Source organism: Streptomyces sp. NPDC058619, assembly GCF_042717785.1.
Taxonomy (GTDB): domain Bacteria; phylum Actinomycetota; class Actinomycetes; order Streptomycetales; family Streptomycetaceae; genus Streptomyces.
Map to the genome: position 1 here is coordinate 56,264 of NZ_JBHXQN010000018.1, position 56,581 is coordinate 112,844.

The window sequence follows — 56,581 nt, forward strand, 5'->3', positions numbered from 1 at the left end:
GGTGCCGGATCGGTCTGCTGGCTGTCCGCCATGGGCGCTCCCCGCCTGCCTGTGCACATGTGCCGCAGATTCAACCAGGTCCCGGGTCAGCGCAGGAGGGAGACCGGTCGAGCCGATGCCGGCGGGGAGGGGTGGAGCGGCGGGAGCGGCGTCGGCAGGGACGCCAGCAGGCTGGGACCGGGGACGGCGGCGGGCGTGGGACGGCGGTCGCGGACGACCGCGTCGGCCACGGACACGGCCGGTCCGGACCGGGTGGCGGGCGCGGGGGACTCGCCCCGGACGTTCGGGTCCACGGCCTCCAGCGGCAGTGACCCGCCCAGGGCGAGCGCGGCCAGCGAGACGGCTCCTGCGGCCACGAAGGCCAGGCGGCGGCGCGGCCGGCCCACCTCGTGGATGCGGAACCCCTGCTGCTCCGGCCGGGGGGCCGTGGGCAGGGCGTACGCGAACGAGCCGAACGGGTCGGCGCCCGGCGGAGCACCGGGGCCCGCGGGACCGGAGGGGCCCTCGGGGCCGCTGCCCGGCAGGCCCTGGAGCCGCGCGAGCAGCCCCGCGGACAGCGGCGGCGGCGCGCTCTCGACGAACATGGTCTTCAGACGGCGCTGGGCGTCGGCCTCGGCCTTGCACTTGGCGCAGGTGGCCAGGTGGGCCAGGACCCGCTCGCGCGTGTCGTGCTTCAACTCCCCGTCCACCAGGGCGGCGAGGCGGTCGCCCAGGTGCTGTTCCGCGGGGGACGGACTGGCTCCGCTCACTCGGCTCCGCCCTCTCCCCCGGTGGCCGGCGCGCCCACGGCCACGCCGGCCAGCGCGCGCTGCTCGGCGCGGGCCTCGGGAGACCGGTGCTTGAGCGCCTTGCGCAGGTGGGAACGGCCGCGGTGGATGCGGCTGCGCACGGTGCCGAGCTTCACGCCGAGGGTGGCGGCGATCTCCTCGTACGACAGGCCCTCGATGTCACACAGCACCACGGCGGCACGGAACTCCGGCGCGAGGGTGTCCAGCGCCTGCTGGACGTCCGCGTCGAAGTGGGTGTCGTGGAGCACCTGCTGGGGGGACGGCTCGCGGCTCGGCAGACGCTCGGCGGCGTCGTCCCCCAGCGCGTCGAAGCGGATCCGCTGCTTGCGGCGGACCATGTCCAGGAAGAGGTTGGTGGTGATCCGGTGCAGCCAGCCCTCGAAGGTGCCGGGCGTGTAGGTGGACAGCGAGCGGAAGACGCGGACGAAGACCTCCTGCGTCAGGTCCTCGGCGTCGTGCTGGTTGCCGGTCAGACGGTAGGCGAGGCGGTAGACCCGCGCGCTGTGCGTGCTGACGATCTCCTCCCACGAGGGAGGGGTCCACGCCTGCGAGCCCGCATCGGCGGCAAAGGTCGCGGTGGTTGCGGTGTCGGCGGTGTGGAAGGGGTCAGCAATGTCGGTCACGGATTTCGGCTCACCCGCCGACCAGAAGAGGCGCCGGATGACGCCCCCACGATCCACAGGCGCAGCCGCACCTCCCCTGTCGGCTCTGGTGGTGTCCAGTGGATTCCCTACCATAGCCACCCCCTCCGTCAGCTTGGGATAAGCGTTTTTGCATTAACTTTGCACGGGGGCCGGTCCCCGGAACGGTCCGGATCGCCGATCTGCCCGGCGCCGTCCCTTCTGATCCCGTCTCCACCCTTCACAACGCCCGGTCCCATCTGCGGGTTCCCGACCTCAGCGGATACAGTCACCGTTGCGCCAACTATGGGGACAGGAGAGGGTCATTACCGGCAACCGGCAGACGAGCTGGGCGTTCGCCGACGCGTTTGTCGCCGAGGACGACGCTCTGCGATGGGCCCGTGACCGGTCCAGGGAAGTGGGCCTGCGCTCCGTCTCCCCCGGAACCGGGGCTGCGCTGCGCCTGCTCGCCGCCACGGCGGACGCCAAGGCGGTCGCCGAAATCGGTACGGGGACCGGTGTTTCGGGCATCCACCTGCTGCACGGGATGCGCGCCGACGGGGTGCTGACCACGGTCGATCCCGAGGCCGACCGACAGGCCTTCGCCCGTCAGGCCTTCCGCGCCGCCGGTTTCGCGGGCAACCGCGCCCGCTTCATCCCGGGCCGCGCGCTGGACGTGCTCCCCCGCCTCGCCGACGGCGGGTACGACCTCGTGTTCTGCGACGGGGACCCCGCCGAGTCCCTCGACTACCTCGCCGAATCGTTGCGCCTGCTGCGCCCCGGCGGGCTGGTGTGCTTCGAGGGGGTCTTCTCCGACGGCCGTACGGTCGACTCCGCGGCCCAGCCGGTGGAGGTGCTCCGGGTCCGCGAGCTGCTGCGCAGCGTCCGCGAGAGCCCCGCGCTGGAGGCCGCCCTGCTCCCGGTGGGCGACGGCCTGCTGTGCGCCGTGCGGCGCTGAGCCGTCGGCGCCGTACGGCGCGTCAGCGCAGCAGGGCGAAGGTGAGCGCCGAGGGCGGCGCCCGCGAGGAGCTGGGACGGGGTGTGCGCCCGCAGGACGAGCCGGGACCAGCCGATGGCCGCGGCGCCCAGGGCGGCGGGCAGCGCCGCGGGGCCGAAGACGAGAAACAGGATCATGACGGTGCCGGCGGCCACCGACAGGTGGAGGGATATCTGCCAGCCGATCGTGACCAGCAGCGAGGACACCAGGCCGACGAGCATCGCGACGACCAGCGCGAAGACGTCGGCGGGGGCTCCGAGGACGCGCAGCAGGGTGATGCCGGCGACGACGGAGACGAGGCTGAGGGCCATCGGGACGATCCGCTGCCGGCGCACCCGGACGTGCTGGTCGGTGAGCGCGCCGCGCCGGACGCCGAGGGTGATGATCCCGATCGGGACCACGCCGCAGAACAGCGCGGCGAGCAGCCCCCAGCCGAGGCCGGCCGGGGATCCGGTGCTGTGCCAGCCGATCAGCAGGAGCTGGGCGACCACCAGGTTCGCCGGCGCGAGCACGTCGGAGAGGATCCGCGCGGCCTTCTCGCGCGGGGTGCAGTCGGCGAAGGCGGGCGGCGCGGGGGGCGCGAAGGGCACGGGGGCTCCGGCGTACGGGTGCGGACGGGGGTCGGACGGGGCGGGCGGCGGAGCCTGGCGGACGACCGGGCCGGTCGGCGCCCCCGGTCGTCCCGGGACTACCGGGCCGGCCCGGGACACGACACTGCCCCGGCCGCTCGTCGGGACGAGCGGCCGGGGCAGTGCGGAGAACGCAGAGGGTGCCGACGTGTCAGCCGACGACCTTCTTCAGGGCGTCACCCAGGGCGTCCGCTTCGTCGGGGGTCAGCTCGACGACAAGCCGACCACCGCCCTCGAGCGGTACGCGCATGACGATGCCCCGCCCCTCCTTGGTGACCTCGAGCGGGCCGTCGCCCGTCCGCGGCTTCATGGCCGCCATGCTCGTTCCCCTTCCTGAAACCACATCGTCAGCCGACGGCACCGTTCAGGCGCCTAGTACCCGGCATCGAACACATTGCTTCTTGGCCATTATCCCGCATGTCAGGACCCGATGACCAACATCGGCTGTGAACGGTTGGGCAACGCGCTCGGCCAAAACCACTCATTTCGGGGACCCGCCTGCGATACTTCGCCGCTGCCCCCTGGTATCGGCCTCCGCTTTCTTTGACGCACATCACATGTGCGCGCACGGCCCGGTCCGCCATGCTGGCCCTTGCACCCGCCGATACCGGCCGGTAGCCAAGCCCGCGACGAAGGGGGACCCCCTGCCATGGCCGACAGCGTGCTCTACGAAGTGACCGACGGACTCGCGACCATCACGATCAACCGTCCGGACGCGATGAACGCCATGAACACCGAGGCCAAGGTCGCCCTGCGCGACGCGGTCCGGGCGGCGGCCGGGGACACAGCGGTGCGCGCCGTGCTGCTCACGGCGGCGGGAAACCGGGCCTTCTGCGTCGGCCAGGACCTCAAGGAGCACATCGGCAGCCTCGCGGCGGACCGCGAGAGCGGCTCCTCGAACACCATGAGCACGGTCGCCGAGCACTACAACCCGATCGTCCGGGCGCTCACCGAGATGCCCAAGCCGGTGGTCGCCGGAGTGAACGGCGTGGCGGCCGGTGCGGGCTTCGGATTCGCCCTGGCGGCGGACTTCCGGGTCGTCGCCGACACCGCCTCCTTCGCCACCTCGTTCGCCGGTGTGGCCCTGACCGCCGACTCCGGGGTGTCCTGGACGCTCCCCCGCCTGATCGGCGCGTCCCGCGCGAGCGACCTGCTGCTGTTCCCGCGTCCGGTCCGCGCCCAGGAGGCGTACGAGCTCGGCATCGCCAACCGCCTCGTGCCCTCGGAGTCCCTGCGCGCCGAGGCCGAGACCCTGGCGCGCACGCTGGCCGCCGGCCCGACGGTGGCGTACGCCGCGTTGAAGGAGTCCCTCGCGTACGGGGCCTCCCGCTCCCTCCCGGAGGCGCTGGAGCGCGAGGAGGCCCTCCAGGCCCGCGCGGGAGCCTCCGAGGACCACGCCATCGCCGTCCAGGCCTTCCTGGCGAAGCAGCCGCCGACGTACCTGGGCCGCTGACCGGGGCGTCTTCCGGCGGGGCTCAGGCCCCGCGGGAGACGCAGTCCGCGAGGTGGTCGTCGACCAGCCCGCAGGCCTGCATGAGGGCGTAGGCCGTGGTCGGGCCGACGAAGCGGATGCCCGCCTTCTTCAGGGCCTTCGCCAGGGCCGTGGACCCGGGGGTCACCGCCGGGACGTCGGCCGTCGACCGCGGGGCCGGACGCGGTTCCCCGGGAGCGTACGACCAGATGAGGGTGTCGAGCTCACCCGGCTCCCATCCGGCCAGGACCTTCGCGTTGGCCAGGGTGGCCTCGATCTTGGCCCGGTTGCGGATGATGCCCTCGTCGGCCAGCAGGCGTGCCGCGTCCGCCGGGCCGAACTCCGCGACCTTCGCGATCTCGAACGAGGCGAAGGCCGTACGGAAGCCCTCGCGGCGGCGCAGGATCGTCAGCCAGGACAGCCCGGACTGGAAGGCCTCCAGGCACAGCCGCTCGTACAGCGCGTCGTCGCCGTGGACCGGGCGGCCCCACTCCGTGTCGTGGTACGCCACGTAGTCCGGGGTGGACAGCCCCCACGGGCAGCGCAGGCCGCCGTCCGGACCGGCCACCGCGCCGGTCATCGCCCGGCGTCCTTGGTGAGGTCGACGTGTCCGCCGCCGGAGGCGGTGGCGGCCGGGTCCGCGGCGTCGGCGGGCTCCTCAGCGGCCGCGTCGCCGGGCGCGGCGCCGTCCCGGTCCGCGGTCAGCCGGGCGATCCGCGCGTCGCGCTCCGCCAGCTCCGCCGCCAGCCGCTCCAGTACGTCGTCCACCTCGGCCATCCGGTAGCCGCGCGGAGCGACGGGCAGCCGCAGCGCGTCGATGTCCGCCCTTACGACGGGCCGGGTCTCCGGCAGCCCGTCGGCCACCCGGTCCGGCTCCGCTTCCGGCAGGACGGCCTCCGCGCCGCCGCCGACCACCGCGAGGGTGACCGCTGCCACGACCACGACCAGCGCGATCATCAAGAAGAAGAACACGATCAACTCCCCTGAGAGACTCCGGCCACCAGGTTAAGGTCGCAGGCGAGGCGCGAGGGCCGCCGAAGGAGGAAAGAGCAGGATGCTGCGACTGGGCAGGCACGAGTTCGACACCCACGAGCCGGTGATCATGGCCATCGTGAACCGGACTCCTGACTCCTTCTACGACCAGGGCGCGACGTTCCGCGACGAGCCGGCGCTGGCGCGGGTCGAGCAGGCGGTGGCCGAGGGCGCCGCCGTCATCGACATCGGCGGCGTCAAGGCGGGCCCCGGCGAGCACGTGGACGCGGTCGAGGAGGCCCGGCGCACGGTCGGCTTCGTGGCCGAGGTCCGGCGCCGCCACCCGGACGTGGTGATCAGCGTGGACACCTGGCGGCACGAGGTCGGCGAGGCGGTCTGCGAGGCCGGGGCGGACGTGCTGAACGACGCGTGGGGCGGGGTCGACCCCCGGCTGGCCGAGGTCGCCGCCCGCTACGGCGCGGGCCTGGTCTGCACCCACGCGGGCGGGGTCGAGCCGCGCACCCGGCCGCACCGGATCGCGTACGAGGACGTGATGGAGGACATCCTGCGCGTCACCGTGGGCCTGGCGGAACGCGCCGCGGCGCTCGGCGTGCCGCGGGAGTCGATCATGATCGACCCGGGCCACGACTTCGGCAAGAACACCCGGCACTCCCTGGAGGCCACCCGGCGGCTGGCCGAGATGGCCGACACGGGCTGGCCGGTGCTGGTCTCGCTGTCCAACAAGGACTTCGTCGGCGAGACCCTGGACAAGCCGGTCAAGGAGCGCCTGCTCGGCACCCTGGCCACCACGGCCGTCTCGGCCTGGCTGGGCGCGCAGGTCTACCGCGTCCACGAGGTCGCGGAGACCCGGCAGGTCCTGGACATGGTGGCCTCGATCCGGGGCCACCGGCCCCCGGCGGTCGCCCGCCGGGGCCTGGCCTGATCCCGGGGCGGGGGCCCGCCCCGGGCGGCGGGTGCTACTTCCCGACTTCCTTCGTCACCAGCGCGATGGCCTCGTCCACGTCGTCCGTGACGTGGAACAGGTAGAGGTCCTTCTCCGAGGCCTTGCCCTGGGCGATCACCGTGTTCTTCAGCCAGTCGATCAGACCGCTCCAGTACTCCGTGCCGAACAGCACGATCGGGAAGCGGGTGATCTTCTGCGTCTGCACCAGGGTCAGCGCCTCGAACAGCTCGTCCAGCGTGCCGAGACCGCCCGGCAGCACCACGAAGCCCTGGCTGTACTTCACGAACATCGTCTTGCGGACGAAGAAGTACCGGAAGTTGAGGCCGAGGTCGACGTGCTCGTTGAGCCCCTGTTCGAAGGGCAGCTCGATGCCGAGGCCGACGGAGACGCCGTTGCCCTCGCGGGCGCCCTTGTTGGCCGCCTCCATCGCGCCCGGGCCGCCGCCGGTGATGACGGCGAAGCCGGCGTCGACCAGCGCGCGCCCGATCCGTACGCCCGCTTCGTACTCGGGCGAGTCGACCGGGGTCCGCGCCGAGCCGAACACACTGATCGCCGGGGGCAGCTCGGCGAGCGTGCCGAAGCCCTCGATGAACTCCGACTGGATGCGCAGGACCCGCCAGGGATCGGTGTGCACCCACTCGGAGGGCCCGGCCGAGTCCAGCAGCCGCTGGTCCGTCGTACTGCCCGCCTGCACCTGGCTGCGCCTCCTCAGCACCGGTCCGAGCTGCTGCTCCTCGGGCCGGTGACGAGCGGACGCGTCGGGATTGCCGTGGTTGCCCATGATGTGCTCCCTCCTGCTGATCGTTGGATCAGGGTAGGCGCACGAAGGTGACGAGAAGCGGAATTCAGGCGGTCAGCCAGGTCCGGAGTCGTTCCTCGCAGTGCAGGATCGCCTTCGTCTCCACGCGCTCGTCCACCTTGTGGGCCAGCAGGGCGTCGCCCGGGCCGTAGTTGACCGCCGGGACGCCCAGCGCGCTGAAGCGCGAGACGTCCGTCCAGCCGAACTTCGGCATGGCGCGGCCGCCGACGGCCTCCATGAAGGCCGCCGCGGCCGGGTGGCCGAGGCCGGGCAGGGCGCCGCCCGAGGAGTCGTCGACCTCGAACGCGGCGATGTCGCAGTCCGCGAAGACCTCCCGTACGTGGGCGAGCGCGTCGGCCTCGCTCCGGTCGGGGGCGTAGCGGAAGTTGACCGTCACCGTGCAGGCGTCGGGGATGACGTTGTTGGCGACGCCGCCCTCGATGCGGACCGCGTTGAGGCCCTCGTGGTACTCCAGGCCGTCGATGACCGGCCTGCGCGGCTCGTACGCCGCCAGCTTCGCCAGGATCGGGCCCGCGGTGTGGATGGCGTTGGAGCCCATCCAGCTGCGCGCGGAGTGGGCGCGCTCGCCGGCCGTGCGGAGCAGCACGCGCAGGGTGCCCTGGCAGCCGCCCTCGACCTCGGCGTTCGAGGGCTCCAGCAGGACGGCGAAGTCGCCGGTGAGCCAGTCGGGGTGGGCCTCGGCGACCTTGCCCAGGCCGTTGAGGTCGGAGGCGACCTCCTCCTGGTCGTAGAAGACGAAGGTGAGGTCGCGGTTCGGCTCGGGCACGGTCGCGGCGATGCGCAGCTGCACGGCGACGCCGGACTTCATGTCGGTCGTGCCGCAGCCCCACAGGACGTCGTTCTCGTCGAGGCGGGAGGGGACGTTGTCGGCGATCGGCACGGTGTCGAGGTGCCCCGCGAGGACGACGCGCTCGTCGCGGCCCAGGTGGGTGCGGGCGACGACGTTGTTCCCGAAGCGGTCCACGGTCAGGTGCGGCAGGGCGCGCAGCGCGTGTTCCACGAGGTCGGCGAGTACCTCCTCGTCGCCGCTCACGGACGGAATGTCGACGAGCCGGGCGGTCAGCTCGGCGGCGTCCAGGGTGAGGTCCAGCTCGGATTCGGACATGGAACCGACCCTAGCGCCCGGGGCTGCGCGGATGCCGCGTCGTCCGGCCGGTGGACGCGTCACATGTCTCAAGTACGGTGGGCCGCGTGTCCGAGAACCGTCCTCCCCGCTCCCGCCGCCGCAGACCGCTGCGCGTGGCCGTCGGTCTCCTCGTCCTGTTCGCGGTGATCGGGTACTTCGCCGTCCAGCGGAACTCCAACGGCGGCGGCGCCCCGTACTGCACCGCCTCCGCGGCCGGCGCCGACCCCGAGCAGTACGAGCTGTCCCCGGAGCAGGCCTCGAACGCGGCGACGATAGCGGCGGTCGGGATCTCCAAGGGCCTGCCGGACCGGGCGGTGACCATCGCGCTGGCCACGGCGATGCAGGAGTCGGCGCTGCGCAACCTCGACCACGGGGACCGGGACTCGCTCGGCCTGTTCCAGCAGCGGCCCTCGATGGGCTGGGGCACTCCGGAGCAGATCACGGACCCGGTCTACTCGGCCGCGATCTTCTACGACCACCTCGCCGAGGTCCCGGGGTACTCGCGGCTGCCGCTGACGGTGGCCGCGCAGAAGGTGCAGCGCAGCGGCTTCCCGCAGGCGTACGCCAAGCACGAGCCGGACGCGACGGTCCTGACGGCCGCCTTCGGCGGGGCCGGAACCCTGGTCTGCTCGGGTCCGGTTCCGGCGGGCGGCGATCCGGCGCGGGTGCGGACGGAGCTGGTGCGGGCCTTCGGCGAGGGGGCGCTGGGCGGCGGCCCCGGCGGGGCGGTCGCGGACACCGCGGCCGCGGGCGGGGCTCCGCAGGGCCGGGTCGACGTCCGGCTGGAGCGGGACGGCGGTGCGGCCGAGGAGCGGCGCGGCCGTGCCGTGGCGCACTGGGCGGTGGCCCGGTCCCAGGAGCTGGGGATCGCACGGGTCTCGTACGGCGGCGAGGACTGGACCGGCGGCCGGGCCGGCCGCGCGTGGCGGCCCACGGGTGCGGACGGCGCGGCGGAGGGCGCGGCGGAGGGCGGCGAGCGGCAGGCCGCCCCGGTCGGCGAGGTCCGGATCTTCACCGCCCGCTGAGGGCTGCCGGGGCGGCCCGGAAGCCCGCCGGAGGCACCCGGCCGCGCGTACGAGGCGTCACCCGTGCGGGGGTGGCCGGTGCGGGGCCCGGGCGGGTCCGCGGAGGCACGGAAGGCCTGGTGGGCGCGTGCTGAATGCATTTGTCACGCAGGCCGATTAAACGATGCGTTACCGATCCTTTACCCGGGGCATCCGCAACTCCACCCGCCCCGCGAGCGGTTGTACACGGCGTACTCAGCCGCTACCGCTTAGGAGCATCATGTCCCTCCCCCTGACCCGCCGGATCGCCCGTGCCGCGCTGCTCCTCGCAGCCGGGGCAGCGCCCGTGGTCGGTGCGGCCGGCGCGGCCAGCGCCGCGGGCCTGGAGTCCGTGCCGCAGCTGGACGCGCTCACCGCACCCCTCACCGCACCCGACGCCGCCGGCGCCACGGCGGCCACGGACACCGCCACCGAGGCCGTGCCGGCCGCCGCCGACCTGGTGGGCACCGCCGCGCCGATGCTCGGCGGGCTGCCCGCCGCGAAGGACCTGCCGGTCGGCTCGCTGCCCACCGGCGAGCTCCCGACGGGCTCGCTGCCGACCGGCTCGCCGACCGGGGCCCTGCCGCTGGGCGGACTGCCGCTCGGCGGCTGACCGCCGCAGGACACCGAAGGGGCCGGGAGCACGAACTCCCGGCCCCTTCGGGCTGTTTCGGTACGGCGGGTGCGGGGCCCGGCTCAGCCGAGGCGCTTGACGGCCGCCGCGACGCGCTCGTCGGTGGCGGTGAAGGCGACGCGCACGAACCGCGCGCCCGCCTCGCCGTAGGTGTCCCCCGGCGCGACCAGGATGCCGAGCTCCGCGAGGTGGGCGACGGTGTCCCAGCAGGGCTCGTCCCGGGTCACCCAGAGGTAGAGGCTGGCCTCGCTGTGCTCGACGCGGAAGCCGTGCGCCTCCAGGGCGGTGCGCAGTGCGGCGCGGCGGGCCGCGTAGCGCTCGCGCTGCTCGGCCACGTGCGTGTCGTCGCCCAGGGCCGCCACGGTGGCCGCCTGCACGGGGGCGGGGGTCATCATCCCGCCGTGCTTGCGGATCTGCAGCAGCTCGCCGAGCACGGCCGCGTCGCCGGCGGCGAACGCCGCCCGGTAGCCGGCCAGGTTGGACCGCTTGGAGAGGGAGTGGACCGCGACGAGGCCCTCGTAGGAGCCGCCGCAGACGTCGTCGTGAAGGACGGAGACCGGCTCGGCCTCCCAGCCGAGCTCCAGGTAGCACTCGTCGCTGAAGATCAGGATCCCGTGCTCGCGCGCCCAGGCCACGATCCGGATCAGCTCCTCCTTGGGGAGGACCTTGCCGGTGGGGTTGGACGGGGAGTTGAGCCACAGCAGCCGGACGCCGGCCGGGTCCAGCTCCGTCGGGTCGTCGTACACGACGGGCTCCGCGCCGCACAGCCGCGCGCCGACCTCGTACGTGGGGTAGGCGAGCCGGGGGTAGGCGACCTTGTCGCCGGCGCCGAGGCCCAGCTGGGTCGGCAGCCACGCCACCAGTTCCTTCGAGCCGACGACCGGCAGGACGTTGGCGTGTCCGGCGGCGCTCGCGCCGAGCCGTCCGCGCACCCAGCCCGTGATCGCGTCGCGCAGGGCGACCGTGCCCCACACCGTGGGGTAGCCCGGCGAGTCGGCGGCGTCGGTGAGGGCCTGCTGGATCAGCCGGGGCACCGGGTCCACGGGCGTGCCGATCGACAGGTCGACGATGCCGTCCGCGTGGGCCGCCGCCGTGGCCTTGTACGGCTCCAGCTTGTCCCAGGGGAAGACGGGAAGACGGTCGGATACTGCGGCCACGGGGGTCTCTGCTCTCTCTGCGTGGGGGCGCGAAACACCTCGGCCCCGTGCGGCGGGCAGGCCGCACGGGGCCGAGGGGGTGCTTCTGCCGTGAAAGGTCAGTGTTCGCCGTTGATGCCGGCGGGAAGCGCCGCGACGAAGGGGTGGTCGCGCTCGATCAGGCCGAGCTTGGAGGCACCACCGGGCGAACCGAGCTCGTCGAAGAACTCGACGTTCGCCTTGTAGTAGTCCTTCCACTCCTCCGGAGTGTCGTCCTCGTAGAAGATGGCCTCGACCGGGCAGACCGGCTCACAGGCACCACAGTCGACGCACTCGTCCGGGTGGATGTACAAGGACCGCTGGCCCTCGTAGATGCAGTCGACGGGGCACTCTTCGATGCATGCCTTGTCCTTGACGTCGACACAAGGCTCCGCGATGACGTAGGTCACGCTCTCGTTCCTCCTCGGTAGGGCTTCCATATCGCGCGGGAGCGCGGCGTCGTCGATGCCCGCACCTAGTATCTCCGTTCCCGGGCACGATCCGAACAGGAGGGGCGGACAGAGCTGTGGAAATCGCTGCAGGCGGACTGCTGGAGATCCGTATCACCCCGGCTGACGTGGGGAAACGAGTCTCTGTACGACGGGTGGAGCCGGGGGCGGGCGGATCACCCGAGTTCGCGGACACGGTAGGGGTTCTCACATCCTGGTACGGGGGTGTGCTCCTGATCACAAAGAAGAACGGCCAGGCGGTCCGCATTTCGGAATCGTCGCTGGTGGCGGGCAAGGTCGTGCCCGCAGCCCCGGCCCGCCGGCGGGGTCCGGCGGCCTCCTTCGAGGAGCTCGCGCGGATCACCGCGCGGGCCTGGCCGCCGCTGGAGAGCGAGCCCCTGGGCGAGTGGACACTACGGGCGGCCGCCGGATTCACCCGGCGCGCCAACTCGGTCCTGCCGCTCGGCGATCCGGGGATGCCGCTGGAGGATGCACTCGCGCGGGTGACCTCCTGGTACGCGCGGCGCGGCCTCCCGGCGTACGTACAGGCCGCCACGGGCGCCGCCGGCACCCAGGAGCTGCTCTGCTCGGAGCTGGAGCGGCTCGGCTGGGCGGCCGAGGTCTCGGCGCAGGTGCGGATCGGCGCGCTGGCCCCGGTGGGCGACGTGGACGCGCCGGCGGCCGCGGAGATACGGCTGACGCGCACCCCGGACGAGGAGTGGCTCGGGCGCTACGGGAAGGTGGACGACCCGGAGCTCGCCCGGCGGATGCTGGTGGAGGGGCCGTCGGTGTGGTTCGCGGCGCTGCCGGGCGGCCGCGCAGTCGGCCGGTGCGTGGTGGACGGGCGGTGGGCGGGCTTCGCGGCCGTGACGGTCGACCCGGCGCACCGGCGGGAGGGACTGGCGACGGCGGTGATGGCGGCCCTGGCCCGGCGGGCGCTGGAGGAGGGCGCGTCGGCGGCCTGGCTCCAGGTGGAGGCGGACAACGCGGCCGCGCGGGCCCTGTACGACGGCCTGGGCTTCGCCACGCACCACAGCTACCACCACTACCGGCAGCTCCGGGAGGCGGCGTGACGTCCGGCTGGCGGGAGCAGTTCGCGGCGGAGGCCCGGTCGGAGCGCCCCGACCTGGCGCTGCTGTGCCTGCTGCTGGCGGCGGAGGGCGACCCGGACCTGGACGAACGCGCCATGGACTGGGCGCAGATCGAGCTGGACCGGCTCGCGGGGATGCTGCCGTACGGGCTGCGGGGCGGGCGGGCGTGGGCCTCGGCGGTCACGGAACTGCTCGGCGGACGGCTCGGCTTCCACGGCACCCCGGCGGACTACGACCGGCTGGAGTCCTCGCTGCTGCACGAGGTGCTGAGGCGGCGGCGCGGGCTGCCGATCCTGTTGTCGGTGGTCTGGCTGGAGGTCGCGCGGCGGGCGGGGGCGCCGGTGTACGGGCTGGGGCTGCCTGGGCACTTCGTGGTGGGCTTCGGGGACCCGGAGGAGGGCGTGGTGGTGGATCCGTTCGCGGGCGGCGCCTCGCTGGGGACGGGGCCGGCCGAACTGGCCGACGGGCCGCGGACCCCGGCGCGGACCCGGGACATCGTGCTGCGGATCCTGAACAACGTCCGGGCGTGGGCCTCGGCCAGGCCCGAGCACTCCGGGGTGGCGCTGTGGGCGCTGGACCTGTCGCTGCTGCTGCCGTCGCACCCGGCGTCGCTCCGGTACGAGCGGGCGCGGCTGCTGGTGGAGCGGGGCGCCTTCCAGGAGGGGGCCGCCGAGCTGGAGTCGTACGCGACGGTCGTGGACGCGATCGACGTCACCGCGGCGGGCCGCATCCGCGCGGAGGCCGCGTCGGCCCGCGCGCTGCTGAACTGACGCCGGGGCCGGGGCGGTGCCCCGGCCCCCGGACGGTCATGACGGGTTGGTGTCGACGACGACGGTCCGCTCGGCGGTGGTCTTGCCGCGCAGGGCCTCGCCTAGGGCGCCGGCCACGTCCTGCGGGGTGACCGCGGTCTTGGTGCCGCTGCCCCGGGTGATCAGGATCCCGTCGAAGGTGTTCCCGTAGACCTCCTTGAGGGCTTCCAGGTCGAACTTCGGGACGAGGTGGCCCTCCACCGGCTGCATGCTGAGGATCTTCGGCAGGGACTTGGAGCCGAAGGCCAGGGGCTTGCCGCCGATCTTGACGACGGCGTTGGCCGACATCGCGGGCTCGGCGAACTCCTTCATGGCGCGGTCGAGTTCGGCCTGGTCGATCACCGGCGCCTTGGCGGTGACCGGCAGTTCGACCGGGGCGGCCTTGCCGGTGGCCACCGTGTCGCGGAAGGCCTTGGTGACCAGGGCGGCCGAGGCGTCGGCGTCGAGGGTGGTGCCGGGGGTGCCGGGCACGGCGACGGGCTTGCCGGTGTCGAAGGTGATGGTGCCCTCGGTGACCGAGCCGGACGTGCCCGCGAGTTCCTGGAGCGCGACCTGGAGCTTCTCCTCGTCGACCGGCATCACGGGGGTCGCCTCGCGCTCCTGGCCGAGGAGGGAGCCGATGACGGTGACGGGGTTGTAGTCGCTGCCGGCCGCGTTGCGGACGGTGGTCTGGCTGTCCAGCGTCAGGCCGGCCTTCTCCGGCTTCAGTTCGACCTGCTTGCCGCCGACGGTGAGCTGGAGCGGGGCGGCGGCGCGGGCGCCGAAGGCCGTCTGGAGCTTGGCCACGGCCTCGTCGCGGCTGCCGCTGATGTCGACGTCGAGGACGGTGGTGCCCTTGGGGACGTCGGAGTGGTTCAGCAGCAGTCCGGCGCCGTAGGCCACGCCGAGGACGCCGAGGAGGGCGACGCCCAGGAGGAGGGGCTTGGAGCGGGCCTTCTTGACGGGCTTGGCCGGGGCCTTCGCCTTCGGGCGCGCGGGGCTGGGCACCGCCGCGGGGGCGGGGACCGGTTTCGGCGCCGGAGCCGGCCTCGGTACGGGGCCGGACCCGTCCGTCCCGGGGCCGGGCCAGCGGGGCGCCGCGTCGGCGCGGGGGCCGCCGGGGGGAGCGCCGACCGAACCGCTGCCGAAGCCGTGGCCGCCCGTGGGTCCGGCCGGGCCGCCGGTGCCCGGGCCGCCGTAGGCGGGGAACGCCTCGGTGACGGGACCCGCGTCGCCCTGCCCGCCCGGGCACCCGGGGTAGCCCTGGGCCGCCCCGACACCGGGGCCGCCGGGCAGCGGGCCGGCCGGGGCGGGCGGCTGCGGGGCGTAGTCCGGGCTGTAGCCCGAGGCGGGCGCGCCCGCGGAGCGCGGCGGGGCGAAGCCGCCCTGCGCCGCCGGAGGCTGCGGGGTGCGTCCCGGGAGCGGGGCCGCGGGCGGGGCCTGGAACGGGCCCTGGCCCTGGCCCTGCGGGGCCCCGGCCGGGATTCCGGGCGCCTGGCCGGGCGCCGGCGACTGCGGCGGGGCCTGTCCCTGCGGCGGGGCCTGCGGGGCCGACTTGCGCGGGGCGAACCAGTTGCTGGCCGCCTCCCCGCCCTCGGCCGGCCCGCCCTGCGGGGCGGCCGGCTCCTGCGCGGCCTCGATCCGGGTCGGCAGGGGCCGCCCCGGCCCCGGCGCGGGCTGCGCGGAGGGCGCGGCGCCCGGCGCCCGGGTCTGCGGCGGCGCCGGTTCGGCGGCCGCCTCGTCGGCGGGGGCCCCCATCGGCTTGCGCACGACCACCGGCGGGATCGGCCGCGAGCCCGGGATGTTGATCCGGATCCGGGTCGTCAGAGTGGTCTCGGTCTTGGGCCCGTCGGATTCGGGCGTGGACGGCTTCGAGGTCACAGGGTTCTCCTCCGGGGTCGCGCCGGGCCCGGTCGGCACAGTCGTGGACGGATTCTGGCCGGTTCCATACGGCGGGGTACCCGAGGGGTAGGCGGCTCCACCGCGCCCCTGGGGCCCGGAGGACGAACTGTCAGTTTCACGACTCAAGGCAGGTTCTCCCGGTTGGCTCCGCCGCCCGTCATACCGTGCGCGGGCAGCTCGGCGGCCCGTCCACCATACTGGCCGTCACCCGTACGCAACCGACCCCCGGGAACGAGCGGTTCCTCACGGACCCCGCAAATCCCCCCGCAAGCACCTATCGCGGCCTGTTCCGACCCCGCCGGACCGGCCCTCGGGCGATGTCCAACGCCACGTCACTTGGCGGACGGTGCGGCCGAAACCGGCCGATCCGGGATCGCGCGCGTCGTGGCACACATCACAGCCAGCACGATTCCCCCCAAAAGGTATGCGTACATACCGATTCCGGACGAACTCAACAGGAAGTCGCCCTCGGGGCGCGGGATGCCGAGCATCACGTACGCGAGGAACCAGCCGCCCGCGGCGCCGCCCACGCCGAGCCCGGGCCCGAGGGCGATCCGCCCGCCGAGGAACAGCCCGAAGAGGGCCAACAGGGCGAGCACCAGCCCGCCGGGGAACCACAGGTCCACCACCAGCCAGCCGGCCGTGCCCGTCAGCACGCCCGCCACCAGCAGGCCCAGGCAACCGGCGATCCGGCCGGGCCCCGTCGCCCCGGTCACGCCTCCACCCCCGCGAAGAGGTCGTGCTCGCGCTCGCCGGCCGGCACGCCGGGCCGCCCGTCGACGAGTTCGTAGTACTCGCGGGTGAACAGCGGCTGCCCGAGGTCGTTGGAGAGGGCGAAGAAGGGCCCGTCCACGGCGATCTGGGTGGCGTGGGCCCGCATGGCGGCGGTCTTGGCGGCCACGAAGGCCTTCTCGCCGCCGATCTCGGCGGTGATCCGCCCGTCGTCGACGACCCCCGGCACGTCCTGCGGGGTGGCCGTCCCGGGGAACGGGACCGTACGGTCCGCGCGCAGCCGGGCGAAGCCCGCCTCGGCCACGGACAGCGGGACCCGGTTCCAGTAGACCTTCCCGATCCGGTGCGGCCCGCCGAGGTCGGGACGGTACCCGCCCTCCGCGGCGAGTTCGGCGGCGCGGGTGGCGACGCGGTGGGCCTGGATGTGGTCCGGGTGGCCGTACCCGCCGTCGGGGTCGTAGGTGACGAGCACCTGCGGGCGCACCTCGCGGATCACCTCGACGAGGTGGGCGGCGGCCTCGTCCACGTCGGCGGACCAGAAGGCTCCGGGGCGGGTGTTCTGCGGCGCGCCCATCATCCCGGAGTCCCGGAAGCGGCCGGGGCCGCCGAGGAACCGGTGGTCGGTGACGCCCAGTTCGGCCATGGCCGCGGCGAGCTCGCCGATGCGGTGGGGGCCGAGGGTGTCGTCGCGGTCGGCCGCCAGGTGGGCGAGGGCGGGCGGGATGACCTCACCCTCTTCGCCGAGGGTGCAGGTCACCAGGGTGACGTGCACGCCCTCGGCCGCGTACTTCGCCATGGTGACGCCGTTGTTGATCGACTCGTCGTCGGGGTGCGCGTGCACGAGCAGCAGACGACGGGCGGGAAGACCGTTCATGGGGCAAGCCTAGGCGGAGAGGTCTAGAACTTGAGCCCACTGATCATGCTCGCCACGTTGGAAGTGAGCTGGTTGAGGGTGGGGGCGATGGTGGAGCTCGCCAGGTAGAAGCCGAGGAGTACGCAGACCACCGCGTGTCCCGCCTTCAGGCCCGACTTGCGGACCAGCAGGAAGACGACGATCGCCAGCAGCACCACGGCCGAGATCGAGAGTGCCACGGCGTTTCACCTCCACGTCGAGCGGACATCGGTTCGCGTATTCGCGCAATCGTGCTCGGCGAGATGCATACCCACCATGCGCTACGAATCATAACTATCCGTGCCAGCCCACCGATCGAATTCCGGCAGCGCGAGGGGCGTACGTGGTGCACGGCCGGGGTCACGGGGGAGGCCGGCCGGGGAGGCTGTGCGCCTCCCCGGCCGGTTGTCGGCACCCGCACGGCCGCACCCGGCCCAGGCTGCACGCTTGATATCTCGGGGCAGATACGGTCAAGTTGCCCCCGTGTAAACGGAGTTGCCGGGACGGCACCGGCCGCGCGGGCGCCCGCGCGCGGGTGGCGGGAAATGATCGCCTCCGGACGCCTCCCGTCCGCTCCGTGGACAGGCGGCGGCGGGGCACCGGTCCCCGGGCGGCGCGGCGGCCGGCCCGGGAGCCCGCGGACTACCGGCCCGTGTCCTGCGGGGGCGGCGGGACCACCTGCTTCTCCGCCGCGAAGTGACAGGCCGACGGGTGGGCCGCCGGTCCCGGGGGGAAGACCGCCGGGACGGCCAGCAGCGGGACCTCCGTGGCGCAGCGGGATTCGGCCTTCCAGCAGCGGGTGCGGAAGCGGCAGCCGGACGGCGGGTTCGCCGGGGAGGGGACGTCGCCGGAGAGGATGATCCGCTCGCGGTGGGCGCGCGCTCCGGGGTCGGGTACGGGGACGGCGGAGAGCAGGGCCTGCGTGTACGGGTGGGTGGGGTGGTCGTAGATCTGGGTGTCGGTGCCGATCTCGACGATCCGGCCGAGGTACATGACGCCGACCCGGTCGGAGATGTGCCGGACGATCGACAGGTCGTGGGCGATGAAGACGTAGGACAGGTCGAACTCGTCCTGGAGCTTCTCCAGCAGGTTGATCACCTGGGCCTGCACCGAGACGTCGAGCGCGGAGACCGGCTCGTCGGCGACGATGACCTCCGGCCGCAGGGCGAGGCCGCGGGCGATGCCGATGCGCTGGCGCTGGCCGCCGGAGAACTGGTGCGGGTACCGGTTGATGTACTCGGGGTTGAGTCCGACCACGTCCAGCAGGTCCTGCACCTTGCGCCGCCGGTCGCCCTTGGGGGCGACCTCGGGGTGGATCTCGTACGGCTCGCCGATGATGTCGCCGACCGTCATGCGCGGGTTCAGCGAGGTGTACGGGTCCTGGAACACCATCTGGATGTTGCGGCGGACGGCCTTCAGGGCGCGCCCGGACAGCTTGGTGATGTCCTCGCCCTTGTACGAGATCGCGCCCGCGGTCGGCCGCTCCAGGTTGACCAGCATCCTGGCCACGGTCGACTTGCCGCAGCCGGACTCGCCGACGATGCCCAGCGTCTCGCCTGCCTTCAGGGAGAAGGAGACCCCGTCCACGGCCTTGACCGCGCCGATCAGTTTGCGGAAGACGACGCCCTGGGTCAGCGGGTAGTGCTTGACCAGGTCCTTCACCTCGAGAAGGGACTCAGCCATGGAGGCACTCCTTCCAGAAGAAGCAGGCGCTGGTCCGCTCCTCGGCGACCCGCGCGAGCGGCGGCACCTCGGCGCGGCAGGCGGCCCGCGCCATCGGGCAGCGCGGGTTGAAGGCGCAGCCGGGCGGGATGGCCAGCAGGTTGGGCGGCAGGCCCTTGATGGCGTACAGCTCCTGGCCCTTCTGGTCCAGGCGCGGGATCGAGTCCAGCAGGCCCCGGGTGTACGGGTGGGCGGGCGCCCGGTAGATCTCGTGGACGGGGGCCGCCTCGACGATCCGGCCGGCGTACATGACGGCGATCTTGTCGGCGACGTCGGCGACGACGCCGAGGTCGTGGGTGATCAGGATGAGACCCATGTTCAGTTCGCGCTGGAGTTCCGCGAGCAGGTCCATGACCTGGGCCTGGACGGTGACGTCGAGGGCGGTGGTCGGCTCGTCCGCGATGATCAGCGAGGGCTCCAGGGCCAGCGCCATGGCGATCATGATGCGCTGGCGCATGCCGCCGGAGAACTGGTGCGGGTAGTCCCCCACGCGCTCCTTGGCCGCCGGGATCTTCACCCGGTCCATCAGCTCGACGGCCTTGGCCCGGGAGGCCTTGCGGGACATCCCGCGGTGGACCTCGTACATCTCGCCGAGCTGGGCGCCCACGCTGAGGACGGGGTTGAGGGAGGACAGCGCGTCCTGGAAGATCATCGCCATCTCGGCGCCGCGGACCTTCCTGCGCCGCTCCTCCTTCATCTTCAGCAGGTCCTCGCCCTTGAAGAGGATCTCGCCGCCCGCGATGCGGCCGGGGGGCGAGTCCAGGATGCCCATCACGGCCTGGGCGGTGACCGACTTGCCCGAGCCGGACTCGCCGAGCACCGCGAGGGTCTCGCCCTCGTCCACCGAGTAGTCGACGCCGTTGACCGCCTTCGCGACTCCGTCGCGCGTCTTGAATTCCACGTGCAGGTCGCGGACTTCGAGCAGCATGTGCGGGGGCTCCTCAGCGCAGCTTGGGGTCGAGGGCGTCGCGCACCGCGTCGCCGAGCATGATGAAGGCGAGCACGGTCAGGCTGAGCGCGCCCGCGGGGTAGAGCAGCATGTGCGGGGCGTTGCGGATCTGCGGGGCCGCGTTGGAGATGTCGATGCCCCAGGAGACGGTGGGCGGGCGCAGGCCGACGCCGAGGAAGGACAGGGTGGCCTCCAGGGCGATGTACGTGCCCAGGGCGATGGTGGCGACGACGATGACGGGCGCGACGGCGTTCGGTGCCACGTGCCGCAGCAGCATCCGGCCGTTGCCGGCGCCCAGCGCCCGGGCGGCCTGGACGTAGTCGTTCTGTTTCGCGGTGATCACCGATCCGCGGGCGATGCGGGCGATCTGCGGCCAGCCCAGCAGCACGATGAAGCCGACCACGGGCCAGACGGTGTCGCTGGTGACCACGGACAGGAAGACGAGTCCGCCGAGGACGACCGGGATGCCGAAGAAGATGTCGGCGACCCGGGAGAGCAGCGAGTCCGACCAGCCGCCGAAGAAGCCGGCGAGTCCGCCGAGCGCGGAGCCGAGCAGGGCGGCGCCGAGGGTGGCGCAGATGCCGACGGTGATGGAGGCGCGGGCTCCGTAGACGGTGCGGGTGTAGACGTCGCAGCCCTGGGTGTCGTAGCCGAAGGGGTGTCCGGGGGACGCGCCCTGCTGGGACTTGGACAGGTCGCACTGGAGCGGGTCGCCGCCGGCGATGAGCCGGGGCCAGATCGAGATGACGATCAGGAAGAGGATCAGCAGGGAGGAGACGACGAAGACCGGGTTGCGGCGCAGCTGGTGCCAGGCGTCGGACCACAGGGAGCGGGCCTTCTCCTGGGGTCCGGTGCCGCCTGCGGGTCCCGGTCCGGGGCCCTTCTCCAGGCTCTCGGCCTCCTCTAGGGCCAGATCCATGGCACCTCCTTGGCCGGTGGGTGAGATCGCCTCGTGCCGGCGGGGGCCGACGGGGTCGTAGCCGCCGGGTCCTTCCGCGCGCTCTGGACGCTCGGGACGCTCGGGACGCTCGGGCTCAGGCATAGCGGATCCTCGGGTCCAGGACCGCGTAGAGCAGGTCGACGAGCAGGTTCGCCACCAGGAAGACGATGACGAGGATGGTCACGAAGCCGACGACCGTGGGGGCGTTGTTGCGCAGGATGCCCTGGTAGAGCTGGTAGCCGACGCCGTGGATGTTGAAGATCCGCTCGGTGACGATGGCGCCGCCCATGAGGGCGCCGATGTCGGTGCCGATGAAGGTGACCACGGGGATGAGGGAGTTGCGCAGCAGGTGCCGGGTGACGACCCTGCGGCGCGGCAGGCCCTTGGCCACGGCGGTGCGGACGTAGTCGGCCTTGACGTTCTCGGCGATCGAGGTGCGCGAGAGCCGGGTGACGTAGGCGAGGGAGACGAGGGCGAGCACGATACCCGGCAGGATCAGCTCGCTGAAGGGGGCGTCCGGGGAGACGGTGGGCCGGACCCAGCCCCATTTGACGCCGAAGAGGTACTGGAGCAGGTAGCCGGTGACGAAGGTCGGCACGGAGATGACGACGAGGGTCAGCACCAGCACGCTGGTGTCGACGGACCTGCCGCGGCGCAGGCCGCTGACGACGCCGAGGGTGATGCCGACGACGACCTCGATGACGATGGCGACGATCGTCAGGCGCAGGGTGACGGGGAAGGCGGTCGCCATCAGGGAGGTGACGCTCTGCCCGTTGAAGGCCGTGCCGAAGTCGCCCTGGAAGATCTGGCCCATGTAGTGGAGGTACTGCTTCCACAGGGGCTGGTCGAGGTAGAGGTCCTTGCGGATGCGCGCGGCGGTGGCGGGGTCGGGGGCCTTGTCTCCGAAGAGGGCCGCGACGGGGTCACCGAGCGCGTACACCATGAAGAAGATCAGGAACGTGCTGCCGATGAACACCGGGATCATCTGGAGCAGCCGCCGGATCACGTAACGTCCCATGGACTGCTCCAGGATCGATCCGTCGAGGGGTCAGCTGACCTTGATCTGGTCGTAGACCGGGACGCTGAACTGGTTCAGGGTCACGTCCGAGAGCCGCTCGGAGTAGCCGGCGCTGCCGTTCTGGTACCAGAGCGGGATGGACGGCATCTGCTCGGCGAGGATCTTCTCGGCGTCGCGGAACGTGGCCGTGGCCTTCGCCGTGTCGCTCTCCTGGTTGGCCTGGTCGACGAGCTTGTCGAAGTCCGCGTTGCTGAACTTGCCGTAGTTCGAGGAGGCGTCCGTGTAGTACAGCGGCTCCAGGAAGTTCTGGATCAGCGGGTAGTCGGCCTGCCAGCCGGAGCGGAAGGGGCCGGTCAGCTTGAAGCTGCTCTGCTGGTTGCGGAAGTCGGCGAAGGTGCCGATGGGGTTGACCGTGCAGACCGGGCCCTCGCCGAGGGCGTTGTTGATGCTGTTGCAGACGGCGTCCATCCACTCGCGGTGCGAGCCGGTGTCCACGTTGGAGGTCAGCGTGACCTTGCCGCCGGGCAGGCCGCCGCCCTCCTGGATGAGCTTCTTGGCTTCGGCGGGGTCGTAGACGCAGGCGTCGCCGCAGGCGGTCGCGGAGAAGCCGCCCTGCTCGCCGAGGGCCGGCGAGGTCCAGTCCTTGGCGGGGGTGCGGGTGTCCCGGAAGATCTGCTTGGTGATCTCTTCGCGGTTGATCGCCCGCGAGATGCCCTGGCGGACCTTCTCCACGCCCGCCTTGCCCCACTGGGGGTCGTACAGCGGGAAGGTGAGGGTCTGGATGATGAGGGCCGGCTGGTTGATGTAGCGGTCGCCGAGGTCGTTCTGGACGCTCTTGAGCTGCTGGGCCGGGACGTCGTCGACGAGGTCGAGGTTTCCGGAGATCAGGTCCGTGTAGGCGGTGTTGTTGTCGGTGTAGACCTTGAGGTCCACGCCGCCGTTCTGCGCCTTGTCCGCGCCGGGGTAGCCGTCCCACGCGCGAAGCTTCATGCCGGTGCCCTTGGTGTACGAGTCCACCGTGTACGGGCCGTTGCCGACGGGCTTGTTCAGCCAGCCGGCGTGGTCGGTGAAGAAGGCCTTCGGGAGCGGGGAGAAGGCCTGGTAGCCGAGGGTCTCGGGCCAGGTGGAGAACTTCTCCTTGAGGGCCACCGTGAAGGTCTTGGGGTCCTTGACCACCAGGCCGGACATCGTCTTGGTCTTGGGGTCGCCGGACTTCGGGTGCAGGTCGTCGTAGCCGACGATGTCCGAGAAGAACGGCGCGTTGTTCTGCTTGTTGCGGACGTCCGCGCCGTAGTTCCAGGCGTCCACGAAGGACTGCGCGGTGACGGGCTCGCCGTTGCTGAACTTCCAGCCGTCCTTCAGCGTGACGGTGAAGTTCTGGCTGTCCGTCGTCTCGATCTTCTCGGCGACCATGTCCTTGGCCTCGCCGGTCTTCGGGTCGTACCGTTTCAGGCCCCGGAAGAGCATGTCGAGGACCTTGCCGCCCTGCACCTCGTTGGTGTTGGCCGGCTCCAGCGGATTCTGCGGATCGCCCCACGAGGAGCTGACGATCCCGGCGCCGTCTCCGTCGCCCCCGCTGTCGCCCCCGCCGCCGCAGGCCGTCGCCGCGAGGGCGACGGCCACGGCACATGCGGTCCACTTGGCGTGGGTGACTCCGCGCATGGAGTGCCTCCTCTGGGATCCCAAGACTCACGTAGGGGCCAATGTCACCCGATCCGGGGTCCCACACACTCCTGGTTGGACCGATTGCACCCCCGCGTCACCCGCCTGTCACCCCTGTGGGTGCAATGACAGCTCCCAGGTGTCCACCGCGTAGTGCAGCCCCATCCCGTGCGCCTCGTAGAGCGCCAGCGCGCCGGTTTCGTTGTGGGTGTCCACGCCGAGGCCGACGGTGTCGCGGCCCCGCGCCGCGTAGGCGGCGAAGCCGTGGCGCAGCAGGAACCCGCCGATGCCGCGGCCGCGCAGCTCCTTCCGTACGCCGATGTGGCTGAGCCAGCCCATGCTGGTGCGGTCGTCGCGGGTGAGGAGCACGGCCGCGTCGCCCGCGCCGGGCAGGCTCGCGATCCACACCAGCGACCAGTCGAGCTGCCGGGCGTCGAGGTGGTCCAGCCAGGGCTCGTACGCGCGGTCCACGTGCCCGAAGTGCGCCGCGAAGGTCTCCTCGACCAGGGCGTGGGCGCGGCGGCGGTCGGCCTCGTCGGCGCCGCAGTGGCGCAGGGACAGCCCGGCCGGCGGGGCGGGGGCCGGGTCGGCGGCCGGGGACAGGGACTTGGTCATGACCTGGTAGCGGCGGATGGTGTGGTAGCCGCGGCCGGTCAGGAGCGAGAGGTCCAGGGTCGGTTCGACGTTGAGCTGCATCCGCAGGGCGCCGGGGCCGGTTCCGGCGGCCATCTCGCGGGCCCGGCCCTCCATACGGTCCAACAGGAGCGCGGCGGCCTCCGGGTGGCCGGGCAGGACGTAGTGGTCGCCGTCGACGCGGCCGGGGCCTGCGTCGGCCCAGACGAGGGCGTAGGCCAGGAGCCGGCCGCCCTCGAAGGCGAGCCAGGAGTCGGTGGCGAGGTCGACGCCGGGATGGTTGAGGTCGGCCTCGACGGTGCCCAGGTCGGTCTCCGGGCGGCCGATCTCGATCATGTCGACGGCGTTGAGCAGGGCGCAGATGTCGGACGCGTCCCCGGGCCCGGCGGGCCGGACGGTCAGCATGGCGGTCATCGGCCCACTCTCGGCCCGGACGGCAGCCCGGTGCAACCGCCTTTCCCGTACGGGGAACGCCGGAGCGCCCGGTGCCGGAGTGATCCGGTGCCGGGCGCTCTGGGGGGGCGTACGCCCTCGGCGGGGGTCAGACGGCCAGGATGGCCTTCTCCTCCGCGAAGTGGCACGCCGATTCGTGCGCGGCCAGGACGTCCAGACCCCTGAACCGCTCCGGGATCGCCAGCAGGGGCTCCTCCGTGGAGCACTTGTCCTGGGCCTTCCAGCAGCGGGTGCGGAAGCGGCAGCCCGACGGCGGGTTGGCCGGGGACGGCACGTCACCGGTGAGGATGATGCGCTCGCGGCCCTCACGGGCAGCCGGGTCCGGCACCGGCACGGCCGACAGCAGCGCCTGGGTGTACGGGTGGGTCGGGTGCTCGTAGATCTCGCCGTCGGTACCGATCTCGGCCATCTTGCCGAGGTACATGACGCCGACGCGGTCCGAGATGTGCCGGACGATCGACAGGTCGTGCGCGATGAAGAGGTAGGACAGGTTGAACTCGTCCTGGAGCTTCTCCATCAGGTTGATGACCTGGGCCTGCACCGAGACGTCGAGCGCGGAGACCGGCTCGTCGCAGATGATGATCTCCGGGTTGAGCGCGAGGCCGCGGGCGATGCCGATGCGCTGGCGCTGGCCGCCGGAGAACTGGTGCGGGTACCGGTTGATGTACTCCGGGTTCAGGCCCACGACGTCCAGGAGGTCCTGGACCTTGCGGCGCCGTCCGCCCTTCGGGGCCACCTCGGGGTGGATCTCGAAGGGCTCCCCGATGATGTCGCCGACCGTCATGCGCGGGTTCAGCGAGGTGTACGGGTCCTGGAACACCATCTGGATGTTGCGGCGGACCGCCTTCATGGCGCGCCCGGACAGCTTGGTGATGTCCTGGCCCTTGTAGAAGACCTCGCCGGAGGTGGCGGTCTCCAGGCTCATCAGCAGCTTGGCGACGGTGGACTTGCCACAACCGGACTCGCCGACGATCCCGAGGGTCTCACCGCGGTACAGGTCGAAGGAGATCCCGTCGACCGCCTTGACCGCACCGACCTGCTTCTTGAACAGGATGCCCTGGGTCAGCGGGAAGTGCTTGACCAGGTTGCGGACCTGGAGGATCGGCTCGCGCTCGGTGACGTTCTTGGTGAGCTCAGCCATGGATCTGCTCCTTCCAGAAGTGGCACGCGCTGGTGCGGCCGGGCAGGTCGGCGCCGTCCCGCTCGGTCACCGGGTGCAGGACCGGCACGTCGGTGCGGCAGATGTCCTGCGCCTTGGGGCAGCGCGGGTTGAAGGCGCAGCCCGACGGGATGTTGAGCAGGTTGGGCGGCAGGCCCTTGATCGCGTAGAGCTCCTGGCCCTTCTGGTCCAGGCGCGGGATCGAGTCCAGCAGGCCGCGGGTGTACGGGTGCGCGGGGCGCTTGTAGATCTCGTGGACCGGGGCGTTCTCGACGATCCGGCCGCCGTACATGACGGCGATCTTGTCCGCGACGTCGGCGACGACGCCGAGGTCGTGGGTGATCAGGATCAGGCCCATGTTCATCTCGCGCTGGAGCTCCGCGAGCAGGTCCATGACCTGGGCCTGGACCGTCACGTCGAGAGCCGTGGTGGGCTCGTCGGCGATGATCAGGTCGGGCTCCAGGGCCATCGCCATGGCGATCATGATGCGCTGGCGCATGCCGCCGGAGAACTGGTGCGGGTAGTCCCCCACGCGCGCCTTGGCGGCGGGGATCTTCACGCGGTCCATGAGCTCGACGGCCTTGGCGGTGGCGTCCTTCTTGGACATGCCGCGGTGGACGCGGAACATCTCGCCGAGCTGGGCGCCGACGGTGTGCACCGGGTTCAGCGAGGAGAGCGCGTCCTGGAAGATCATGGCGATCTTCTGGCCGCGGACCTTGCGGAACTCCTCGGCGGGCAGCTTCAGCAGGTCGGTGCCCTGGAACAGGATCTCGCCGTGCGGAATCCTGCCCGGCGGCATGTCGAGGATGCCCATGATGGCCTGCGCCGTCACGGACTTGCCCGAGCCGGACTCGCCGAGGACGGCGAGGGTCTCGCCCGCGTTCACGGAGTACGAGACGCCGTTCACGGCCTTGGCGACACCGTCGCGCGTGTGGAACTCGACGTGCAGGTCGCGCACTTCGAGCAGGGGGGTCCCCTCCGGCGCCGAACGGGGCGCGGGGACGTTCGAGGTCTTGTCGATGATGGTCAACGTACGCCCTTCCTCAGCGCAGCTTCGGGTCGAGGGCGTCGCGGACCGCGTCGCCGACCATGATGAACGCGAGCACGGTGACGCTCAGCGCTGCGGCCGGGAACAGCAGTACGTGGGGCGCCTGGAGCCAGCGGACGGAAGCGTCGCTGACCATCAGGCCCCACGAGATCCCCGGCGGCTGGACGCCGATACCGAGGTACGACAGGGCCGCCTCCGCGGAGATGTACACACCCAGGCTGATCGCGCCGACCACGATGACGGGGGCGACGGCGTTCGGCAGGATGTGCCGGACCGTGATGCGCCAGGTGCCGGCGCCGAGGGCGCGGGCGGCCATCACGTAGTCGTTGTTCTTGTTCTGGAGCACCGAGGAACGCATGATGCGGAAGATCTGCGGCCAGCCCAGCGTCGCGAGGACGACCGAGACGGTCCAGGCGTTGCCCTGCAGGCCGGACATGATCAGCATGCCGCCGAGGAGCACCGGGATGGCGAAGAAGATCTCGGTGAAGCGGGACAGCACGCTGTCCACGACCCCGCCGACCCAGCCGGCGACCAGGCCGAGCGCGCTGCCGACGATCAGCACCAGGCTGGTGGTGGTGATACCGACGATCACGGAGTTGCGGGCCGCCCACACGGTGCGCGTGTAGACGTCGCAGCCCTGGATGTCATAGCCGAACCAGTGGTTGGAGCTGGGGGTCTTGAGGGAGTCCTGGAGCTTGCACGCGGTGGCGTCGAACGGGCTGCCGCTGGTGAACAGCTGCGGCACGGCGGCCAGGACGAGCAGGAACAGCACGAGGACGGCGCCGATGATGAACACCGGGTTGCGCCGGAGGTCGCCCATCGCGTCGGACCAGAGGCTGGCCTCGCGTTCCTTCTTCCCGGGCTTGGCGTGCTTGCTCGCCGAGGGGGCCGCGGCGGTCTGGGTGTCGGTCGTCAACTCGTCCCCCACCGTTGTTGTGTCACGCATAGCGGATCCTCGGGTCGAGCACGGCGTAGAGCATGTCCACGGCCAGGTTGGCGACGAGGTACACGAGGATCAGCAGCGAGACGACGCCGACGATCACCGTGCCCTCCTTCCGGTAGACCGATTCGGCCAGCAGGCCGCCGATTCCGTGGATGTTGAAGATCTTCTCGGTGATGACGGCGCCGCCCATGAGGGAGCCGAGGTCCGCACCGAGGAAGGTGACGATCGGGATCAGCGCGTTGCGCAGGGCGTGGCGGCCCACGACGCGGCTGCGGGGCAGGCCCTTGGCGGTCGCGGTGCGCACGTAGTCGGCGCGCATGGTCTCCATCAGGCTGGTACGGGTCAGTCGTGCCACGTACGCCAGGGAGGTCGAGGCGAGCACCAGCGCCGGGAGGAGGTAGGCGCGGATGCCGTCGGCCTCGTTGAAGGAGACCGGGAAGAAGTCGAAGCCGAAGTCGGTCTTGAGCTTCACGCCGAGGCTGAGCTGGAGCACGAAGCCGGTGACGAAGACGGGCACCGAGATGACCAGGAGGGTGGAGAGCAGCACCAGCTGGTCGAGGAACCTGCCGCGGCGCAGGGCCGCCATGATGCCGGCGAGGACGCCGACGACGGCCTCGATCGCGAAGGCGATGAGGGCCAGGTTGACCGTGTAGGGGAAGGCTTCGGTGATCTTGTCCCACACCGAACGGCCGGTGAGCGTCTCGCCGAAGTCCCCCTGGGCGAGGTTGGTGATGTAGTGCCAGTACTGCGCCAGGAAGGACTGGTCGAGGTGGTACTTCTCGCGCAGCATCGCCGCGACGAGGGGGTCGGCCTTCTTCTCGCCGGCCAGCGCCTGGATCGGGTCGCCGGGGAGCTTGAAAGCCAGCCAGTAGATGAGGAACGTGGCACCGATCAGGACAGGGATCGCCTGTATGAGTCGGCGGATGAGGTAGCGGCCCATCAGACCTCCAACAGAAGAGCAGGGGGAAGGGGCAGACAGGCGGAAACCTGCTTCCGCCTGCCTGCCCCGGTGTCCCCTTGGTGTGAAGAGGGGTGTTAGTTGCGCTCGACCTTGGCCAGGTCCATGCGGCCCTGGGCGTCGATCTCAACGTTCTTCACGGACTTGGAGTAGGCCGAAGAAGACATGTAGGTGAAGACCGGGATGTACGGCAGGTCCTTGATGATGACGTCATCGGCCTGCTGGTACAGCTTGAGGGCCTCCGCCGGGTCGGCGGTCTTGTCGGCCTGGTCAAGCAGGGTCTCGAACTCCTCGTTGACGTAGGCGCCGTAGTTGGAGCCGTTGTCGATCGCGACCTTCGAGAAGATCGGACGGAGGTAGTTCTCGGCCGCCGGGTAGTCCATGGACCACGCCATGCGGAAGGCGCCCTTGTACTTCTGGTCGCCCAGCTCGGTCAGCATGTCGCCGAACTTGGTGAACGGCTTGGCGGTGACCTCGACGCCGAGGTTCGCCTTCAGCTGGTTGGCGACGGCCTCGATCCACTCCTTGTGGCCGCCGTCGGCGTTGTAGCCGAGCTCGATCTTGTTGCCCGGGACGCCGCCGGCCTGGGTGTAGAGCTCCTTGGCCTTGGTCGGGTTGTAGGTGCCGACCTCGCCCAGCGCGCCCTTGCGGTAGCCCGGGATGATCGGGCTGATGAAGTCGTCCGCCGGCTTGCGGGTGCCGTTGAAGATGGTCTTCGTGATGGCGTCCCGGTCGATGGCCATCGAGATGGCCTTGCGGATCTCGACCTTGCCGAACGCCTCGGGGTTCGTCTTCAGCGGGAGACCGATGTAGCCGACGCCGGACTCGGGCTTGTAGATGTAGCGGTCGCCGAACTCCTGCGAGACGCTGGCCATCGCCGAGACGGGCAGCTTGTCGACGATCTGGAGCGTGTCGGCGCGCAGGTCGTTGTACGCGGTGTCCAGGTTGTCGTAGATCTTGAAGGTGACGCCCTCGAGCTTGGCGCGACCCTCGGCCGGGTACTTGTCGTACCGCTTGACCTTGATCTGCTTGTTGTGCTCCCAGGCGCCGTCCATCTGGAAGGCGCCGTTGCCGATGGGGGCCTCGCCGAACTTCTTCGGGTCGGCCTCGAAGGCCTTCGGCAGCGGGTAGAAGGCGTTGTAGCCCAGCATGGTCTTGAACTGGGAGAACGGAGCCTTCAGCTTGACGGTGAAGGTCTTCTCGTCGACGACCTTCAGGCCCTTGAGCTCGGTGGCGGTGGGCTTCTTGTCCTTGCCCGGCGCCAGCTCGTCGGAGCCGTCGATCTTCGCGAAGAACGGCAGGCCCTCGGCGGCGTTGTCCTGGTTGGCACCCCAGTTCCAGGCGCGGACGAACGACTGCGCGTCGACCTTCTCGCCGTTGTGGAAGGTGTAGCCGTCCTTGATCTTGATCGTCCAGGTCTGCGAGTCCGTGGTCTCGATGGACTCGGCGACCGCGAGCTTCGGCTCGTTGGTCTTGTTGTCGTACTCGACCAGACCGGTGAAGAGGGCGTTGAGAACCTCGGCGCCCTCGGACTCCGCGGTGTTCTGGCCCACAAGACCGTGCTGCGGCTCGCCGAGCACGACGGTGATGCTGCCGCCGGCACTGCCGGCGTCGTCCTTGCCGGTACCACAAGCCGTGGCAGCCATCGCCACGATGACGGCACCCGCGACCCACTTGGCGCTCGTTGCTCCGCGCATGGGTAATTGCCTCCTCAGGAGTCACAGTCGATAAGTGAAGGGCCCGGCGGCGCTGACACCCCTGACAGCGAAATCCGGCCCCATCGTGCGTGCTCGTGAGTCGGCGCTCCCCACAGCGCTTGACCCATTGACCCGAGCTCAATGGAGCCATCCTCAGGGACGCCCAGACCGTAAACCACACTTAAGTGGTCTCGTTTTCACAACATCACCGCATGACCAAAACCCGAAATCCGGACAAACAGATAGGAGACAGACACGTGCGAAACGGACGGTTAGCTCACCTTCCGGAGTGTCACGGTCGGTATGCGGACGCCTGAACCGAAAAATCCGGTTGACAAAAGCGAACAGCCCCTCCCGTCACGGACTCCGTGACGGGAGGGGCTGCTGATGCCCACGGGTATTTCGGCCACCCGGTGCGCCGTCCAAGCGGCGCATGGGGTACGGCCGGGCTACTCCGGTACTACTTGGCGGACTTGGCGCGCGAAGCGGTGCGAGAGCGGTCCTTCTGGTCCAGGACGACCTTGCGGATGCGGACGGCCTCCGGGGTCACCTCGACGCACTCGTCGTCGCGGCAGAACTCCAGGGACTGCTCCAGGGAGAGCTTGCGCGGGGGCACCACGTTCTCGGTGTTGTCCGCGGAAGCCGCACGCATGTTGGTGAGCTTCTTCTCCTTGGTGATGTTCACGTCCATGTCGTCGGAGCGCGAGTTCTCGCCGACGATCATGCCCTCGTACACCTCGGTGCCGGGGTCGGTGAACAGGACGCCGCGCTCCTGCAGGTTGATCATCGCGAACGGCGTGACCGAACCGGAGCGGTCGGCGACCAGGGAACCGTTGTTACGGGTCACCAGGGGGCCGAACCACGGCTCGTGGCCCTCGTGGATGGAGTGGGCGATGCCGGTGCCGCGCGTGCCCGTCAGGAACTCCGTACGGAAGCCGATGAGGCCGCGGGACGGGACGACGAACTCCATGCGCACCCAGCCGGAGCCGTGGTTCGACATGTTGTCCATGCGGCCCTTGCGGACGCCCATGAGCTGCGTGACCGCGCCCATGTGCTCCTCGGGGACGTCGATCGTCATGCGCTCGACCGGCTCGTGGACCTTGCCGTCGATCTCCTGCGTGACGACCTGCGGCTTGCCGATGGTCAGCTCGAAGCCCTCGCGGCGCATCTGCTCGACCAGGATGGCGAGCGCGAGCTCACCGCGGCCCTGGACCTCCCAGGCGTCCGGGCGCTCGGTGTCGAGCACGCGGAGCGAGACGTTGCCGACGAGCTCGCGGTCGAGGCGGTCCTTGACCTGGCGGGCGGTGACCTTGCGGTCCTTGACCGCGGACTTGGCGTCCGCGCCCTTGCCGCTGCCGCCGCGGCCGACCATCGGGGAGGTGTTCGTACCGATGGTCATGGAGATCGCCGGCTCGTCCACCGAGATCAGCGGCAGCGCGATCGGGTTCTCCGGGTCGGCCAGGGTCTCGCCGATCATGATGTCGGGGAAACCGGCGACCGCGCAGATGTCACCCGGGCCCGCCACCTCGGCCGGCTTGCGGGTGAGCGCCTCGGTCATCATCAGCTCGGTGATGCGGACGTTCGACATCGTGCCGTCACGCTTGATCCACGCGACCGTCTGGCCCTTGCGCAGCTCGCCCTGCTCTACGCGGACGAGCGCGATGCGGCCGAGGAAGTTGTCGGCGTCCAGGTTGGTGACGTGGGCCTGGAGGGGGGCCTCCTCGTCGTACACCGGGGCCGGGACGTGCTCCAGGATGGTGGAGAAGAAGGGCTCCAGGCTGTCGCTGTCCGCGGGGACGGTGCCGTCCTCCGGCTTGGTCAGCGAGGCGACGCCGTCACGGCCGCAGGCGTAGACGATCGGGAACTCGATCTGCTCCTCGTCCGCGTCCAGGTCCAGGAAGAGGTCGTACGTCTCGTTGACGACCTCGTCGATCCGGGAGTCGGGGCGGTCGGTCTTGTTGATGCACAGGATGACCGGCATCTTCGCCTGCAGCGCCTTGCGCAGGACGAAGCGGGTCTGGGGCAGCGGACCCTCGGAGGCGTCCACCAGCAGGACGACGGCGTCCACCATCGACAGACCGCGCTCGACCTCACCACCGAAGTCGGCGTGGCCGGGCGTGTCGATGATGTTGATCGTGATCGGGGCCCCGCCGTCCTTGGGGTGGTACTTCACCGCCGTGTTCTTGGCGAGGATCGTGATGCCCTTCTCACGCTCCAGGTCGTTCGAGTCCATCATGCGGTCGTCGAGGTGCTGGTGGGCGGCGAAGGCACCGGCCTGCTTGAGCATGGCATCGACGATGGTCGTCTTGCCATGGTCGACGTGGGCGACGATGGCGACGTTACGGATGTCGTGGCGCGTGGGCACTTCGGCGCTTCTCCCGGGATCGTGGATGGCGTCGCGTACGGCCTGGCACGCGCGCCTCGACCGGGCGGAAACCTGCCACGGCCTTACCCCATCGTACGTCGCGCAGCGGGAAGCGCCTGCCGGGGGGTCTGTCAAGAGGCCGGACGAATGAGGGCGGCCGGGTGTTGGGTGGGGTGTCCCGACCGCCCGTCCTGCCGGTGTTCATGCGGGTCAACGGGTATCCACGACCTTGCCCGCCGGGGATCCGGCGGGCAAGGAACTTGAGTCACTTCTGAGCTTGTGACCCGCCGGTCAACCTGTCTGGAACCGGTTTGTCACCACTTCTTCTCGCCTTCTTCCCCGCTCCTTCTTCCCCGCTCCCTCTCCGCGCCTCCCCGCGGTCCTCCTCCGGGACCGACCGCGGGGAGGCGCCTCCTTCCGCCTACTTCCGCTTGTCCTTGGCGGCCGCCGCCTTCTTCCAGCCGATGTCCTGGAAGCGCGGGGCGCCGAGGCCGAAGGCGCCGGCGTTGACCAGGCTCGGCTTGGCCGCCACCAGCTCCGGGCGCTGGTAGAGCGGGATGGAGCCGGCGGCGGCCCAGATCCGGGCGTCCGCCTTGCGCACCAGCTCCCGCGACTGCTCCTCGTCCAGCTCGCCGACCGCCTGGTCGAAGAGCTGGTCGATGTGGTCGGTGCCGACCCGGGTGTAGTTCTGTTCGACGAGCAGCGAGCCGTCCGCGGCCGGCTCCGGCTTCGCGAAGATCGGCCGGGCGTCGGTGGCCGGGTAGGCGGTCGCGGGCCAGGAGTAGAGCGCCAGGTCGTACTGGCCCGAGGCGATGTGGTCCTTGAAGAAGCTCTCGTCGGCCACCTTGGTGATCTCGGTGCTCACGCCGAGCTTCAGCAGCATCCGGCTGATCCGCTCGCCGACCGCGCGCAGCGGCTCGGAGCCGGGTCCCGACGGGAGGACGAACCGCAGGGCCAGCGCCTTGCCGTCCTTGGCGAGCACCGATCCGGAGGTGCGGGCCGCCTGCTTGGCCGGGGGCGGGGAGGCCGGAACCCCCTCGGCCGCGTCCACCTCGGCGACCGCGGCCGCCTCGGCGTCGAGGGCCGGGCTGCGCTTGCCGTCGTCCACCGCCGCGGCCTGGGTCAGCAGCGAGGCCCGCTGCTCGGCGGCGAACGGCGCGGGGGCCAGCACCGGGGAGGGGCCGTCCTGCTCGGCGTCCGCGCCCGGGGCGAAGGCGTCGGCGTCGACGATCTCGCCGTCGGGGGCGTGCCGCGGGTCCTCGGCGACGAGGCCGTCGCCGCCGTGTCCCCCGGGGCCCTCGGGACGGACGCCGCGGTCGCGGGCCAGCGCTTCCAGGTTCGCGGCCGCCGACCGCAGGTCGCCGTTGCGCCCGTCGTCCTGGCCCACGATGTAGAGGCCGTCGTTCCCGGTGCCCGGGCCCGACGGGGTCTTCGCGTCGTCCTCGCCCGCGTTCTCGGCCCCCGCCTTGACGCCCTCCGGCTCGGTCAGCCTGCCGCCGCGGCGCCAGCCCGCGTCCGCCAGCAGGGCCTGGGCCGCCTGGGTGTCCTGGCCGCCGAGGGCGCCGCTGTTGTCGGCGTACGCCCGCTGCCCGGCGAGGGCCACGTGGCTGCCGACGGGCTTCGCGGGCAGGCCGAGCGGCTTCAGTACGATCTCCGCCAGCGCCTGGCGGTCCAGGGCGCGGGCGATCGCGCGGCGCACCCGCTCGTCGGCCAGCGGGCCGGACGCCCCGTTCATGGCGAGCTGCGTGTAGGCCGGCTCCAGGGACTTGCGGACGGTGAAGCTGCGCAGGGCCGCCTGCTCGTCCGCGTACTTCTCGACCGCCTCGGCGTTCTTCTGCCGGGACTCCTGCTCCGCCGTCGCCTTGCCCTCGTCCGCGCCGAAGGCGATGGCCCACGACAGGGTGGCCTGGGCGGCCGTCAGGGACGCGCCCGGACCGTGGGCCGGGGCCCCGCCCGAACCGGCGGCCGCGCCCGTGGCACCGCCGCGGCCGGCGTCCCGGCGGGCCAGTGCGATCCGGTCGGCGCCCGCGCGGTCGATCTCCGCCAGGTCGATCCTCCCGGCGGCCAGTGCGGCCGGGCGGTCGGCCCGCGGCACGGCCGTCAGGACCAGGGAGTCCAGCTTGGCCGACTTGCCCCACCAGCGGGGGTTGCGGGTCAGCGCGACGGAACCGGTCTTCTTGTCGACCGCGCCGAGGTTGAAGGGTCCCGCGGTGACCTTGAGGGCCCCGCGGGCACCCTCGTTGAAGGCGTCCGGGGTACCGGTGACCTGCTTGGGGTAGAGCGGGCTGAACAGGGAGCGCCAGTCCGTGTACGGTTTGGCGAAGGTGACCTTGACCTCCAGGTCGGTCTTGCCGCGCTCGATCTTCTCGATCCGCTCGTAGCCCGCGTTGCGGGCCGTCCAGTACGCGGAGTCCTTGCCGTTGAGGGCCCGCCACTGCGCCAGGAAGTCGGCGGCGCCGATCTCCCGGCCGTCACTCCACACCGCCTGCTGGTTCAGCTTGTACAGGACCACCTGCTTGGGCTCGCGTTCGACGACCTCGGCCCTCTCCAGGTAGTCGGGGTTGGCCACCGGACGGCCCTTGCCGTCCAGGACGAACAGCTGGGGCAGCACGGCCCCGGCGATCCGGCCGGTGGTGGCGTCCGCGTCGGCCTGGAAGGCGTTCAGCGTCTCGGGGAGGGCGTCGACCGCCCAGCGCAGCACGCCCCCGTCGGCGACCCGGTCGCGGTCGGTCGCGGCGATGTCCTGCCCTGCGGCGGCCGGACCGCCCTCCTCGTCGCCCGCGCCGCAGCCCGCGAGCAGCGGCAGTGCGAGGACTCCCGAGGTCAGGAGCGCCAAGGACCTGCGCCTTCTCTGGGACATGGGTCGTACCTCCGGGGGCGGGGCGGGGGGGGGAGCATGATCACGTTTGGCGGTATATGGAGCTGATCACACCGGTTGCCGGAACCCACTGAAATCGACGGCTCCCCACGCCTCCCGCAGCCGCCTCGCGCCACGCCGCGAACCCCACCCGTGCGGACCAATCCGGCCCGCGGAACGGGCGGGCGTTCCCCCGGAAGGGGGACGGAACCGGGTGCGCGGGGCGCACGGATCAAGCCCGCGCACCCGTAATCCGCTGCACGTCCCTTCACACCGGGGACAGGAGGCGCAACACTCTCAGGCGCACATGAGCGTTGCCACCGCACCCCGCGGAAGTGAGGGCAAGAATCATGTCCCTGCACGACTCGCCGCACGACGTACCGCACGACGTACCGCACGACTCGCCGCACGACGAGCTGAAGGCCGTGCGGCGCACCCTCGACGAGCTGACGCGCAAGGTCGAGCGGCTGGAGCAGCAGGCGGGGCGGGGCAGACCCGCGGGCCCGCCCGCCGTGACCGACCCGTCCCTGATGGTGACGGTCCCGGACACCCCGTACGACAGCAGCCTGTGGACGGACGCCGACGACGAGGGCCTCGGCGCCCGCGACCGCCGCGCCCCCTGACGCGAGCCCTGCCCCTCGCGCGGGCCCTCCCGGCCCCGCCGCGCGGACCCGTACCCCGTCCGGCCCGCACCCCATCGGACCCGGCCGCCCCGGCGGCCGGGTCTCCTGGGCCACCCCTCATCACTCCACCCGGAGTCCCCTTTGGCCACAGGCACGGAACCACCCCGACAGCGGCCCTCCGGCGTCCACGGCGCCTCGCGGGCCGCCATCACCGCCCGGCACCTGCGGACCGACCGATGGTGGCTGGCCCCGGCCGGCACCGCGGCCGGACTGTTCGCCTTCATCGTCTACTCGACCTGGCGGGCCTTCGCCAACGCCGACTACTACGCGGCCCCGTACGTCTCGCCGTTCTACTCCCCGTGTCTCGCGGAGAACTGCCAGGAGATGCGCGGCGGCCCCAACTGGGACCTCTTCGGCAGTTGGTGGGGCCTGTCCCCCGCCCTGCTCATCCTGATCTTCCCGCTCGGCTTCCGGCTGACCTGCTACTACTACCGCAAGGCCTACTACCGGGGCTTCTGGGCCTCGCCGCCCGCGTGCGCCGTCGCCGAGCCGCACGCGGCGTACACCGGGGAGACCCGCTTCCCGCTGGTCTTCCAGAACGCGCACCGCTACTTCTTCTACGCGGCGGTCCCGGTCGCGGGCATCCTCACGTACGACACCGTGCTGACCTTCCGCGACGAGCACTACGCCTGGGGCCACATGGGCCTCGGAACGCTGTTGTTCCTCGTCAACATCGTCCTGATCTGGGCGTACACGCTGTCGTGCCACTCCTGCCGGCACATCATGGGCGGCAAGCTCAGGCACTTCTCGAAGCACCCCGTGCGCTACCGGCTGTGGGGTTGGGTCAGCCGGCTCAACGCCCGCCACATGCAGCTGGCGTGGGCCTCCCTGATCAGCGTCGCGCTCTGCGACTTCTACGTCTACCTGGTGGCCAGCGGCGCCTTCACCGACCCGAGGATCTTCTGAGATGACCCAAGTGGAACGGCAGCAGTGGGACGTGGTCGTGGTCGGCGCGGGCGGCGCCGGGCTGCGCGCCGCGATCGAGGCCCGCGAACGCGGCGCCCGTACGGCCGTGATCTGCAAGTCCCTCTTCGGCAAGGCCCACACGGTGATGGCGGAGGGCGGCATCGCCGCCTCCATGGGCAACGTCAACGAGGGCGACAACTGGCAGGTGCACTTCCGCGACACGATGCGCGGCGGCAAGTTCCTGAACCAGTGGCGGATGGCGGAGCTGCACGCGAAGGAGGCCCCGGACCGGGTCTGGGAGCTGGAGACCTGGGGCGCCCTCTTCGACCGCACCCCGGACGGCCGGATATCCCAGCGCAACTTCGGCGGCCACGAGTACCCGCGCCTCGCCCACGTCGGCGACCGGACGGGCCTGGAGCTGATCCGGACCCTCCAGCAGAAGATCGTCCAGCTCCAGCAGGCGGACTTCGAGGAGTTCGGGGACTACGAGGCCCGTCTCAAGGTCTTCCAGGAGTGCACGGTCACCCGGGTCCTGAAGGACGACGGTCCCACGGGCGGCGGGCGGGTCGCGGGGACCTTCTGCTACGAGCGCGAGTCGGGCCGCTTCTTCGTCCTGGAGGCCCCCGCGGTCGTCCTGGCCACCGGCGGGATCGGCAAGTCCTTCAAGACCACGTCCAACTCCTGGGAGTACACGGGCGACGGGCACGCGCTGGCGCTGCTGGCCGGGGCGCCGCTGCTGAACATGGAGTTCGTGCAGTTCCACCCGACGGGCATGGTCTGGCCGCCGTCGGTGAAGGGCATCCTGGTCACCGAATCGGTGCGCGGCGACGGCGGGGTGCTGCGCAACAGCGACGGCAAGCGGTTCATGTTCGACTACGTCCCGGACGTCTTCAAGGAGAAGTACGCCGAGTCGGAGGCGGAGGGCGACCGCTGGTACGACGATCCGGACCACAACCGGCGGCCGCCCGAGCTGCTCCCCCGCGACGAGGTGGCCCGGGCCATCAACTCCGAGGTGAAGGCCGGCCGCGGCTCCCCGCACGGCGGGGTCTTCCTGGACGTGTCCACCCGGATGCCGGCGGAGCGGATCCGCCGGCGCCTCCCCTCGATGTACCACCAGTTCAAGGAGCTGGCGGACGTGGACATCACGGCCGAGCCGATGGAGGTCGGCCCGACCTGCCACTACGTGATGGGCGGCATCGCGGTCGACTCGGACACCGCCGCCACGGTCGGCGTCCCGGGGCTGTTCGCCGCGGGCGAGGTCGCGGGCGGCATGCACGGCTCCAACCGGCTCGGCGGGAACTCCCTGTCCGACCTGCTCGTCTTTGGCCGCCGGGCCGGTCTGCACGCCGCCGGGTACGCGCGGGAGCACGCCTCCTCCCCGGCCGGGCGCCCGGCCGTCTCCCCGGCCCGGATCGACGAGGCGGCCGCGGAGGCGCTGGCCCCGTTCCACGCCGCCGAGGGCGCGGAGAACCCGTACACGCTCCACCAGGAGCTCCAGAGCGCCATGAACGACCTGGTCGGGATCATCCGGCGGGCGGGCGAGATGGCCGAGGCCCTGGAGCGGCTGGCGGCCCTGCGCGTACGGGCCTCCCGGGCCGGTGTCGAGGGGCACCGGCAGTTCAACCCGGGCTGGCACCTGGCGCTGGACCTGCGGAACATGCTCCTGGTCAGCGAGTGCGTGGCCCGCGCGGCCCTGGAGCGCACCGAGAGCCGCGGCGGTCACACCCGCGAGGACTGCCCGGGGATGGACCGCGCCTGGCGGCCGGTGAACCTGCTGTGCCGGCCGGTGGACCCGGCCCCGGCCGACCCGGCGGCCGACCGGATCGCCCTCGTGCGCACGCGCACGGACCCCATCCGTCCCGACCTGCTCGCCCTGTTCGAGAAGGAAGAGCTGGTCAAGTACCTCGCCGAAGAGGAGCTCTACGAGTGACTACCTACGACGCACGCTTCCGGATCTGGCGGGGCGACGCGGAGGGCGGGGAGCTGCGGGACTTCACCGTCGAGGTGAACGACGGCGAGGTCGTGCTGGACATCGTCCACCGGTTGCAGGCGACGCAGGCCCAGGACCTCGCGGTGCGCTGGAACTGCAAGGCGGGCAAGTGCGGTTCGTGCAGCGCGGAGGTCAACGGCCGGCCGCGGCTGCTGTGCATGACGCGGATGTCCGTCTTCGGGAGCGGGGAGACGATCACCGTCACCCCGCTGCGGGCGTTCCCGGTGGTCCGGGACCTGGTCACGGACGTGTCCTTCAACTACGCGAAGGCGCGCGAGGTCCCGGCCTTCGTGCCGCCGGAGGGGGTGGCTCCGGGCGCGTACCGGATGCGGCAGGTGGACGTGGAGCGCTCGCAGGAGTTCCGCAAGTGCATCGAGTGCTTCCTGTGCCAGGACACCTGTCACGTGGTGCGGGACCACGAGGAGAACAAGCCGGCCTTCGCCGGGCCCCGCTTCCTGATGCGGGTGGCGGAGCTGGACATGCACCCCCTGGACGCGGCGGCGGAGGCGGGCCTGGACCGCGGGCGGGCGGCGCAGGAGGAGCACGGGCTCGGCCTCTGCAACATCACCAAGTGCTGCACGGAGGTCTGCCCCGAGGGCATCAAGATCACCGACAATGCCCTGATCCCGCTGAAGGAGCGGGCGGTGGACCGCAAGTACGACCCGCTGGTGTGGCTGGGCAACAAGATCGGGAGGCGCTCGGGAACCCCGTAGCCGCCCGGCCCCGGGACGGGCCACCGGCCCCCGACTCCGCATGCGGAGGCAGTAAACCCCCCATACCCTCCCAATTGTGATTGCGCCGAGAAGCAGGACGCAGAGACGCACCTCCGCCGGCATACCGCTCCGGGCGGGGCTCGCCCTGGCCGCCGCGCTGCTCGCGTTCGGCGGCTGGGGGGTGGCGGGGGCGCCGCCGGTGCGCGCCGACGACCCCGTGACCCTGTCCCGGCAGGGCCAGATCACCGATCGCGTCGGGGCCCTGGGCGACCGGCGGGACTCCGTGACCGCCGCCCTCGACACGCTCTACGCCGACCGGCGGGTCCAGCTCTTCGTGGCGTACGTCCGCGACTTCTCCGGCCGGGCCGCGCAGAGCTGGGCCGATGCCACCGCGGAGAAGAACGGCCTCGGCCAGAACGACGTCCTGCTGGCCGTGGCGACCGGAGACCGGCAGTACGCCTATTCGGCCGACACCGCGTCCGGTTTCACCGAGGAGCAGCTCGCGACGGTCGCCCGGACCGCCATCGAGCCCGCCCTGCGGCAGAACGACTGGGCGGGCGCGGCGATCGGCGCGGCCGACGGCTACAACGCCGTGCTCGGCGGGCTGCCCGTCCCCGCGCCCACCATCACCCCGGGTCCGGCGGACCCCGGCGGCGGGGAGAGCGGGCACACCGGGGCCGGGGACTTCGTGCTCCCGGTGATCGCGGTGGGTGCGGCCGGCGCCCTCGGGGCGTACGCGTACACCCGCCGCAAGCGCCGCGGCGACGGCGCCGGGCACGGTACGAGCACCGGCCGGGGCTGGGGCGGCGGCGGGGCGGCGCGGCTCCCGCTGCCGGAGCTGGACTCCGGGGCCAAGGCACTGCTGGTGGAGACCGACGACGCGGTCCGCACCAGCACGGAGGAACTCGGCTTCGCCTCGGCCCAGTTCGGCGACGAGGCGGCGGCCCCCTTCACCGCGGCCCTGGAGTACGCCAAGGGCGAGCTGACCCACGCCTTCCGGCTGCGCCAGCAGCTGGACGACGCCTACCCGGAGGACGACGCGACCCGGCGCCGGATGCTCGACGAGATCGTCGCCCGGTGCACGGAGGCCAACCGGCGCCTCGACGCCGAGTCCGCCGACTTCGACCGGCTGCGGGACCTGGAGAAGAACGCCCCGCAGGCCCTGGCCACGGTGGAGCTGCACTTCCGGGCGCTGGCCGGGCGCACCACCACGGCCGTGGCCACCCTGGCGGCGCTGGCCGGCCGGTACGCGGACTCCGCGTCGGCGCCGGTCGCCTCCAACCCGGAACAGGCCGAGGACCGGCTGCTGTTCGCGACGACCAGCCTGGGCGAGGCGCACGCCGCGGTCGACGCCGGCGACAACGGCCGGGCGGCCGTGCACGTACGGGCCGCCGAGGGCGCGGTGGGCCAGGCGGCGACCCTGGTCGACGCGGTGGAGCGGCGGGCCAAGGAACTGGCGGAGGCGGCAGGGAAGCTGCCGGGCGCCCTGAACGAGGCCGATACGGACCTCGCGGACGCCCGCGGGCTGCTCACCGGCACCGCCGAGGGCACCTCGACGGCGGATCTGCGGGGCCGGATCGGCCGGACGGAGGCGGTACTGGCCGACGTACGGCAGGAGCAGGCGGCCGGACGGTACGACCCGATCGACGCCCTGCGCCGGGTCGAGGAGGCCGACGCGGCCCTGGACGAGGCGCTGGCCGGGGCGCGCGAGCGGGAGTCGGGCCGACAGCGCGCGGTGGCCCTGCTGGACCAGGCCCTGCTGTCGGCCCGCAGCGCGATCGGCGCCGCGACGGACTACATCACCACCAGCCGGGGCGCGGTCGGCAGCCAGGCCCGCACCCGGCTGGCGGAGGCGGGCCGGCACCTGGAGCGGGCGGGGACCCTGACCTCCGCCGACCCGTCGGGCGCGCTGGCGGAGGCCCAGCAGGCGGACTCCCTGGCGCGGCAGGCGCAGCAGCTGGCGGAGCAGGACGTACGGGGCTACCAGGACCCGTACGGCGGCCGGCCCTCCGGCGGCGGCCGGGGCGGCGCCGTACTCGGCGGGATCATCCTCGGCGAGCTCCTACGGGGCGGAGGCGGCTTCGGCGGTGGCTTCGGCGGCGGGGGCGGCTTCGGCGGAGGCGGGAGCGGGGGTGGCGGCCGCGGTCCCGGCTCCTTCGGCGGCGGCGGAACCCGCGGCCGCATGGGCGGCGGCGGCCGCTTCTGACCGCAACGGGCGGGGTCCGACACCACAGGGCCCGACACCGCGAAGGCCCGGCAGCGCCCCGCGTCCTCCCCACACCCGGCACACCATCCCCCACCAGGAGAGACCCACCATGAGCAAGCAGACCATCCTCGGCCGCGTCACCCAGCTCGCGAAGGCCAACATCAACGCGCTGCTGGACCAGGCGGAGGACCCGCAGAAGATGCTGGACCAGCTGATCCGCGACTACACGAACAACATCTCGGAGGCGGAGCAGGCGGTCGCGACGACGATCGGCAACCTGCGGATGCTGGAGGCGGACCACACGGAGGACGTGGAGGCGGCCTCCGAGTGGGGCGGCAAGGCCCTCGCGGCGAGCAGGAAGGCCGACGAACTGCGCGCGTCGGGGGCGGCCGCGGACGCCGACAAGTTCGACAACCTCGCGAAGGTGGCGCTGGGCCGCCAGCTCCAGTCGGAGAAGGAGGCGAAGACGGCGGAGCCGACGATCGCCGCCCAGACGGAGGTGGTCGACAAGCTCAAGTCGGGCCTCGGTTCCATGCGGAACAAGCTGACGGAGCTCCAGGCCAAGCGGGACGAGCTGGTGGCGCGGGCCAAGACCGCGCAGGCGCAGAACACGATGATGGACGCGGTGAAGAACATCGACGTCATGGACCCGACGAGCGACCTGAACCGCTTCGAGGAGAAAGTCCGCCGCGAGGAGGCCATGGCGCTGGGCAAGCAGGAGCTGGCGGCGTCCTCGCTGGACGCGCAGTTCGAGTCCCTGGACGGCCTCGGCAAGACCTCGGAGATCGAGGCCCGCCTCGCCGCGCTCAAGCAGGACCGCGCCGCCTGACCGCCACCGGGACGGGCCCGTCTGCCGGGACACCCGCCACGGGGCCTTCCGGCCGGGGCCGGCCCCGTGGCGGGGGGACCCCCGCGGCCGGGGGGGGGGCGCGCCGCCACGGTCGTGCCGGAGCGCCCCCGCCGCGCCCTACCCCCCGTACATGCTCAGCAGCTGCTCCGCCGACAGCTCGGCGACCGCGTCGGCCACCGCGCCGGGCAGCGGGAGCTCGAACCACACCGTCTTGCCCCGGTGCGTGCGCCGCGTACCCCAGCCGGCCGAGAGCAGGCCGACCAGCTGGAGGCCGCGGCCGCCCTCGTCCGTGTCGCGGGCCCGGCGCCGCCTGGGCTGCACCAGGTTCGCGTCCCAGACCTCGCAGACCAGGGTGCGGTCCAGCAGCAGGCGCAGCCGGATCTCTCCCTCGCCGTAGCGCAGGGCGTTCGTCACCAGCTCGCTGACCAGCAGTTCCGTGGTGTCCAGCAGCCCTTCCAGGCCCCACGCGGGCAGTTTGGCCCGGGCCAGTTCCCGCGCCCGGCCCACCGAGCGGGCCTCGCGCGGCAGTTGCCAGTCCCCGACCGCGTCCACCGGCAGGCCCTGGACCCGGGCCATGAGCAGCGCGATGTCGTCCTCCCCGTGCCGGGTGTCGAGGGTGTTCAGGACGTGGTCGCAGACGTCCTCCAGCGGACGCACCGGATCGGTCAGCGCCTCCCGCAGCCCGCGCAGCCCCTCCTCCAGGGGGTGGTCGCGGGACTCCACGAGCCCGTCGGTGTACAGGGCGAGCAGCGCCCCCTCGGGCAGTTCCACCTCGACCTCCTCGAAGGGCTCCCCGCCCACGCCCAGCGGCATGCCGGGCGGCACCTCCAGCAGGAGCGCGGGCCGCGGTACGCCGTCCTCGTCGGGCGGCTCCACCAGGACGGGCGGCATGTGGCCGGCGTTGGCGATGGTGCAGCGCCGGGTGACCGGGTCGTAGACCGCGTAGACGCAGGTGGCCAGGTACACCTCTGAGCGGTCCGCGTCCCGCGAGTGCAGGGCCGCCCGGGAGGCCTGCTGGGAGCCGCCGGGGGCGCCGAGCCCGCGGGCGACCTCGTCCAGGGCGGTGAGCACCTCCGCCGGTTCGAGGTCCAGCAGTGCCAGGGTCCGTACGGCGGTGCGCAGCTCGCCCATGGCGACGGCGGCCCGCAGCCCGCGGCCCATCACGTCGCCGACGACCAGGGCCGTGCGGTGGCCGGGCAGTTCGATGACGTCGAACCAGTCGCCGCCCACCTCGGTCGCCGCGTTCCCCGGCAGGTACCGGCAGGCGATGTCGAGGCCGGCCGCCTCCGGGTCGCCGGGTGGCAGCAGGCTGCGCTGCAGTATCAGCGCCCGCTCGTGCTCGCGCCGGTAGAGGCGGGCGTTGTCGATGCAGACGGCGGCCCGGGCGGCGAGCTCCACGGCGACCGCCCGGTCGCGTTCACCGAAGGGCTCGCTGCCCTTCGTACGGGAGAACTGCGCGACGCCGACCACCGTGTCGTGGGCGACCATCGGCACGATCAGCGTCGACTGGACGAGGTCCTCCGGTCCGCCGCGCTCGATGAGCCGCGGGCGGGCCGTCCGCAGGGCGAGCGCGCCGGGCGAGCCGGCCGGGTAGCGGTGGATCTCCCCCACGGACACCACCGCGCCCGGCCCCGACAGCGGGGCGTCGGACACGGCCGAGGCGAAGGCGACCCGCCGCAGCGGCGCGGACGGCGCCCGGCCGGCGCCCTGGCCGGGCAGCGAGGGCACCCCGGGGCCCTGCGGCCGGGCGGGGCGGTCGTCGTCGCCGAGCAGCAGCCCCTGGTAGAGGTCGACGGCGGCCAGGTCGCAGAAGCCCGGGACGGTCACGTCCAGGAGCTCCCGGGCCGTGGTCTCCAGGTCGAGGGAGTTCCCGATCCGGTGGCCGGCCTCGTTGAGCAGGGCGAGGTTGCGCCGGACCCCGGCGGCCTCGCGGGCGGCGAGGTGGCGGCGGGTGACGTCGGTGCCGATGCCGGCGACGCCGATGGGCCGGCCGGTGCCGCCGTGCACCCGGTAGAGGTTGATGGACCAGTGGCGGTTCTCCCGGCTGCCGGGGGCGGCCCCGGTGATCCGCAGGTCGGTGACCGACTCCCCGCTGTCCAGGACCCGGCGCAGGGCGTCGGCCATCCGGTCGGCCTCGTGGGCCGGCAGGTAGTCGTGCACGGTCCGGCCCCGGTGCTCCTCGGCGGCGCCCCCGAAGACCGTGGCGAAGCGGCGGTTGGCCCGCTGCACGGTGAGGTCCGTACCGAAGAGCAGGAACCCGAAGGGAGATTGGCCGAATATCGCCTGCGAGGCCGCCAGGTCGGATTCGATCCGCCGTAGCGCGCGCACGTCGACGACGACGCACAGCGCGGCCCGCTCGGCCGCCTCGGTCTGCGTGGGCATCACGTAGATCTCGGCCACGCCGTGCGCACCGGCCCCGCCCGGGATGCGGAAGGGGATCAGGCCCGTCCACTCCTTGCCGTCGAGGATCTCGGCGACCCTGCGGTGCGCGCCCGCACGCAGATCCGCCGGCATGAACGCGTCGACCGGATCCCGGCCCACGGCCTGGGACGCCGTCAGCCCGAACAGCTCCTCGGCGCGCAGGCTCCACTGGTCGATGAGGCCGTCGGGCCCGATCGAGAAGGAGGCAACCTTTATGTAGTCATATATCGAGCCAGGCGGACTGCTGTGCCACAGGGAGTCGTGCCATGTCTCCCCGGGCACGTCGGACTCATGTGCCTGCGCAGGTATCTCGCTCACGCGACCGTCCCCTCCAGCTCACCGCAACCGGACCGGCCTGACCGAAGTATTCAGCACCACGGCCCCTGACGGCACGGCGTTCACGATCACAAAAAGGTCCCGTTGCTTTTGAGCCACCTCGTGTGATCGTCGGTCACCCTTCACCTTGTTACTCACCAGGAAGAGCCAACTCGAACCACACGGTCTTGCCCGACTTCCCGTGGCGGGTCCCCCAGCGTTGTGACGAGACCGCGACGAGGTGCAGTCCGCGCCCTCCCTCGTCGTCCGGCCGGGCGACCCGTTCGCGGGGCGGATCCGGAAGCGGATCGGAAACTTCCACGAGCAGCGCGGGGCCGCCGGGAGAGCCCTCGGCGGCCGGATTGCGCCGTACCAGGCGGACCCCGATGGGGCCCGACGCGTAGCGGAGGGAGTTGGTGACGAGCTCGCTGACCAGCAGGACGGTCACATCGCCGACGGAGTCCAGGCCCCAGTCCCGCAGGGTGCCGCGCACGGCGTGGCGGGCGGTGCGGACGGCGCCGGGCTCGGCGGGGAAAGCCCACTCGGCGCACTCACCGTCTGTGTCGATCACGCCGATCACTTCCCGGGCCAGCAGTGACCCCAGTCCGGTTCGTCGGGGACGAAAGAGGGACGAGATAGGGATTAATAGCGACATACCCGATATTTGGGGCGCCGTACCACTCGATCCCCCACCACCGGCGCACTGTGGCGCATACGGCCTACAGCGTGCGCGTCACGCGCCCCCGCGGGCGCCCCAACCGAGACCCCGGCCGCCGACCCGGTCGGCTGCGTCGGCCCCTCCGCCGACCTCGCCGCGCTCACCATCGCCGCCGCCGAGCTCGCCGGCATCGCCTTTGCCGCCACCGCCGCCGCCGCCACCGCGCAGCCTCCGTCCGGCCTCGGCGACCGCCGGGCGGTCCTGGTCGAGCCAGTCCACCGAATCCAGCTCGTCCGGCCGCAGCCAGCGCAGCTCGTCGTGGTCCTCCAGCGGGGCGGGCTCCCCGGAGACCAGCCGTGCGGTCCACACGTGCAGGACGAGGCCGGGCTTCAGTGGCCACTCCCCCGGGATGCGCTCCAGCGGCTCGGCCTCGACGCCGAGCTCCTCGCGCAGTTCGCGGACCAGCGCCTCGGGGACGGACTCGCCCGGCTCGGCCTTCCCGCCCGGCAGCTCCCAGCGGCCCGCCAGCTCGGGCGGTGCGCTGCGGCGGGCGGCCAGCAGGCGGCCCCCATGACAAAGGGCTCCGCCCACGACCACGCGTTCAGTCATGGGGCGGAGCCTATGCCAGCGTCGCGACAGCTGCGACGCCGCTCAGTTCATCGTGGCGGTCTGACCGATCCGCTCGACCCAGTAGAGCTGCTTGTGTCCTCGGTCGTCGAGGCTGTCGGCGACCTTCTGGGCCTCGGCCCGGGTGGGGTACCGGCCCACCCGGTAGCGGTTGCCGTTGTCGTCCTGACGTATGACCAGCCACGGGAGCAGGGCACCGCTGTCGTTCATCGCGTTTCACCCTCCGCCGACGTACCTGACCGGGAAACCGCATTGCGCATATGCCCGAGCCTACGCCCGACCCTTACGCAGCGGATACGCTTTTTCACGAAGAGGTACCTCCCAGGCGTACGCATCCGGCCATGCGTACGAGTGGGCCGTGCGCGCCGGTTCAGACGGGGCGCACGGAGGGCAGGGGAAGAAGCACCGCCCCGCCCGGCGGCGCCTTGCGGCAGGCGTCCCCGCAGGTCGCGTCAAGGGAGCAGCAGAGCGAGCAGACCGGTCCCGCGTGGACGGGGCAGTCGGCGATGTCCGGGAGCTCGTACGCCGTCTCGCAGACCGCGCAGTCGTGCGTCGCGGTGATGTCGGCGACGGCGGCGTCCGGTCCGCCCCCAGAGCCTTCGGCTTGGGAGGTGCCCCCGACTCCGTTCGGCCGGGCCAGGTAGTACTTGCCCCTGGTCATCCACGCGATCAACGGGCACAGCAGGAGGGCGAGTCCGGCCGCGATGAAGGTCGAGAAGGCCTCGGCGTAGGTGCCGAAGAGTCCGAAGAAGGCGAGGATCGAGACGGTGGAGGCGATCACCATCGCGCCGAAACCCGCCGGGTTGACGGCGTAGAGGCAGGCGCGCTTGAACTCGATGTGGGGCGGGCTGAGTCCGAGCCGCTTGTTGATCACGAGGTCGGCGGCGACGGCGACGATCCAGGCGATGCCGACGTTGGAGTAGAAGCCGAGCAGCTTGCCGAGCACGGCGAACATGTTCAGCTCCATCAGCGTCAGCGCGATGCCGGGGTTGAGGAAGATGTACCAGACCCGGCCCGGGTGGCGGTGCGTGATCCGGGAGCAGAAGTTCGACCGGGACAGCGAGCCGCTGTAGGCGTTGGTCACGTTGATCTTGATCTGGGAGACGATCACGAACAGTGCGGCGGCGGGCAGTGCGAGGCCGCCGAGCCACGGTCGCAGGGCCTCGATCTGCGGGGCGATCGGGCTCCATGGCGTGGGTCTTGCCCACCGCCTCCAGCGCCACGAAGGCGAGGAAGGCGCCGCCGAGCTGCTTCGCGGCCCCGATGATCACCCAGCCGGGGCCGGCGGCGAGCACGGCGAGGTTCCACTTCCGGCTGTTGGCCGGGGTCTTGGCGGGCATGAACCGCAGGTAGTCGGCCTGCTCCCCGATCTGGGCGATGAGCGAGAGGGCGATGCCCGTGCCGAAGCCGAAGCCGAAGCCGATCCAGGAGAAGCCGGAGCCGGCGCCCTCGGTGCCGCCGAAGCCGGTGAAGGCGCCCCAGGCACCGGGGGCCTCGAAGGCCAGCACGAGGAAGGGCAGTACGAGCCCGATCAGCCAGACGGGATGGGTCCAGGCCTGCACCTTGGCGAGCGGGCCCATGCCGCGGAAGACGATCGGGATCACGACGAGGGTGGTGACGAGGTAGCCGATCTCGACCGGCAGCCCGAAGGCCTGGTGCATGGCCTGGGCCAGGATCGAGCCTTCGAGGGCGAAGAAGATGAAGGTGAAGGAGGCGTAGATGAGGGAGGTCAGCGTCGACCCGAAGCAGCCGAAACCGGCGCCGCGCGTCACCAGGTCCATGTCCAGGCCGTACGTCGCGCACGCGCGCGCGATGGGGATGCCGGTCAGGAAGATGACCGCGGCGGCGGCCAGGATCGCGGCGGCGCCGCTGGTGAACCCGTAGGCGAACACGATGGACGCGCCGATGGTGAAGTCGGCGAGGCAGTCCCCCCGAGGGCGGTGCCGGCGACGGTGCCGGGGCTCCAGCGGCGGAACGAGTGGGGCGCGTACCGGAGCGAGTAGTCCTCGCGGCTCTCGTCGGCGACGAGCTTCGCGTACCGGCGGGGCTCCGCCGCGGGCGCGGGGGCAGGGGTGGCGGTGTCGGTCATACCGCGGTAGGCCCGCGCCGTGACGTCCCGTCACTCTGCGGCATTGCCCGCCGGTTACGCCGGCGCCCGCCGCGTCACCGCGGCGTTACGCCCCCCGCACCCCTGTCCGCTCAACGGTACGGCCCCGGCCGCCTGGCCCGGACGGCCAGGGCACGGGCGGGGCGGCGGCGTCAGGCGGGGGCGCGGGCGGGACGGCGTGGGGGCGCGGGCGGGGCGCCGATACGGCGACGAGGGCGCGGGCGGGGGCGGGACGGCGGCACGGCCGGACGCCCGCTCGGCGGGACGCCCGCTCGGCCGGGCGGCGGCGCGGCAGGCGCCCGCTCGGCGGCGCGAGCGCGGGCGGGCGCGGAACGAGTGGGGTCGGGGGTCGGGCCGGCGGCGCCCGTTCACCTCACCGGCAGGTGGTAGGCCAGGCGGTAGCGGTCCGCCGGGACCACCACGTCGGCCGTCTCCACGGCGCGGCCGGACGCGAAGTACGTACGCCCGATCACCAGCACCACGTGCCCCGGCACCCCGCCCAGCTGGAGCAACTCCTCCGCCAGGCCGGGCCGCGCGCCGACCTCCTCCACCACGTTGTCCACGACGACGTCGATCGCGGCCATCCGGTCGACCACGCCCGAGCCGCCGAGCGGGCCCTCCTCCGGCAGCATCACCGGGGTCCGGCCGGTCACGGCGAGCGGTTCCCAGGAGGTCGACAGCATCATCGCCTCCCCGGCGTCGCGGTAGACGTACCGCGTCCGCATGACCCGCTCGCCCGGCTCGATGCCGAGCCGTTCCGCGATCTCCGCCGGGGCGGACTCCTGCTCGCTGCGCGATTCCCACGTGCCGCGCGCGCCGGACTCCGCCTGCTCCTGCCGGAAGGGCGTCGAGGTGGCGCCCGTGCGGTAGCCGGAGCGGGCGACCCGCCGCGGCACCAGCTGCTCCCGTACGTACGTCCCCGACCCGGACCGGCCCTCGACGAGTCCCTCCGCCATCAGGACCTTGCGGGCCTCCAGCGCCACGGTGTCGGAGACCCCGTACTCCTCGCGGATGCGGGCCTGCGAAGGGAGCCGGGCGTGCGGGGGCAGGGAACCATCGACGATCTTGCGTCGGAGATCCCCGGCCACGCGCAGATAGGCCGGCTGCTCACCGAAAGTCACTGGCCACTCCCATCAGGTTGACAGACAGCTACAGCCTGGCAACCTACAGTTGTACATCGCAAGCAAGGGCCAAAGTTTCACCCGAAGTGATGAAGCCAGGTCACTCAAACCCGTTACCGCGCGTCACCCCGACGACGTCAGACGGACTGCGTCGGGGGCCGGCCTCCGGAGCCGCCCGAACCGCCCCCGCCCGGCCCCGGAAGGTCCTCCTCCAGCCAGTCCGGAACCGTCGTCGACAGCCCGTACGCCCCGCGCAGCGCCTTTTCGGTCCGTACGGACATCGCGTCCGCGGCCTGCTCCCACAGCCGGTCGAACTCCGCCGCCGCCTTCGCCTGCGAGGCCCGCAGCCACCCCGTACGGGCGGCCTCGACCTCCTTGAGCTGCGCTCGCGCCGCCTGGCCGATCGCCGGCCGGCCCGCGTGCCGCTCCAGCACCGCGGCCTCGCCGCCCAGCGCGGCGTGCACCTCGCGCGCCCACGCCCGGTGCTGCTGCAGCGCGTCCGCCACGTCCTCCTCGGGGGCCCGCCCGAAGGCGAGGTCGACGGCGTTGGCCGCCGCCAGGAAATCGGCCTGTTCGGTGGTCAGCGCCGCCCGGTCCTTGCGCAGGCTGCCGCTGTGCTCCCGCGGCGTCGTGCCGATCACGCAGAGCAGTTGCCGGTCGCCCTCGCTCCAGGAGCGGCGCGAGGGGGCGAAGTAGTACATCTCGGCGTTCGCCGGCAGCGCCCAGCTGTCCATCGCGTACGCGTCCTGGGCCTTCCAGCACTCCTGCTGAGCCCGCGCGTCCGCGGCCGGCGAACCGGCGGGGCCGGAGGCGGCCGGGTCGAACGGACCGGAGGAGGTCACCTCGGCGTGGTGGGGCTCCGCGCAGTCCACCGCGTACATCACCGCCCGGCGGCCCGTCAGGTCCCCGCCCGGGACGGTGAAGCAGTCACCGGCGGACAGGTCCTCCATGTCGGTCGCCCCGCCCTCCGTCGTGCCGGTGGCCCCGGAGACCGCGTCAAGCCGGTCGCCGACGGCCCTCACGACCGGGCCCGCGGCGAGGGCGAGCACCCCGGTCATCGCCACCGAGACGGCGAGGCCGGTGACCGCCAGCGCCTTGCCCCGCCGGCGCCCGCCGGCGATCTGGACGAGGGCCACGACGCCGAAGACGATGCCGAGCGGCGGGAAGCAGAGCAGCCCGACGAGGAGCGAGGCGAGCGCGAACCCGTTGAGCGCCGGCCGCCCCGGCCCGTGGCCCGGCGGCGGCCCCCACGCGTACGGCGGTGACGGCGGGGCCCAGGGTCCCGGTCCGGAGGGCGGGGGCGGCGGAATGCTCACGGGGCGGGGAACTCCATCGGGGCGGGCCGCGGTCGCGCGGAGGGGCGAACGCATGCGCGAATGGTACGCAGCAGGGGCGACCGGCCCCCCGGTCGCCCCTGCCCGTTCATCGCGGCTCAGTCACTGCCGTCCCCGGCGTTCCTCAGAACTGGAGCGCCCAGGAGTCGATCTTGCCGATGTCGGCGTTCGCGAGGTCCGCGACCCGGAGCTTCCAGACGCCGTTGGCGACCTCGGAGGAGGCGTTCACGGTGAAGGTCTGGATGATGTTGTCCGCGCTGCCGCCGGTGCGGTTGCGCAGGTTGTAGACGGTGCCGTCCGGGGCGACGAGGTCGACCCTCAGGTCACCGACGTAGGTGTGCTTGATGTCGACCGGAACGCTCAGGGCGGCCGGGGCGTTGCCGGAGATCCCGCTGACGGTGACCGGCGACTCGACGGTGGCGTTGTCGGCGATCGCGTAGTCGTTCAGGTTCTCGAAGCGCGTGCCCGGTCCGGGCGGGGTGGTGCCGGCGCCGATGTGGAGCAGGCGGTTCGGGGAGCCGGTGCCGGGGCTGGTCACCACGTTCGGGGTGGCGGCGGCGACGAGGCCCGCGGAGATCTGGGCGGGGGTGCTGCCCGGGTTCAGCGAGAGGTAGACGGCGGCCGCGCCCGCGACGTGCGGCGAGGCCATCGACGTGCCGGAGATGGTGTTGGTGGCGGTGTCGCCCGTGCCCCACGTGGAGGCGATCGAGGAGCCCGGCGCGAAGAGGTCCAGGATGGAGCCGTAGTTGGAGTAGCCGGCCTTCGCGTCGGTGTTGGTGGTGGCGCCGACCGTGATGGCCTCGGCGACGCGCGCCGGGGACTTGGTCGAGGCGTCGGCCGTCTCGTTGCCCGCCGCGACGGCGTAGGTGATGCCGGAGGCTATGGAGTTGCGTACGGCGGTGTCGAGCGCGGAGTCCGCGCCGCCGCCGAGCGACATGTTGGCCACGGCCGGCTTGACGGCGTTCTGCGTCACCCAGTCGATGCCGGCGACGACCTGGGCGGTCGTGCCCGAGCCCTGGTTGTTGAGCACGCGGACACCGACGATCTTGGCCTTCTTGGCCACGCCGTACGCGCCGCCGCCGACGGTGCCGGCGACGTGCGTGCCGTGGCCGTGGCCGTCCTGGGCGGTGTTGTCGTTGTCGATGGCGTCGTAGCCGTAGGAGGCACGGCCGCCGAAGTCCTGGTGGGTGATCCGGACGCCGGTGTCGATGATGTACGCGGTGACGCCCTCGCCGGCCTTGTCCGGGTAGGTGTAGCTCTGGTTCAGCGGCAGCGCCCGCTGGTCGATGCGGTCCAGGCCCCACGACGGCGGGTTGGGCTGGGTGGCGTTGACCGTGAAGGTGCGGTTCTGCACGACGGACTTCACCGCGGGGTCGGCGGCGAGTTTTCTGGCCTGCGCCTCGGAGACCTCGACGGAGTATCCGTTGAGGGCGGCGCTGTAGGTGCGGTCGATCTTCGCTCCGTAGCGCTTGGCGACGGCCTTGCCGCTGGCGGCGGTGGAGCGGGCGGCGGTGTCCTTCAAGGTCACGATGTAGCTGCCGGGGACGGACCCGGCGGCTCCGGCGTTCTCGATGACGCCCTGTGCGCTGCGGTCGGCCGCCGAGGCGGGGAGTGCGGCGGCCGCGCCGAGCGCGAGGGCCGCGGCGGCGATCGCGCTGATGCCGGTGATCTTCCGGCGGGTGTGACGCATCACGGACATGTGAGGGGTCCTCCTCATAGGTGGTGCGCTGCGGGGGGTGGGGCGGCGCCGTACGGGTGGGGCTGAGCATAGATTTAGCCGTGCGCATGACAAGGCAATCGGCCCAGCGGAGCGCCGCCCTCGAAAGATTGACCCACCGTCAGCGCTTCCCACAAGAGGACAGCGGACGCGTAACATCCGTGCCATACAACGGCCATGATTGAGCAAAGGCGCTCCGCACATGACGCACGCACTCCCCGGCTACGTCTGCGCCGAGGACGGCACCCGCGCGGACGTCCGGACCGCCCCCTGGTGCTGCCCGGTCTGCTCGGGCCCGTGGGACCTCGATTTCACGCCGGATCCGGCGGCCGTGCTGGATCCGGCCTCCGGCCCCAACTCCCTGTGGCGGTACGGGCCGGCGCTGCCGCTGCCGGGGGCGTTCTCCGTGTCGCTCGCGGAGGGCCACACTCCGCTGGTGCCCCTGGCCGAGCGGATTCACGCCAAGCTCGACTTCCTGATGCCGACGCTGTCGTTCAAGGACCGGGGCGCCGTGATGCTCGCCGAGGTGGCCCGGCGGCTGGCTCCGGAGCGGGTCGTGGCGGACAGCAGCGGCAACGCCGGAACCTCGGTGGCGGCCTATTGCGCCCGGGCCGGACTCGATTGTGAAGTTTTCGTGCCCGAGGGCACCTCGGAGAAGAAGACCGGTCAGATGCGGGCGCACGGCGCGGTGGTACGGGTGGTCCCCGGCGGCCGCGAGGCCGCCGCGGCCGCGGCCCGGGAGGCCGCCGACGGGCCGGGGGACTTCTACGCGAGCCACGTCTTCAACCCGTACTTCCTACACGGCACCAAGACGTACGTGTACGAGGTGTGGGAGGAGCTCGGCGGCCGGCTGCCGGAGGTTCTGGTCGTCCCGGTGGGCAACGGCACCCTGCTGCTCGGCGCCGCACTCGCGGTGGCGGAGCTGTCCCGGCGCGGGGTCCGGCCGCCCGCGCTGATCGCCGTCCAGGCGGAGGCGGTGGCCCCGCTGGCCGCGGCCTTCGCGGCCGGCTCCGAGGACGCCGCCCCGGCGCCCCAACGGCCCACCCTGGCCGAGGGCATCGCGATCCCGGCGCCGCCGCGGGCCCGCCAGATCCTGGCCGCCGTCCGCGCGTCGGGCGGCACCTTCCTGACGGTCCCGGAGGAACGCCTGCGGGAGGCCCAGCGGGACCTGGCCCGGCGCGGCCTCTTCGTGGAGCCGACGGCGGCGGCCTGCTGGGCGGCCGTGGGCCCGTCCGCCCCCGACGACCCCCTGCGGGGCCGCACGGCGGTGGTCCCGCTGTGCGGCGCGGGCGCGAAAACGGGCCTGACCCCGTAGCGCAGACGACGCACGGGGGGCAGGGGCCGGGCCGACCGTCCAGGCTCGGGCACGGACTCGCGCGGGTTTCCGGGTTCAGGGCCGGGACCGGGACCGGGGCCGGGACCGGGACCGCGTGGCCGTCCGGCTCCGGGCTCGGGTCCGCCCCGCCCCCCGCCGCCGCCGACGACGCAGACGCAGACGCAGACGCACACGCAGACACAGACACAGACGCAGACGCAGACGCAGACGTCGGAAAATCGCGAGCCCGCGCCCGGCCCGTCTGGTGGACTGCCCCCATGACCACGCACACGGACCTCGCCTCCCGGGCCACCGCCTTCGCGCGCCTGCACACCCCCGCCGCGCCCCTCGCCCTCGCCAACGCCTGGGACGTGGCCAGCGCCCGTCTCGTCGAGGCCGCCGGCGCGCCCGCCGTCGCCACCACGAGCGCCGGGGTCGCCTGGTCCCTCGGGTCCCCCGACGGTGACGCCCTGTCCCGCGAGCGGGCCCTCGACCTGATCGCCCGCGTGGCCGCCGCCGTCGACGTGCCCGTCACCGCCGACATCGAGGGCGGCTTCGGCGCCGACGCCGCCGCCGTCGGCGAGACCGTCACCGGGGTCCTGGCCGCCGGCGCGGTCGGCGTCAACATCGAAGACGGCAACCGCGCTCCCGCCGAGCACGCCGAGCGGCTGGCCGCCGCCCGCGCCGCCGCCGACGCCGCCGGGGTCCCGCTGTTCGTCAACGCCCGCATCGACACGTACCTGTTCGGCCTCGGCGACCCCGCCACCCGCCTCGATGAGACCCTGGCCCGCGCCGCCGCCTACCTCCGGGCCGGCGCCTCCGGCATCTTCGTACCCGGCGTCACCGACCCGGCCACGGTCGCCGAGCTCGCCCGGGGCATCGACGCCCCGCTCAACGTGCTCGTCGGCCCGGACGCCCCCTCCGTGGCCGCCCTCGGCGCCCTCGGCGTGTCCCGCGTCAGCCTCGGCTCCTGGGTGGCCGCGGCCGCGTACGCCGTCGTCCGCCGCGCCGCCGAGGAGCTGGTCTCCGGCGGCACCTACGGCTCGCTCGGGCACTCCCTCCCGTACGGCGAGCTGAACGGGCTGTTCAAGGGCTGAGGAACGGGGGCCGGAAAACCCGGAGGACCGCGCACGCCGACCACCCTAGGATCTGGTCATGCCCACAACATCGCCGCCGCGTCACGCGCCCACGGGCGCCCCGCGGCGGCAGACCACCAGCGCCGTCTGGACCGCGCTCGGCCTCGTCTACGTCCTCTGGGGTTCGACCTACCTCGGCATCCGGATCGTCGTCGAGACGATGCCCCCGTTCCTCTCCGCCGGAGCCCGCTTCATCACGGCCGGGCTGGTGCTGGCCGCCCTCGTCGCCTGGCGGTACGGTCCGGCCGCGCTCAGGGCCACCCGCGCCCAGCTCGGCTCGGCCGTCCTGGTCGGGCTGCTGCTGGTCCTCGGCGGCAACGGCCTGGTCGTCCTCGCCGAGACCGACGTGCCTTCCGGCCTCGCCGCGCTCCTGGTGGCTGCGGTACCGATGTGGCTGGTGATCCTGCGGGCGAGCAGTGGGGACCGGCCGCCGCTGCGCACCCTGGCCGGGGTACTGGTCGGTCTCGTCGGGCTCACCGTGCTGACCGCTCCGGGGTTCAGCGGCGAGGTGCGGCTGACGGGGGTCCTGCTGGTGCTGGCGGCTTCGGTGCTGTGGTCGCTGGGCTCGTTCTCGGCGTCGAAGCTGAGCCTGCCGGGCAATCCCTTCACGGGCAGCGCCTACCAGATGGTCGCGGGCGGGGTCGGCGGGGTGCTCGTCGGCCTGCTGCGCGGCGAACACCGCGGTCTGGACCCGGCCGCCTTCTCCACCGCCTCCTGGCTGGCCCTCGGCTACCTGGTCCTGTTCGGCTCGCTCATCGCCTTCACGGCGTACGTGTGGCTGCTGCAGGCGGCTCCGCTGTCGCTGGTGGGCACGTACGCGTACGTCAACCCGGTCGTGGCCGTGGCGCTCGGCTCGCTGATCCTCGACGAGGCCCTGACCTGGCCGATCCTGCTCGGCGGCGCGATCGTCGTGGCGGCGGTGGGCGTGATCGTCAGCACGGAGCGCCGCACGTAGCCGCCGCACGGGGCCCCTCGGGCGCGGGCG

General features: G+C 72.4%; 49 protein-coding genes and 2 pseudogenes (1 of these 51 only partly in view). 16 read left to right on the forward strand and 35 right to left on the reverse strand.

All coding sequences use genetic code 11. The features are described from left to right. The 3 genes in view from ACFWTC_RS19505 to sigE are tightly spaced (at most 54 nt apart) and all read right to left on the reverse strand, a layout consistent with a single transcriptional unit that may run on beyond the window. Positions 1-32, reverse strand: the start of a protein-coding gene (locus ACFWTC_RS19505; RefSeq protein WP_383917933.1) for a trypsin-like peptidase domain-containing protein. The gene continues 1,366 nt to the left of window position 1, outside the view; the window shows 32 of its 1,398 coding nt (coding positions 1-32); its start codon is at positions 30-32; its stop codon lies off the left edge, out of view. Positions 33-86: 54 nt separating this feature from the next. Further along, a complete protein-coding gene (locus ACFWTC_RS19510) occupies positions 87-749 on the reverse strand; it encodes a zf-HC2 domain-containing protein (protein ID WP_383917930.1) in 663 nt (220 codons plus the stop codon). Next, on the reverse strand, positions 746-1,525 hold the full coding sequence (sigE, locus tag ACFWTC_RS19515; protein WP_383917927.1) for an RNA polymerase sigma factor SigE: 780 nt from the start codon (positions 1,523-1,525) through the stop codon (positions 746-748). Before sigE ends, ACFWTC_RS19510 begins: the two co-directional genes overlap by 4 nt. A gap of 178 nt (positions 1,526-1,703) precedes the next feature. Between sigE and ACFWTC_RS19520 the strand changes: the two genes are divergently transcribed. Further along, complete coding sequence (locus tag ACFWTC_RS19520; RefSeq protein WP_383917924.1) at positions 1,704-2,366, forward strand: O-methyltransferase; 663 nt, start codon at positions 1,704-1,706, stop codon at positions 2,364-2,366. An 819-nt stretch (positions 2,367-3,185) separates the two neighbouring features. On the opposite strand, the gene ACFWTC_RS19525 is transcribed toward ACFWTC_RS19520, so the two are convergent. Continuing rightward, positions 3,186-3,353 (reverse strand): DUF3117 domain-containing protein, encoded by a 168-nt coding sequence (locus tag ACFWTC_RS19525; protein ID WP_003966491.1) that lies wholly within the window; start codon positions 3,351-3,353, stop codon positions 3,186-3,188. Positions 3,354-3,683: 330 nt separating this feature from the next. On the opposite strand from ACFWTC_RS19525, the gene ACFWTC_RS19530 reads away from it, so the two are divergent. Continuing rightward, a complete protein-coding gene (locus ACFWTC_RS19530) occupies positions 3,684-4,487 on the forward strand; it encodes an enoyl-CoA hydratase/isomerase family protein (RefSeq protein ID WP_383917921.1) in 804 nt (267 codons plus the stop codon). Positions 4,488-4,509: 22 nt separating this feature from the next. On the opposite strand, the gene ACFWTC_RS19535 is transcribed toward ACFWTC_RS19530, so the two are convergent. Both ACFWTC_RS19535 and ACFWTC_RS19540 read right to left on the reverse strand, forming a co-directional pair. Continuing rightward, positions 4,510-5,085 carry a DNA-3-methyladenine glycosylase I gene (locus ACFWTC_RS19535; protein ID WP_383917918.1) on the reverse strand — a complete coding sequence of 192 codons (576 nt, stop codon included), beginning with the start codon at positions 5,083-5,085 and terminating at the stop codon, positions 4,510-4,512. Further along, positions 5,082-5,483 (reverse strand): DivIVA domain-containing protein, encoded by a 402-nt coding sequence (locus tag ACFWTC_RS19540; protein ID WP_383917915.1) that lies wholly within the window; start codon positions 5,481-5,483, stop codon positions 5,082-5,084. The genes ACFWTC_RS19535 and ACFWTC_RS19540 overlap by 4 nt, the downstream gene beginning before the upstream one ends. Before the next feature lie 76 nt (positions 5,484-5,559). Here ACFWTC_RS19540 and folP point away from each other — a divergent pair, with 76 nt between their 5' ends. Further along, positions 5,560-6,420 (forward strand): dihydropteroate synthase, encoded by an 861-nt coding sequence (folP, locus tag ACFWTC_RS19545; protein ID WP_384028214.1) that lies wholly within the window; start codon positions 5,560-5,562, stop codon positions 6,418-6,420. A gap of 34 nt (positions 6,421-6,454) precedes the next feature. Here folP and ACFWTC_RS19550 read toward each other — a convergent pair whose 3' ends face one another. Both ACFWTC_RS19550 and dapE read right to left on the reverse strand, forming a co-directional pair. Continuing rightward, positions 6,455-7,222: a TIGR00730 family Rossman fold protein gene (locus tag ACFWTC_RS19550; RefSeq protein ID WP_383917909.1), complete on the reverse strand. Its 768-nt coding sequence runs from the start codon at positions 7,220-7,222 to the stop codon at positions 6,455-6,457. Positions 7,223-7,286: 64 nt separating this feature from the next. After that, on the reverse strand, positions 7,287-8,366 hold the full coding sequence (dapE, locus tag ACFWTC_RS19555) for a succinyl-diaminopimelate desuccinylase (protein WP_384028216.1): 1,080 nt from the start codon (positions 8,364-8,366) through the stop codon (positions 7,287-7,289). Between the two features lie 77 nt (positions 8,367-8,443). Here dapE and ACFWTC_RS19560 point away from each other — a divergent pair, with 77 nt between their 5' ends. Both ACFWTC_RS19560 and ACFWTC_RS19565 read left to right on the forward strand, forming a co-directional pair. Next, on the forward strand, positions 8,444-9,412 hold the full coding sequence (locus ACFWTC_RS19560) for a hypothetical protein (RefSeq protein WP_383917904.1): 969 nt from the start codon (positions 8,444-8,446) through the stop codon (positions 9,410-9,412). Positions 9,413-9,671: 259 nt separating this feature from the next. Beyond that, a complete protein-coding gene (locus ACFWTC_RS19565) occupies positions 9,672-10,043 on the forward strand; it encodes an ATP-binding protein (RefSeq protein WP_383917901.1) in 372 nt (123 codons plus the stop codon). Between the two features lie 83 nt (positions 10,044-10,126). Here the strand turns inward: ACFWTC_RS19565 and dapC are convergent, their stop codons facing one another. Continuing rightward, positions 10,127-11,221, reverse strand: coding sequence for a succinyldiaminopimelate transaminase (gene dapC / locus ACFWTC_RS19570; protein WP_383917899.1), 1,095 nt, complete (start codon positions 11,219-11,221; stop codon positions 10,127-10,129). A 98-nt stretch (positions 11,222-11,319) separates the two neighbouring features. Beyond that, on the reverse strand, positions 11,320-11,649 hold the full coding sequence (fdxA, locus tag ACFWTC_RS19575; RefSeq protein WP_030011906.1) for a ferredoxin: 330 nt from the start codon (positions 11,647-11,649) through the stop codon (positions 11,320-11,322). Positions 11,650-11,765: 116 nt separating this feature from the next. Here fdxA and ACFWTC_RS19580 point away from each other — a divergent pair, with 116 nt between their 5' ends. Beyond that, positions 11,766-12,761, forward strand: a complete 996-nt coding sequence (locus ACFWTC_RS19580) for a GNAT family N-acetyltransferase (RefSeq protein WP_384028218.1) — start codon at positions 11,766-11,768, stop codon at positions 12,759-12,761. Further along, positions 12,758-13,549 carry a tetratricopeptide repeat protein gene (locus ACFWTC_RS19585; protein WP_383917893.1) on the forward strand — a complete coding sequence of 264 codons (792 nt, stop codon included), beginning with the start codon at positions 12,758-12,760 and terminating at the stop codon, positions 13,547-13,549. The genes ACFWTC_RS19580 and ACFWTC_RS19585 overlap by 4 nt, the downstream gene beginning before the upstream one ends. 36 nt (positions 13,550-13,585) lie before the next feature. Here ACFWTC_RS19585 and ACFWTC_RS19590 read toward each other — a convergent pair whose 3' ends face one another. The 17 genes from ACFWTC_RS19590 to ACFWTC_RS19670 all read right to left on the reverse strand — a co-directional run bounded on the left by ACFWTC_RS19590 (position 13,586) and on the right by ACFWTC_RS19670 (position 35,500). Next, positions 13,586-15,448: a hypothetical protein gene (locus ACFWTC_RS19590; protein WP_384028220.1), complete on the reverse strand. Its 1,863-nt coding sequence runs from the start codon at positions 15,446-15,448 to the stop codon at positions 13,586-13,588. Positions 15,449-15,801: 353 nt separating this feature from the next. Beyond that, positions 15,802-16,185 carry a DUF6113 family protein gene (locus tag ACFWTC_RS19595; protein WP_383917887.1) on the reverse strand — a complete coding sequence of 128 codons (384 nt, stop codon included), beginning with the start codon at positions 16,183-16,185 and terminating at the stop codon, positions 15,802-15,804. Continuing rightward, positions 16,182-17,075: an N-acetyl-1-D-myo-inositol-2-amino-2-deoxy-alpha-D-glucopyranoside deacetylase gene (gene mshB / locus ACFWTC_RS19600; RefSeq protein ID WP_384028222.1), complete on the reverse strand. Its 894-nt coding sequence runs from the start codon at positions 17,073-17,075 to the stop codon at positions 16,182-16,184. Before mshB ends, ACFWTC_RS19595 begins: the two co-directional genes overlap by 4 nt. A 23-nt stretch (positions 17,076-17,098) precedes the next feature. Next, positions 17,099-17,293 carry a hypothetical protein gene (locus tag ACFWTC_RS19605; RefSeq protein ID WP_069921796.1) on the reverse strand — a complete coding sequence of 65 codons (195 nt, stop codon included), beginning with the start codon at positions 17,291-17,293 and terminating at the stop codon, positions 17,099-17,101. A gap of 442 nt (positions 17,294-17,735) precedes the next feature. Further along, on the reverse strand, positions 17,736-18,776 hold the full coding sequence (locus ACFWTC_RS19610; protein ID WP_383917882.1) for an ABC transporter ATP-binding protein: 1,041 nt from the start codon (positions 18,774-18,776) through the stop codon (positions 17,736-17,738). Next, the gene (locus tag ACFWTC_RS19615) at positions 18,769-19,743 is read right to left on the reverse strand and encodes an ABC transporter ATP-binding protein (RefSeq protein ID WP_383917879.1); all 975 of its coding nucleotides are present in this window, start codon (positions 19,741-19,743) and stop codon (positions 18,769-18,771) included. Before ACFWTC_RS19615 ends, ACFWTC_RS19610 begins: the two co-directional genes overlap by 8 nt. A gap of 13 nt (positions 19,744-19,756) precedes the next feature. Beyond that, positions 19,757-20,806 (reverse strand): ABC transporter permease, encoded by a 1,050-nt coding sequence (locus ACFWTC_RS19620; protein ID WP_383917876.1) that lies wholly within the window; start codon positions 20,804-20,806, stop codon positions 19,757-19,759. Beyond that, positions 20,799-21,722 (reverse strand): ABC transporter permease, encoded by a 924-nt coding sequence (locus tag ACFWTC_RS19625; RefSeq protein ID WP_383917873.1) that lies wholly within the window; start codon positions 21,720-21,722, stop codon positions 20,799-20,801. Before ACFWTC_RS19625 ends, ACFWTC_RS19620 begins: the two co-directional genes overlap by 8 nt. A gap of 30 nt (positions 21,723-21,752) precedes the next feature. Beyond that, on the reverse strand, positions 21,753-23,384 hold the full coding sequence (locus tag ACFWTC_RS19630; RefSeq protein WP_383917870.1) for an ABC transporter substrate-binding protein: 1,632 nt from the start codon (positions 23,382-23,384) through the stop codon (positions 21,753-21,755). A gap of 108 nt (positions 23,385-23,492) precedes the next feature. Then, positions 23,493-24,431: a GNAT family N-acetyltransferase gene (locus ACFWTC_RS19635; RefSeq protein WP_384028224.1), complete on the reverse strand. Its 939-nt coding sequence runs from the start codon at positions 24,429-24,431 to the stop codon at positions 23,493-23,495. Between the two features lie 127 nt (positions 24,432-24,558). Further along, entirely contained in the window at positions 24,559-25,611 is a 1,053-nt protein-coding gene (locus ACFWTC_RS19640) for an ABC transporter ATP-binding protein (protein WP_383917864.1), read from the reverse strand. After that, positions 25,604-26,659: an ABC transporter ATP-binding protein gene (locus ACFWTC_RS19645; protein WP_383917861.1), complete on the reverse strand. Its 1,056-nt coding sequence runs from the start codon at positions 26,657-26,659 to the stop codon at positions 25,604-25,606. Before ACFWTC_RS19645 ends, ACFWTC_RS19640 begins: the two co-directional genes overlap by 8 nt. Positions 26,660-26,672: 13 nt before the next feature. Further along, entirely contained in the window at positions 26,673-27,623 is a 951-nt protein-coding gene (locus ACFWTC_RS19650; RefSeq protein WP_383917858.1) for an ABC transporter permease, read from the reverse strand. After that, positions 27,616-28,560 carry an ABC transporter permease gene (locus ACFWTC_RS19655; RefSeq protein ID WP_383917855.1) on the reverse strand — a complete coding sequence of 315 codons (945 nt, stop codon included), beginning with the start codon at positions 28,558-28,560 and terminating at the stop codon, positions 27,616-27,618. Before ACFWTC_RS19655 ends, ACFWTC_RS19650 begins: the two co-directional genes overlap by 8 nt. Positions 28,561-28,655: 95 nt before the next feature. Next, positions 28,656-30,275, reverse strand: coding sequence for an ABC transporter substrate-binding protein (locus ACFWTC_RS19660; protein WP_383917852.1), 1,620 nt, complete (start codon positions 30,273-30,275; stop codon positions 28,656-28,658). Between the two features lie 460 nt (positions 30,276-30,735). Then, positions 30,736-32,640, reverse strand: coding sequence for a translational GTPase TypA (gene typA / locus ACFWTC_RS19665; protein WP_383917850.1), 1,905 nt, complete (start codon positions 32,638-32,640; stop codon positions 30,736-30,738). Between the two features lie 421 nt (positions 32,641-33,061). Next, the gene (locus ACFWTC_RS19670) at positions 33,062-35,500 is read right to left on the reverse strand and encodes an ABC transporter family substrate-binding protein (RefSeq protein WP_383917847.1); all 2,439 of its coding nucleotides are present in this window, start codon (positions 35,498-35,500) and stop codon (positions 33,062-33,064) included. Positions 35,501-35,847: 347 nt separating this feature from the next. Here ACFWTC_RS19670 and ACFWTC_RS19675 point away from each other — a divergent pair, with 347 nt between their 5' ends. From ACFWTC_RS19675 to ACFWTC_RS19700, 6 genes are all read left to right on the forward strand, one after another. After that, positions 35,848-36,120 carry a hypothetical protein gene (locus ACFWTC_RS19675; protein ID WP_384028226.1) on the forward strand — a complete coding sequence of 91 codons (273 nt, stop codon included), beginning with the start codon at positions 35,848-35,850 and terminating at the stop codon, positions 36,118-36,120. A 141-nt stretch (positions 36,121-36,261) separates the two neighbouring features. After that, positions 36,262-37,086 (forward strand): hypothetical protein, encoded by an 825-nt coding sequence (locus tag ACFWTC_RS19680; RefSeq protein WP_383917841.1) that lies wholly within the window; start codon positions 36,262-36,264, stop codon positions 37,084-37,086. 1 nt (position 37,087) lies between these two features. Continuing rightward, the gene (locus tag ACFWTC_RS19685; RefSeq protein WP_383917838.1) at positions 37,088-39,016 is read left to right on the forward strand and encodes a fumarate reductase/succinate dehydrogenase flavoprotein subunit; all 1,929 of its coding nucleotides are present in this window, start codon (positions 37,088-37,090) and stop codon (positions 39,014-39,016) included. After that, positions 39,013-39,789: a succinate dehydrogenase/fumarate reductase iron-sulfur subunit gene (locus ACFWTC_RS19690; protein ID WP_383917836.1), complete on the forward strand. Its 777-nt coding sequence runs from the start codon at positions 39,013-39,015 to the stop codon at positions 39,787-39,789. The genes ACFWTC_RS19685 and ACFWTC_RS19690 overlap by 4 nt, the downstream gene beginning before the upstream one ends. A gap of 76 nt (positions 39,790-39,865) precedes the next feature. Then, positions 39,866-41,995 carry a TPM domain-containing protein gene (locus tag ACFWTC_RS19695; protein WP_383917833.1) on the forward strand — a complete coding sequence of 710 codons (2,130 nt, stop codon included), beginning with the start codon at positions 39,866-39,868 and terminating at the stop codon, positions 41,993-41,995. A gap of 109 nt (positions 41,996-42,104) precedes the next feature. After that, positions 42,105-42,824 (forward strand): PspA/IM30 family protein, encoded by a 720-nt coding sequence (locus ACFWTC_RS19700; RefSeq protein WP_383917830.1) that lies wholly within the window; start codon positions 42,105-42,107, stop codon positions 42,822-42,824. A gap of 138 nt (positions 42,825-42,962) precedes the next feature. Here the strand turns inward: ACFWTC_RS19700 and ACFWTC_RS19705 are convergent, their stop codons facing one another. The 8 genes and pseudogenes from ACFWTC_RS19705 to ACFWTC_RS19740 form a co-directional block, all read right to left on the reverse strand. Then, positions 42,963-45,584: a SpoIIE family protein phosphatase gene (locus tag ACFWTC_RS19705; RefSeq protein ID WP_383917827.1), complete on the reverse strand. Its 2,622-nt coding sequence runs from the start codon at positions 45,582-45,584 to the stop codon at positions 42,963-42,965. A 148-nt stretch (positions 45,585-45,732) separates the two neighbouring features. Further along, positions 45,733-46,161 carry an ATP-binding protein gene (locus ACFWTC_RS19710; protein WP_384028228.1) on the reverse strand — a complete coding sequence of 143 codons (429 nt, stop codon included), beginning with the start codon at positions 46,159-46,161 and terminating at the stop codon, positions 45,733-45,735. Between the two features lie 291 nt (positions 46,162-46,452). After that, positions 46,453-46,848 (reverse strand): annotated as a pseudogene (locus tag ACFWTC_RS19715) ((deoxy)nucleoside triphosphate pyrophosphohydrolase); the annotation flags it as partial. 42 nt (positions 46,849-46,890) lie between these two features. After that, on the reverse strand, positions 46,891-47,076 hold the full coding sequence (locus tag ACFWTC_RS19720; RefSeq protein WP_361590483.1) for an SPOR domain-containing protein: 186 nt from the start codon (positions 47,074-47,076) through the stop codon (positions 46,891-46,893). A 160-nt stretch (positions 47,077-47,236) separates the two neighbouring features. Then, positions 47,237-48,955 (reverse strand): annotated as a pseudogene (locus ACFWTC_RS19725) (purine-cytosine permease family protein). A 386-nt stretch (positions 48,956-49,341) separates the two neighbouring features. Beyond that, a complete protein-coding gene (locus tag ACFWTC_RS19730) occupies positions 49,342-50,094 on the reverse strand; it encodes a GntR family transcriptional regulator (RefSeq protein WP_383917820.1) in 753 nt (250 codons plus the stop codon). Between the two features lie 137 nt (positions 50,095-50,231). Beyond that, positions 50,232-51,410 (reverse strand): septum formation family protein, encoded by a 1,179-nt coding sequence (locus tag ACFWTC_RS19735; RefSeq protein WP_384028230.1) that lies wholly within the window; start codon positions 51,408-51,410, stop codon positions 50,232-50,234. 142 nt (positions 51,411-51,552) lie between these two features. Then, on the reverse strand, positions 51,553-53,127 hold the full coding sequence (locus ACFWTC_RS19740) for a S8 family peptidase (RefSeq protein ID WP_383917815.1): 1,575 nt from the start codon (positions 53,125-53,127) through the stop codon (positions 51,553-51,555). 220 nt (positions 53,128-53,347) lie between these two features. Here ACFWTC_RS19740 and ACFWTC_RS19745 point away from each other — a divergent pair, with 220 nt between their 5' ends. From ACFWTC_RS19745 to ACFWTC_RS19755, 3 genes are all read left to right on the forward strand, one after another. Beyond that, positions 53,348-54,460 carry a pyridoxal-phosphate dependent enzyme gene (locus ACFWTC_RS19745; RefSeq protein WP_384028231.1) on the forward strand — a complete coding sequence of 371 codons (1,113 nt, stop codon included), beginning with the start codon at positions 53,348-53,350 and terminating at the stop codon, positions 54,458-54,460. Between the two features lie 278 nt (positions 54,461-54,738). Continuing rightward, the gene (locus tag ACFWTC_RS19750; protein WP_384028233.1) at positions 54,739-55,557 is read left to right on the forward strand and encodes an isocitrate lyase/phosphoenolpyruvate mutase family protein; all 819 of its coding nucleotides are present in this window, start codon (positions 54,739-54,741) and stop codon (positions 55,555-55,557) included. A 58-nt stretch (positions 55,558-55,615) separates the two neighbouring features. Beyond that, on the forward strand, positions 55,616-56,551 hold the full coding sequence (locus ACFWTC_RS19755) for an EamA family transporter (RefSeq protein WP_384028235.1): 936 nt from the start codon (positions 55,616-55,618) through the stop codon (positions 56,549-56,551). The last annotated feature ends 30 nt before the right edge of the window (positions 56,552-56,581 follow it).

Bases quoted from the DNA above. Each gene is read 5' to 3' on its own strand.
- ACFWTC_RS19620 (WP_383917876.1), bottom strand. From the start codon at position 20,806: ATGCCTGAGCCCGAGCGTCCCGAGCGTCCCGAGCGTCCAGAGCGCGCG.
- ACFWTC_RS19525 (WP_003966491.1), bottom strand. From the start codon at position 3,353: ATGGCGGCCATGAAGCCGCGGACGGGCGACGGCCCGCTCGAGGTCACC.
- ACFWTC_RS19615 (WP_383917879.1), bottom strand. From the start codon at position 19,743: ATGCTGCTCGAAGTCCGCGACCTGCACGTGGAATTCAAGACGCGCGAC.
- ACFWTC_RS19720 (WP_361590483.1), bottom strand. From the start codon at position 47,076: ATGAACGACAGCGGTGCCCTGCTCCCGTGGCTGGTCATACGTCAGGAC.
- ACFWTC_RS19660 (WP_383917852.1), bottom strand. From the start codon at position 30,275: ATGCGCGGAGCAACGAGCGCCAAGTGGGTCGCGGGTGCCGTCATCGTG.
- ACFWTC_RS19640 (WP_383917864.1), bottom strand. From the start codon at position 25,611: ATGGCTGAGCTCACCAAGAACGTCACCGAGCGCGAGCCGATCCTCCAG.
- sigE (WP_383917927.1), bottom strand. From the start codon at position 1,525: ATGGTAGGGAATCCACTGGACACCACCAGAGCCGACAGGGGAGGTGCG.
- ACFWTC_RS19635 (WP_384028224.1), bottom strand. From the start codon at position 24,431: ATGACCGCCATGCTGACCGTCCGGCCCGCCGGGCCCGGGGACGCGTCC.
- ACFWTC_RS19700 (WP_383917830.1), top strand. From the start codon at position 42,105: ATGAGCAAGCAGACCATCCTCGGCCGCGTCACCCAGCTCGCGAAGGCC.
- mshB (WP_384028222.1), bottom strand. From the start codon at position 17,075: ATGAACGGTCTTCCCGCCCGTCGTCTGCTGCTCGTGCACGCGCACCCC.
- ACFWTC_RS19670 (WP_383917847.1), bottom strand. From the start codon at position 35,500: ATGTCCCAGAGAAGGCGCAGGTCCTTGGCGCTCCTGACCTCGGGAGTC.
- ACFWTC_RS19630 (WP_383917870.1), bottom strand. From the start codon at position 23,384: ATGCGCGGAGTCACCCACGCCAAGTGGACCGCATGTGCCGTGGCCGTC.
- dapE (WP_384028216.1), bottom strand. From the start codon at position 8,366: ATGTCCGAATCCGAGCTGGACCTCACCCTGGACGCCGCCGAGCTGACC.
- ACFWTC_RS19740 (WP_383917815.1), bottom strand. From the start codon at position 53,127: ATGTCCGTGATGCGTCACACCCGCCGGAAGATCACCGGCATCAGCGCG.
- ACFWTC_RS19755 (WP_384028235.1), top strand. From the start codon at position 55,616: ATGCCCACAACATCGCCGCCGCGTCACGCGCCCACGGGCGCCCCGCGG.
- ACFWTC_RS19750 (WP_384028233.1), top strand. From the start codon at position 54,739: ATGACCACGCACACGGACCTCGCCTCCCGGGCCACCGCCTTCGCGCGC.
- ACFWTC_RS19530 (WP_383917921.1), top strand. From the start codon at position 3,684: ATGGCCGACAGCGTGCTCTACGAAGTGACCGACGGACTCGCGACCATC.
- ACFWTC_RS19625 (WP_383917873.1), bottom strand. From the start codon at position 21,722: ATGGGACGTTACGTGATCCGGCGGCTGCTCCAGATGATCCCGGTGTTC.
- ACFWTC_RS19535 (WP_383917918.1), bottom strand. From the start codon at position 5,085: ATGACCGGCGCGGTGGCCGGTCCGGACGGCGGCCTGCGCTGCCCGTGG.
- ACFWTC_RS19565 (WP_383917901.1), top strand. From the start codon at position 9,672: ATGTCCCTCCCCCTGACCCGCCGGATCGCCCGTGCCGCGCTGCTCCTC.
- ACFWTC_RS19685 (WP_383917838.1), top strand. From the start codon at position 37,088: ATGACCCAAGTGGAACGGCAGCAGTGGGACGTGGTCGTGGTCGGCGCG.
- folP (WP_384028214.1), top strand. From the start codon at position 5,560: ATGCTGCGACTGGGCAGGCACGAGTTCGACACCCACGAGCCGGTGATC.
- ACFWTC_RS19745 (WP_384028231.1), top strand. From the start codon at position 53,348: ATGACGCACGCACTCCCCGGCTACGTCTGCGCCGAGGACGGCACCCGC.
- ACFWTC_RS19650 (WP_383917858.1), bottom strand. From the start codon at position 27,623: ATGCGTGACACAACAACGGTGGGGGACGAGTTGACGACCGACACCCAG.
- ACFWTC_RS19550 (WP_383917909.1), bottom strand. From the start codon at position 7,222: ATGGGCAACCACGGCAATCCCGACGCGTCCGCTCGTCACCGGCCCGAG.
- ACFWTC_RS19655 (WP_383917855.1), bottom strand. From the start codon at position 28,560: ATGGGCCGCTACCTCATCCGCCGACTCATACAGGCGATCCCTGTCCTG.
- ACFWTC_RS19675 (WP_384028226.1), top strand. From the start codon at position 35,848: ATGTCCCTGCACGACTCGCCGCACGACGTACCGCACGACGTACCGCAC.
- ACFWTC_RS19610 (WP_383917882.1), bottom strand. From the start codon at position 18,776: ATGGCTGAGTCCCTTCTCGAGGTGAAGGACCTGGTCAAGCACTACCCG.